Origin of the sequence: Parabacteroides acidifaciens, from assembly GCF_003363715.1 — a bacterium.
Taxonomy (GTDB): Bacteria; Bacteroidota; Bacteroidia; order Bacteroidales; family Tannerellaceae; genus Parabacteroides; species Parabacteroides acidifaciens.
On the sequence record NZ_QREV01000004.1, the window covers coordinates 57,672 to 115,342 of the forward strand.

Here is a 57,671-nt window from a genome sequence, read left to right on the forward strand (position 1 = left end):
CTTCAACATGAATGACGACAAAGGGCACCTCAACAGCTGCGTCGGTCCTCGCTTCGCGAAAGAGGTCATGTATAACCTGAAGACACCTGAAGCTGTCGCTGTTGCGACTATGACGCAGATGATGCCTTTCACGGTGGGCGATGTCTTCATGCAGGCGCCGGGGCACGATGAGGCACCGAAAGTCAGCCTCATGGGATGCAACGACCAGTTCTGGAGAGTTTACGCCTTTACGTTTGAGGAGGGGAAACCATTTACGGAGGCCGATTTCCAGTCCGGCCTGCCGCGTGCCGTGCTTACGGAGTCGCTGAGCCGGAAGCTGTTCCGGAAAACAGAGGTGACAGGGCAGACGGTGCTGATCAATGATGTGAAATATATTGTGAGCGGAGTCGTGGCGGATGTGTCCGGCGTTGCTTCCGATGTGTGTGCAGATGTGTGGATCCCCTATACTTCGATGGCTGTCATTATGAATAAGATGGCGGATGAGAAGGAAGGGTCGGCCAATATCTTGGTTGCGAATATCCTGCTGCGCGATGCGGACGACATAGGTCTCCTTAAAGACGAATTGGCGCAGGAGGTGAAACGTTATAACACGACCTTGACGGAAGGGCAGGTGACTTGCAACGATCCTGTCTCTTATGTAGACCAGATGGTCGGCAGCTTGCTCCGGATGGATGTGAAACAGACTTATATGACGCTGTCGATCGTCCTGCTGCTTTTCCTCCTCGTTCCGGCATTGAACCTGTCGGGGCTAAACACGTCGCACATGCAAGACCGTATACCGGAGATCGGTGTCCGCAAGGCGTTCGGTGCACCGCGTGGGACGTTGATGTCGCAGATCTTCGTGGAGAATATGCTGTTGATGCTGCCCGGCGGAGTGGCGGGGCTGCTGTTCTCGTACGTGCTGGTGTTCCTGTTTCGAAATCTCCTGCTGTCGTCCGGCGTCTTTGCGATGCAGATGGGGACGGGCGGGTCGATTTTCCTTTCGGCGGGGATGTTGCTCAACTGGGAAGTCTTTCTCTATGCCTTTGTGGTCTGTCTGGTCTTGAACCTGCTTTCTTCGATGGTTCCTGCTTGGCGTGCGGTGAAGGTGAATATAACAGAGGCACTAAATGCTTAAAATCGGACGATTATGATAAAACATATATTGAAATTGATCTGGTCGCAGTTCCGGAGCAACACGTGGGTGTTGGCGGAGCTCTTGGTGGTGTTCGTGGTGCTGTGGTTCATGACTGACTATTTCCTGATGCAGGGTGTATTGATGCACCGTCCGGTGGGGTATAAGCTCGACAATGTGTATCAGGCGGTCGTTTCGCTCCGTTCGTCGGACAATCCTTCGTTCATCGAGTATGAGGAAGGAAGCGAAGAACCGATGCGTAACCTCGAGCGTATCGTGGAACGCATCCGCCAGCATCCCGATGTGGAGGTGGTCGGGCTGTCCTACTATTCGTTGCCTTATACGCACTCCAATATAGGAAACGGGGTCTGGCGCGATTCCACACGGCTTAATATCCGTTATATGCTGGTTTCGCCCGACTATTTCCGGGTGTTCGGTATCGGTTCGATATTGGGCGGTTCGCCGGAAGAGCTGGGCGCAAAGTTGCCGGGCATGAAGAATACGACGGATATCGTGATTTCAGCCGGCATAGCCGAGACGCTGTTCGGCCGTACGGATGTGATCGGGTCGGAGTTGTATTCCGGTGGCGATTCGGTCCCCAGGCATATTGTGGCGGTGACGGAACCTGTGCGCAATGATGAGTATAGCATCGGTCATCGGCATGTTGCCTTCGGCCTTTTCAGTTTGCCCGAGCTGGCGGGTGAGGAGGAGATGGTGGAAGAGGATCTGACGAATGTGCAAATAACCTTCCGCACCCGTCCGGGCATCGCTTCGGCAGATTATGCCGGGAAGTTCCTCCGGGAGATGAAGCGGCAGTTAATGGCGGGCAACCTCTGGGTGTCGGACATCAGAAGTTATCAGAAGGTCCGTGCCGATTATCTGGCAAACTCGCCGGAGACGGGCAGCCGGAAGTTGTTCTCGGCTCTGGGTGCATTCTTTCTGGTGAATGTTTTCCTGGCGGTGATCGGGACATTCTGGTTCCGGGTGCGCCGCCGGCGCAGCGAGTTGGGCTTGCGTATGGCTGTCGGTTCTTCCCGTTCTGGCATTCAAGGGCTGATGATTGGGGAAGGGTTGTTACTGCTGACGCTTGCAATGTTGCCGGCGTTGCTGGTCTGCCTGAATCTGGTTTGGATGGACGTGCTTTCGACAACGGTCATGGCGGCTGGCGTGGGACGTTTCCTTACAGTCAGCTTGCTGACATGGAGCGTTCTGGCGTTCGTTATTTTCCTTGCCACCTGGTATCCTTCGCGTAAGGCGTCACGGCTGGAACCGGCGGAGGCGTTGCACTATGAGTAATAAATAGGACTTTTGACACACTATCATATAAATATCTAATATCAAACAATATGTTGAAAATCTATCTCAAACAAGCCTGGAACCTGATCCGGCAAGAACGTCTCTTCAGCCTGATCTATGTTGTCGGGACGGGGCTGTCCGTGTCGATGGTGATGGTGCTGTCGATTGTCTTCTATATGAGGGTAGCGAATATCTATCCGGAGACGAACCGCGACCGGATTCTGGTCGCCAAGAGCGGGACGTTTAATAGTGAAGGAGGCGGGCAGTCCAGCAGCTCGCTTTCTGAGGGGATGATCGACGCCTGCTTCGGGTCGCTGAAAGGCGTGGAGGCAATCGCATTGATGGCAAGAGAAGACGACGAGTTCTTAGTACAGCCCGAAGGTGATCCTGTGCAGTTGCCGGTGACGGTGAAGTTTGTGAATACGGACTTCTGGCGGGTGTTCCCTTTCCGCTTCCTCGAAGGGAAAGCTTTCACCGAGGCAGATCAGCAGTCGGCTATCCGGACAGCTGTCATCGCCCGGAGCCTGGCGCACCGGCTCTTTGGTGACGAGGAGGCCACGGGCAAGTATATCTCGGTTAACTTCAGGCAATACCGTGTATGCGGCATTGTGCAGGACGCTTCGTTAGTGACGGAGAAGACCTATGCACAGATCTGGTTCCCCTACACGGTGGCCGATGATTATAAGCCGAACGATAGCTGGAACAATACCGGAGTATTGGGTAAATTCAACGCCTACATACTCGCTTCACGCGACACGAACCTGAAGGCTTTGAAGCAGGAGGCGGAAGAGCGGGTGGAACGCTATGGGAAATCGCTGAAAGGCGGTACGTTCACTGCTTTGGGACAGCCGGACTATTATTGGCAGTCTACTTTCCGCTATTGGAGTAACAGCGCTCCGGATTTCGGAAGTCTGCTCCTTCAATACGGGCTGATCGTCTTGATCCTGCTGCTGGTGCCGTCCGTCAGCCTTTCGGGAATGACCGACTCGCGTATGGAGCGGCGGTTGGCCGAGATGGGCGTCAGGCGGGCTTTCGGTGCTCCGACCGGGACGCTGATGGGGCAGATCATCTCGGAAAACTTCCTCTTCACCTTTTTGGGAGGGCTGTTCGGGCTGCTGTTTTCCTATTTGCTGATCTATTTGAGCCGCGACTGGATCTTGCAGCTCGATGCGACCTTTGTCGACGTATTGCCGGAAGGAGCCGATGTGGTCTTTACGCCGGGGATGCTGATGAACTTTCAGGTGTTCGGCATCGCCCTCTTCGTGTGCTTCGTGCTGAACCTGCTTTCTGCGCTGATACCTGCTTGGAGAGCTTCACACCGTCAGATCATTTATTCGTTGAACGCAAAATAGTAGCATTATGTTGAAACATATATTAAAACAGTTATGGAACCGTAGACGGGCCAACCTCTGGATCGGAGTGGAGTTGTTGCTGGTGTTTTGCCTGCTTTGGTACATTGTGGATTATTTCTTTGTCCTGGAATATAACAAGAGCTTGCCTTCCAACCGCGATCTGAACAACACCTGGCAGGTGAACGTGGCGCTTTTCCCGCCGGAACATCCGGAGTATCAACCGGGTGAAAGCGACTCGACCGCCCTTGAAAACAACTATTACCGCCTGCTTGACCGCATCCGTGATTATAAGGATGTCGAGGAAGTTGCCGTCCTGACGACCTGGAGCACGCCGGGTGGTGGAAGCTATTCCGGTAATTGGCTCCGCAGCCGCCGGGATACGACGCGCGAGGGAAGCGGGCAGGTTCTCACGTTTGATCCGCAGACGGACTTCCTGAAGGTCTTCCGCTATACGACACGGGATGGCAAACCGGTTTCTGTGGCCGACTTCGACTGGTCGGACCCGAAAGCGATCGTGCTTGGCGGCTTGTCGGCCGAGACCTTCTTCCCGGATGGTAATGCCGTCGGAGAGATATTGGAAAGCCCACGTCAGCCGGATTCCTATAATTACATCGTGAAGGGCGTGATCGGAGATACGAAGCGTTTCGATTACGAACGTCCCCAGCTGACTTTCTACCGGGCCGAGCGGATCAATGCCGATAACATAAAAGACAGAATGGAGATCGCCGTCCGCGCCCGCGAATCCGTGCCGGATGCCCGTTTCCTGCAAGATTTCAAGAATGCGATGAGCCGGGAACTGCGTATCGGCAATTTCTACCTGAAAGGGGTGAAATCTTATAACCGGATCAATAAAGATACGGAGTTCAGTTTCGGAATGACGAGCAGTGTCCGCATCCGAACCGCCATGACGCTCTTTTTCCTGATAAATATCATGCTTTGCGTGATGGGGACGTTCTGGTATCGTATCCGGGTGAGGCGCGAAGAGATCGGCCTGCGTATGGCGATGGGGTCGACGCGTGCCGATATACGCAAGATGCTGTTGTGGGAAGGTATCTGCCTTTTGACGGTGATGATGATCCCGGCTGTGCTGGTCGAGATGCAGTTCGTGTATCTCGGGCTGATCGATACGTTAGGAGGCGGCAATAGTTCGTCGGTGACCTATCTTCCGGACCGGACAGTCCTGCGTTTCATCCTGACCAACTGTTTAACCTGGGTTGTGCTGGCTGTGGCCATTGTGGCTGCAATCTGGCTTCCGGCCGATAAGGCTGCGAAGATGGCGCCGGCAGAAGCCCTGCACTATGAATAGCTTTTTAATAAACACTATTTGTTTTTGTTTAAAAGCCCGGCGCTGCAGTGATTGCAGGACCGGGCTTGTTTCTTTTAGAAAGTCATGGAAGCATATATTCCGAAATGTTTATCGCTTGCTACCGGGCTGATAGATAAATTGTGCTTTTCAGCAAACGGGCGGGTGAAGATATAGGCGCTTCCTGCTCCGAGAGCGGCTCCCGCCACCACATCCCACCAATCATGCTTTTTAGCATACGTCCTGCTCCAGCCTACATACGAAGCGACCGCATAAGCGGGAATACCCCATTTCCAGCCATAACGCCGCTGGATAAACGCTGCCCCCGTAAACGATACCGAAGTGTGCATCGAAGGAAACGAATGGTTGTCGCTGCCGTCCGGGCGCTCTTTCTTGATCAGATATTTCAGGGTATACGTCATACCTATAGTAGAAACTCCTGCCAAAGCGCCTTGCTTCAATCCTTGCCAATCCTGCAACACCAATACGGTGGCCAAGCTTGCCGCCGGCGTTACGAATGCCAGCACATCACCGGATGTACGGACAGCCTTGCGACTTCCGCTTATTTCAACCTCTTGCGCTCTCCCCGATAAACAAACGAATAACACGAAAACCAGGGTGATAATTCGTCTCATTTATAGATATGTTCTTGTTCTTTTTTATTTGCTTTTTTCAAGAATGATGCGGCTGATACGAGCCTGTACCTGCATCAATGTTACGACGTCAACATTATCAAAGTCGATATCGATGAGTTTGATTTTGTCTTTTCTCATCATTCTCGAGCGTGAAGAATGTCCCATTTCATTTACTAAATCATCGATCATTTCTTTGATTTTTTCTGCCCTTTTCGGATAATTTACTGTGCGTGCCATAATCTCCTGTTTTAATATTTTGTTAATAATGGCACAAATATAAACAAAGAGAATTGTAAAACAATGAAATAACGGATTATTATTTTAAATAGCCGGTAAAACACCGAGTTTAGGGAGAAAAATAATAAATCCGACTATTGCGGCAGCTATCGCTATAATTAAAACAGCTCCGGCTGCGAGGTCTTTGGTGTTTTTTATGGCCTCGTTGTATTCGGGCGAGACCAAATCAGCAAGCGATTCTATGGCGGAATTGACTGCTTCTGCCGACAATACGGCTCCAATAACGATGATAACAGCTATCCATTCAGCTTCGGATAAACCGAAGAAAAAGCCTGCTATAACTACACAAATAGCAGCAAAACAGTGTATCCATGCGTTCTGTTCTTTTTGTATCAATAAACGGATACCATTAAAAGCGTACCGGAAACTGGCCAGTCGTTTACGAAAAGTGAAGCCGCTGTTTTTCATCTTATTTATTGTTTTTGAGAGATTGTCGCAAAGATATGAATAATACTTCAAAAACGGACACAGTGTTCATTTTCGGACACTGATATTTATTATACAATGCAGATAATCAGTTGTATATCATTTTGGCATAGCTTTTGCCAGAAGAATGGCAAAACATTTATTACGATGAAAAAGATCTATATAGCCATTCTTTATTTCCTGTTGCCGGGCATCGGGCTGCAGGCGCAGGAACAAGATACGATAAGGCTGACCCTGAAAGAGGCGATCAACCTGGCGCAGCTGCAGTCAGTCGATGCGGCGGTTGCCCTCAACGAACTGAAGACGGCCTATTGGGAATACCGTACGCACGTCGCCGACCAGTTGCCGGAAATTAACTTCAAGGGGACATTGCCTTCTTACAGCAAGCAATATTCTAAATACCAGCAGTCCGACGGTTCGTACACCTTTGTCCAGAACAACGCGCTCGGGCTGAACGGCGAGATTTCGATCGACCAGAATATCGCGTTGACCGGTGGTAAGATATCGCTCAACTCTTCTCTCGATTTCAACCGCCAGTTAGGCCATGGCGCCTTCAATGAATATATGAGCGTACCCGTCGGGCTGACCCTGACGCAGCCGATATTCGGTGTGAACGACCAGAAATGGAAACGCCGCATCGAGCCTGTCCGCTACCAGGAGGCGAAAGCCGCCTATATCGAGAGCGTGGAGATTGTCACGCTCAATGCGATCGGCTACTTCTTCAATTTGTTGCTGGCCGATGAGAACCTGCAGATCGCCCGCCAGAACCTCGAGAACGCCGACAAGCTCTACGAGATAGCCATCGCCAAGCGCAAGATCGGGCACATCTCCGAAAGCGAGCTGATGCAGTTGAAGCTGTCGGCCCTGCAAATGAAAGGGAAGCTGACGGAAGCCCAGTCCAATCTCAACGCCAATATGTTTCAGCTCCGTGCCTTCTTGGGCTTGAGCGAGCAGGAAGTGATCGAGCCGATCCTTCCCGAATCGGCTCCCTCGCTCCGGATGGTCTATCAGGCAGTGTTACAGAAAGCGCAGGAAAATAATTCGTTTGCCAAAAATATACGCCGCCGCCAGTTGGAAGCCGACTATGCCGTTGCCACCGCAAAAGGAAACCGCCGCAGCATCAACCTGTTCGCCTCCATCGGATATACCGGGAAAGACCATACGTTCGATGCCGCCTACAACCGCCTGAAAGGAAACCAGGTGGTCGAAGTCGGCATGACGATCCCGATCCTCGACTGGGGCAAACGCCGGGGGAAAGTGAAGGTCGCCGAGTCCAACCGCGATGTGACTCTTTCCAAAATACGTCAGGAAGAGATTAGCTTCAACCAGGACATCTTCCTGCTGGTCGAGAACTTCAACAACCAGGCAGCCCAGTTGGAGATTGCCCAGGAAGCCGATGCGATCGCCGAGAAACGGTATAAGACCTCCATCGAAACATTCATGATCGGCAAGATCAACATTCTGGACCTGAACGATGCGCAGCAGTCCAAGGATGAAGCTAAGCAAAAGCATATCCAGGAACTCTACGACTATTGGAATTATTACTATAATATCCGTAGCGTCACCCTCTACGATTTCATCAATGACCGCAACCTCGATGCCGATTTCGAAGAGATCGTACGGCGGTAATCGATTTAATTCCGTAAATTTGCAAATATTTACCGGACGCAGACGGGCGCAGATTACGCAGAGGAACGCAGATTTATTTATTCCCTTTTAAAACAATAAATGATCTGCGTTCTTCTGCGTCGTCTGCGAAATCTGCGTCTGGTAATACAAACATAATATAAACAACAATGATCCTAATAGTAGACGATGATTCTGCCGTTCGTTCTTCGCTGACCTTCCTGTTGAAACGGGCCGGATTCGAGCCGGAAGCCGTTCCGGGTCCGGAGGAAGCCTTGGCTGTCGTGCGTCAGACAGCTCCGCAGCTTATCCTGATGGATATGAACTTTACGCTGACTACCACCGGTGAGGAAGGCATACAACTATTGAAGCAGGTGAAAATCTTCCGACCCGATGTCCCTGTGATCCTGATGACGGCATGGGGCTCCATCTCGCTTGCCGTGCAAGGGATGCAGGCCGGCGCCTTCGATTTTGTGACCAAACCTTGGAACAATCTCGTTTTACTGAAATCCATCCGGACGGCGCTCGAGCTGAGCGAACAGAAGAAGGAGCAGGAAACGCCCCTGAACCGTCTGGATGCCGATAATAAATTCCATTTCGACAAGATAATTGGCCAGAGCGCCCCGCTGATGGAAGTCTTAGGGACTGTTTCGCGCATCGCCCCGACAACTGCCTCCGTCCTGATCACGGGAGAGAGCGGTACCGGAAAGGAGCTGATTGCCGAAGCGATCCATGCCAACAGCCCACGTGCGAAAGAACCCTTCGTGAAAGTCAACCTCGGCGGCCTGTCGCAGAGCCTTTTCGAGAGCGAGATGTTCGGCCACAAGAAAGGTGCCTTTACGGATGCCTATATTGACCGCACCGGACGTTTCGAGATGGCCAATAAAGGAACGATTTTCCTCGACGAGATCGGTGACCTCGAATTATCTTGCCAGGTGAAGCTCCTGCGTGTCCTGCAAGACCAGACGTTTGAAGTATTGGGCGACAGTCGCCCCCGCAAAGTCGATATCCGGGTAGTTAGCGCCACGAACTGCAACCTGCGCGAGATGGTTGCCCAGCGTGCCTTCCGCGAAGACCTGTTCTACCGCATCAACCTGATCACCATTCACCTGCCTGCCTTGCGCGAGCGTAAAGACGATATTCCGCTGCTGGCTCGTTATTTTGCCGACAAGCAGTCCGAGATGAATGGCCTGCCCGCCGTCCGCTTCTCGTCCGAAGCATTGACGTTCCTGCAGAAACAACCCTATCCGGGAAATATCCGCGAGCTGAAAAACCTGGTCGAGCGCACGATATTAGTGTCCGGCAAAGCCGTTCTCGAAGCCTCCGATTTCGAGAGCCAATGCCTGCATGCGCCCTCGCTGCAGGCGACACCCTCCGCGCCGTCGCTCGAAGGGCTGACGCTCGATGAGCTGGAAAAGCAGACCATTCTTCAAGCTCTCCGGACGCATGCCGGCAACCTCTCGCACGTCGCGACCGCCCTCGGCATCAGTCGTGCCGCCCTCTACCGGCGTCTCGAAAAGTATGATATACCCATTGACAAATAATCCCGAAAGCGCATGAGGATAAAAGGACTGTTCTGGATCTTGACCGTGTTGCTGCTCTCAGTGCTGGCGATACTCACCTGGCATGCCTTCTATTCCGATTCGTCCAAGATGTTTTTCATTGTGGAAGGCGTTGTCGTGCTGACGATTATCTATTTGGCTGTTTTCTACAGCCGCATCATCAAACCTCTCCATATCATCGGTAACGGTATGGAGCTGCTGAAAGAGCAGGACTTCAGTTCCCGTCTGAGCCGTGTCGGGCAGACAGAGGCGGACCGCATCGTCGACATCTTCAATAAGATGATGGAACAGCTGAAAAACGAGCGCCTGCATCTCCGCGAGCAGAACCACTTCCTCGACCTGCTGATCAACGCCTCTCCGATGGGCGTGATCATGCTCAACCTGGACAAGGAGCTTCTCTCTGCTAACCCGGCAGCCCGCAAGATGTTCGGTGTTTCCGCGTTGTCCGATCTCGCCGGGTGCCGGTTGTCGGAAATCGACTCTCCGCTCGCGTCGGAGTTGGAGCGGATTCCGCTGTACGATTCGCAGACCGTCCGCCTGAACGATGCTAACATATATAAATGTACGCATTCATCGTTTGTAGACCGTGGCTTCCATCATTCCTTCTACCTGGTCGAGATCTTGACGCAGGAAGTCTTCAAGGCCGAGAAGAAAGCCTACGAGAAGGTGATCCGGATGATCGCGCACGAGGTGAACAACACGACGGCGGGCATCACTTCGACTCTCGACACGCTCGAGTCCACCTTTAGCGAGATGCAAGACACGGAAGACATCTGCGAGGTGCTGCGTGTTTCGATCGAACGTTGCTACAGCATGAGCCATTTCATCACCAACTTTGCCGACGTTGTGCGCATCCCCGAGCCACAGACCAAGAGGCAGCCGTTGAACGCGGTTGTTTTCTCCTGCAAGCGCTTTATGGAGACGATCTGTCAGAACCGTGATATCCGTATTGTCATGGATTTATCGCCTGTTTCGCCGATTGTCGACCTGGACAATTCGCTTTTCGAGCAAGTGCTTGTCAACATCATCAAGAACGCCGCCGAATCGATCGACCACGACGGCCATATCTACATCCGTACGTCGCATAATCCCGTCTGCTTAGAAATCGCCGACACCGGTAAAGGCATCGACAAAGCGACGGAAGCGAAGCTGTTCAGCCCCTTCTTTTCGACCAAGCGCGGCGGTCAAGGCATCGGTCTTATCTTCATTCGCGAAGTCCTCCAAAAACACAACTGCACCTTCTCCCTCCGAACGTATGCGGACGGACTGACGAGGTTTAGGATTGTGTTTGAGTGATGTTTTTCTGTTTGTTGTGTGGTTTGCTTTCAATCTATTATCTTTGACATACTGAAAACAACTTTATGGAGAAATGGAGACTCACCCGATAATCATTGGGGATAAACACAAGGATGAGGTAGGTGATACAGATCAGTTTAAACCTGGCAAGTTTCGAATCTTCCGCAAACCCGAAGATTACAATAACCCCCTTTTTAGCCGTTTTTCTATTTCGTCCGAAATTCTGATCGATTTTGGATTGACTTTTTTCATGGTTTTAACCTGATCGGATGACAATAGATAAAATGAGGTGCCGAGCCCATTCCAAAAAACGTGCAATTTGATAGCCGAGAACTGGATACGGCAGCAAAGTGATAAACCTTAACTCCCGGAGAATCGAATATTTGAAAATAAAACGGACGGCGTTCCAAATATCCAAAGGAAATTCAGGGGGCTTTTTGCCCTTATGACGATCCTCTTTTCAATTACGACCGTCCAAATCTCCATTACGACCGTGCTAATCTTCGCGAGGTGCCGAGTGCACTACACATTAGCACGGTCGTAATGGCAAAGAGGACGGTCGTAATGGCGGAAAACGCTCAAAAAAGAGGAAAAAGCCCCTTTTTGAGGCCCAAAAAGTGGATTAACATTTGTTTTGTTTTGGATGTCTTTTAGACTTGAAAAATGCGTTTTATACAATAAGCCCCCCTGCGGCAGGCTCTCTTTTGCCAAATAATGAATTTATTTATCCCCAATGATTAGCGGGTGAGCCTAAATTTAATTCCATTGTAGTCATAACACTGTTATTTAGGTTTCTTAATAAGAAAAGGGTAAGATATATTCTTGAATTATACCTACTTTTGCATTTGAAACAAAATAGGAATATGATATTTTACTTTACAGGAACAGGTAATTCGCTTTGGGTGGCAAAAGCTTTGGGAGAGGCATTAGGAGAACCGTTGATTCCGATTGCAGATGAATTGCGTAAGGAGGACAAAGACTTGGTTTATCCGCTCCGCCGGGATGAAAAGATACTGTTTGTCTATCCTGTGCATTCCTGGGGTCCGGCGGTGCCGATGGTCCGTTTTATCTCCCGGTTGGTGTTAGAAGGATATGCCGGACAGCCCGTATATTCCGTTTCTACTTGTGGAGATGAATGCGGATATACGGATCAGCTTTTGGAGAAAGCCTTGCGCAAACGACGTTTACCGCTTACTGCCGCCTATTCCGTGATTATGCCGAACAACTATATCCTGCTGCCCGGTTTCGATGTGGACAGTAAAGAGGTGGAAGAGCGGAAGTTGCAGGAAGCGCCTGCACGGGTCGGGGAAATCGTTGAAGCGATCTGTAGTCGGCAAGATTCCGGTTTATATACGCAAGGAAGCATGCCTTTCCTGAAAAGCCGGCTTGTCTATCCTCTTTTTGCCCATTTGGCAATCGGGAGAAACTCATTCCGGGCGACAGATGCCTGTATTTCCTGCGGATTGTGCGAACGCATTTGTCCTACCGGAACGATTACCTTACAGGAAGGGAAGCCGGTCTGGTCGAATACCTGTGTGCAGTGTGTCGCCTGCATCCACCGTTGTCCCGTCCGGGCAATCGAGTATGGCAAGGAGACGCTGAAGAAAGGAAGATATCATCATCCTCAAGTTAAATAATAAATAAACAGATAAAATGAAACGATTAGCAGTAACAGCCCTGGTGGCCCTAACGTTGGCAAGTTGCCAGGAAACGCCGAAAGGTTATGTGATAAACGGTGAGGTAGCCGGTATGCCGGAAGGTAAAATCTACCTCAAGTCATTCCGGAATAAAATGTTTTTTGATGTCGACACTGCCGAGGTGAAAGATGGGAAGTTCACGTTTAAAGGAGAAGTAGACCAGCCATTATTGTTTGGTCTGGCAACCGAAAATATGGATTACCCGGTTCAGCTCTTTGTCGAGAATACGACTATGGATGTAAAGATCGGTGATGACGGAGAAACGATTACGGTACAGAACTCGCCGGTAAACACCGTCTTTCAGGAGAATGCCGACAAGGTTTTTGAGGATGGCTACGACATCGATAGCCTGATTGCCAAATATCCGGATTCGCCTGCCGCCGCCTTTTACCTCTATCGCTATTTTACCTATCAGTTGCCGCTGGACGACTTGAAGACGACCCGCGCCCGGATTTCGCCGGCATTGGCCGATTGCCCGTATGTGAAAGATTTGGATGGCATCATCAAGCAGCTTGAAAACGTGCAGATTGGTAAGACTGCGCCGGAGTTTTCTTTACCTGATACGGCAGGCGTTTCGGTATCGCTTTCTGATTTCCGGGGCAAATATGTCTTGTTGGATTTCTGGGCATCCTGGTGTCCGCCCTGCCGTCGCGAGAATCCGAATGTCGTCAAGGCTTTCAACGAATATAAGGATAAGAACTTCACCATCATTGGGATTTCCTTAGATAAGGATAAAAGCAAATGGCTGAAAGCGATTGCTGATGATAACCTGACCTGGACACATCTTTCCGACCTGAAATACTGGGATTCCGAAATACCGGCGCTCTACGGTGTGCGTGGCATTCCGGCCAATGTTTTGTTGGACCCGGACGGTGTGATTATCGCCAAGAATATAACCGGTGAGGATTTGCATCAGAAACTGAAGGAAGTAATCAAGTAGAACGATGCGTACGTATAGCGTTATGACTTTATTCCTGCTTCTCTGCCTCTCTCTTTCGGCGGCGGAGAAGCCGGATTTTGATACGGCGGTGCGTGCCGCCGTCTCCCGTCAGATGCAGACTTATCCGAAATCGACATTGAAAGACCTGTATAAGAATTTCTTTCAGGATAAGTTCGGCCCCGGGCATATCATCGGTGATACGGCGGCTGCCGGTAATTATCTGCGCCGTGAACTTGCTTCCTACACGGAATGTTCCGGCGATATTGCTGAGCCGACCGGCTGGGAAGGTAATTTCTTTCGGGTGAACCTCTCGGTTATCAAAACCGGACAGATTCCGTATGCGACCTTTTTCGATGCCTTTGTCCGTAGTGTAAACGGGATTCAGCCTGTAACGGTTGCCGAATGGAAAAAGGAGTGGCTTCAGATCGAGGCGATTATCCGTTCCATGGAACTGGCTTTACCTGGTTATGAAGCCGACCGGAAAGAGATTGAAGAACGGTTGGACAGGGGAGAGTATGTCGGACATCACAGCAAAGTCTTTGAAGAAACTTACTCGCCTCATTACCGTATTGTCAGCAAGGATATATTTGAGAAGGAATTGAAACCATTGCTGTAATTTATTCATCCTCGTCCGGATCTCCGAAATCAAAGTCGAAGTCGAAACCGTCGCCGGCCATTCCCGGATCAGTGAACTGTTCCAGTTCGCGGCGGTCCTTTTTGGTCGGACGGCCTAAGCCGCGTGCGCGGTCGACAAAACCGGAGATGCGGTTCATTTCCAGGATTTCATACTGGTCGGGTGTCGTTACGTTTTCCAAAAAGCCCGGCACCAGTTTGGCTCCCATGCGGTGTTCCGTTAAGTCGAGCACTTTGAATGAATAGGTGATAGGCGGTTTGCGCACCTGTATCACTTCGCCGACTTTGATCATGCGGGAAGGTTTTATTGTGACGCCGTTTATCATGATCCGGCCTTTCTTGCAGGCCTCGGCGGCTATCGTACGTGTTTTGAATATGCGGGTAGCCCACATCCATTTATCTATACGGACTTCGTTCATAATAAATTCTCAACTATTTATTGTTGTATAGGTTCATCGTATTCTGTACTCCGGCCAGGCAGAAACTTTTGATGATTTCTACGGCCCGTTTCATTTTCTCCGGCATAAGCTGGAGTTCTTCCGGCGGAAATTTGCCCAGCACATAGTTGATCTGTCCGCCACGCGGGAAGTCGCTGCCGATACCGAAGCGGAGGCGGCTGTATTCTTGTGTGCCTAACAATTGCTGGATGTTCTTCAAGCCGTTATGCCCGGCATCGCTGCCTTTGGGTTTGAGGCGGAGCGTCCCGAACGGAAGCGCGAGGTCGTCTACCACAACCAGCAGGTTTTCTACCGGGATATTTTCTTTCTGCAACCAGTAGCGGACGGCATTGCCGCTCAGGTTCATGAATGTGTTCGGTTTCAGTAGAATCAGCTCACAGTTCTTGACACGCATCCGGGCAATTGCGCCATAACGTTCTTCTGTAAAAGGAACGCCGGCATCTTCCGCCAGTGCGTTTACCACACGGAATCCGACATTGTGGCGGGTTCCTAAGTATTCGGAGCCGATATTACCAAGTCCTGTTATCAAATATTTCATTGTCTGTTTATTTTGGGATGTACATCAGGTATCTTATATATAGCAAAGGGAAGAATACTCCGTTAGAATATCCTCCCCTTCGATTATTTGATACAATACTGATTATTGTGCTTTTGCCTGAGCACCACGAGCGGCACGAGTCAACTGAACGGCGCAGACAACTGCGTTCTTAGCGTTTATCAGTTCAAGACCTTCGAAGTGCAATGAACCAACCTGCATAGTCTTTCCTAAGCCCAGGTGGTCAACATTGATAAATAATTTTTCGGGGATAGCAGTGTAGATCGCTTTTACTTTCAGCTTTCTCATCTGCAGGCTCAACTTACCACCGGCTTTAACACCTTCAGCGTGACCTTCCAGAACAACCGGAACTTCCATTACAACCGGTTTCTTATCAGATACTTCCATGAAGTCCATGTGCATGATAGCATCTGTTACAGGCTGGAACTGGATGTCTTTTACGATAGCCATCGTCTTTTTGCCGTCGATAGTCAATTCTACGACAAAGATTTCAGGAGTGTAAACCAAGTTACGAACGCTGTCTTTTGTAATGATGAAGTGAGTTACTTTTTCACCGCCGTACAGTACAGCAGGGATTTCGTTGTTTTTACGCATAGCTTTCAAAGCTCTCTTCTGGTCTGCAGAAGTAGCTGCTACTTCTCTTGACTTTCCTTCTAATTGAAATGTCTTCATTCTTTTTTAATTTTTGTGTTACTCAAAATTAGATGTTTATGCTTTCTAATTTCCCATCACACGTACGGGGGTTAAAAGCGGTGCAAAGGTACGATTTATATTTATATCTGCAAAATCTTGTCTGCATGAAATTTTAGTTCCATAGGCATGAAACTAAAATTCCATGGGCATGGAACAAAAGTTTCGTCGGCATGGAACTAAAAAGGCATGCCGGTTCAAAAATGGAATCCCTTTTGTCTGAGCAAAATTTCCGTGTCGTCCCAGAGTTGTTTTTGCTGAATATGATGCAGGATGCGTACCGGAACTTTTGTCTCTTTGCAATTGGCATAACAACGACCGCTTTTCTCTTTCGGTTCATCCGATAGGGCGAGATGGATGGCTGTAGCGGCTCCTTGTGCCGGCGTTTTGATAAACGGGCGGAAGAAGATGTCGGTCAGCGGGTCGAACCAGGCTTTCATCGTGATCATATTGGTGCTGACGATTCCCGGATCCGAAGCGTTTACCGTAATTTCTTTTTCCCGGATACGTCCGGCAAGTTCCTGTGTGAACAGCAATAAAGCCAACTTGGTATTTCCGTAGACCGGGATGCGGGAGAAACGTCCGCTCTTTCCTTTCTCAAAGAAGTCGGGACCAATCTTGCCGATGGCATACGTGCAAGATACCGTGTTGACGATACGGCAACCGGGTTGCATCAGCGGCAATATTTGCCGGGTGAGCATGTAAGGCGCCACGTAGTTGACGCTTACGATTGTTTCCAGCCCATCCTCGGTTCCGCGTACCGGAGTGGTCAGGATTCCGGCATTGTTTATCAAACGGCTGACAGGCCGGCCTTCTTTCAACAATTGGCTGGTGAAGTTGTTAACGGCCGACAGGGATGCGAGGTTGACAGGGCGTACTTCTATCTGCGTGTTTCCGGTCTCGTTTTTGATCCGTTCGCAGACAAGGGTTGCTTTCTGTGGGTTGAGGCAGGCCATGATCACCGGATAACCCTCTTTTGCGAGCGCTGTCGTGATGACTTGTCCCATGCCTCCGTCGGCACCGGTTATGATGGCTAATCCTTTTTCCATTACTTATATTCCAGTTTTTCTATTTCTTTGATGATACTTTTGGGTAAGTTCTGAATATGTTTGTGGCAAGCCATTTCGATGGAATACATGCGGGCGATGCAATAGTTGCTGTGTCCGCAGTCGCAACGGGCATGCTCGTCTTCCTTCATCTTATTGACGAATGAAGGATCGTTCAGCAAGGCGCGTGCCATGCTGACAAACTCGAAACCGTCGCCCAGGACTTCGTCTATCTTCTCGCGTGAGATCAGTCCGCCTACATACACAAGCGGCATTTTCAATGCAGCCCTGAACTTCAGCGCGTCTTCGAGGAAATAAGCCTCTTTGAACGGCTCGGACGGGATCATGAGGCGTCCGGCCATTTTAACGCCGATCGGCAGCCAACCGAAAGGCATATAATGCGTCATCGTATGGATCGGCATTGCGCCGCGCATCACATACATCGGGGCGCGGCTGACGAAACCGCCGCTCAGCACCAACGCCTGCGCTCCGCATTCGTCCTGCAGGGTGCGGGCTACTTCGATCGTTTCGTCGAGTTCCATTCCGCCTTTGAATCCGTCGCGCATATTCACCTTGACCAGCACGGCCATATCCGAACCGGCAGCTTTCATCACCTCGTCCATGCACATTTTCATGAAACGCATCCGGTTTTGCAGGCTGCCGCCATATTCGTCTTTCCGGTGGTTGGTGTAAGGAGAGAGGAACTGGCTGATCAGGTAGCCGTGTCCGGCATGTATCTCGACTGCATCCATGCCGGCTTCGCGTGCCAGATGCACGGCCTGCCCGAATGCTTTGGAGATTGCTACGATCTCGGAGGGTTTCATGCCCCGGACAAGCGTAGGGGAGTAGATATTGAAACCGCTGGATGCCGATATAGGCGTACATCCGCAGATATTTTTATGAGACATGTTCCCGCAATGTCCGAGTTGTACGGAAGCGGCTGCACCTTCTTTATGGATCGCATCGGTGATACGTCTTAATCCCGGAATGATCTCCGGCCGCATCCACAATTGCCTTTCAAAGGAAAGTCCGCTCTGGGTGACGGCCGCATAAGCTAATGTCGTCATTCCGATTCCGCCGGCTGCTACTGATGTGTGGTAGTCGTACAACATATCGGAAGGCGCATTTCCCGGACACATGCTTTCGAATGCTGCCGCCCGTATCGTCCGGTTCCGCAAGGTCAACGGACCGATCTTTGCAGGAGTGAATAGAACAGATTCTTTTTCCATAACTGTATGTGTTTATCTTTCAATATATAAAAGGGATCACCCGTTTCCGGTTTCCCAGTTCGTTTCCAAACATAGCTTTATATTTATGATAGATGGTGTTGGCGCGAGGCACCAGATTGGCAAAGGTCCACCAGGCGAACACGGCTCCGCTTGCGCTCCAGGTCAGGATGGCAAAACCGCACCATTCCACTATTTCGCCGAAATAATTAGCCGAAGTTACATAGTTGAACATTCCTCCTTTGGGCAGGTAATGCTTTGTGTCGCCCGGTTTGCGCAGATGGCGGACGATATGGTCCGAATGAATATTGATCCCCATGCCGGTGAAGAAAAGGATTGTCCCGATGATGAATAGCGGACTGTACAGCCAGCTTTCGGTGTACATATCTTGCGGGGCCAGGTGGAAAATCCATTCTCCTTGCATATATCCGTTCAATATGTTGAAAGTAATCCCCATCAGCATAATTCCCGCCGGCATCTTGCTATTGCCTTTTATCAGCAGAGGGAAGATAAAAGCCCGCTGGAAATAATGCAGTTCGAAGAATAGGAATATCAGCAACGGCACCGTTTCAAACTGCCTTTCTGAGCCGTTCCATAGTAGGAACATCACGATGAAAACAGGTGCTTCCATACAAATCCAGGCAATTCGGTTCGGTATCGGAAAGCCCCATTTCTTGTCGAACAGCATTCCGTAGCCGGCTTCCACAAAGTAAAGCGTGATGAAAACAATGGCGGCAATGGCTGCCATTACAATTAGAAATAAGGTGAAATGTTCAGTCGTCATCATCATCGTATGTTGATAATTTGTATCCTTTCCCGTGAATGTTCACGATCCGGATTGTCGGATCGTCTTGCAACAGTTTGCGCAACTTGGTGATATAGACATCCATACTGCGGGCATTGAAATAGTTGTCGCTTTTCCAAATGACTTGTAGGGCCTGCATCCTGTCTATCGTCTGGTTGGCATGCTGGCACAAAAATGTGAGCAAGTCTGCTTCTTTGGTTGTCAGCTTGGTCGTTTTGTCTTCGATAGACAAGAGCTGCTTTTGTATGTTGAATCTGAACTTGCCGAAGATGTAGATTTTTGTCTCTTTCCTCTCTTCCGGATGATAGCGCTTTTGTATCGCTTTCATACGTGCCAGCAGGATTTCAAAGTCCAGCGGCTTACGTATCACGTCATCGGCATGGAAAGAAAATAATAAACTGATATCTTCTCTGGTTGGGTGATCACATAAGAAAATAACAGGGATTATTTTCTCCGAACTCTTCATCATAGCGACAAATGTTCGCGTTTCTTTTACGGCCAGATTATTATCTATAATACAAAAATTGAAATGACCGGAGAGGAAACTCTCGTACGCGGTTGTTTCCTGGTCAAATACCTGTGAGTCGTATCCGGCGGCTTTCAAATTGTCTTGAATAATAGCTCCCTGGGCATTGTCTTTACTAAAAATAAGAATGTTTGAGTGATCGTCCATTATCTCCTTTTATATTGTTTTTTCGATGTTCCAGACGAAAGCCCGTAACCCTTGGGCTTCTGTCTTTTGATCCATCTGGCGAAGTATTTCCAGGAAATTGTCGACCTTTTCATCGTCCACCATTGCCAGGATTGCCGAGTTTAATGTCGGCCAGGCATGGCTTCCGTAATGAGGTTCACCTGTTTTACTGCCACGTCCCTGCACTTCGTCCCAGTATGTGAAGCCCCGGATATTATTTCGGTCCATCACACTAAGGATCATTTCGTAATATGCTTGATTAAATGATACAAATATAGCTTTCATATATGTTATTTCTATTATAATTTACTCTTTTTTTTAAATGTATATTCATCTATATGCTTAGATAGCATACTGCTTATCTCTGTAGATGACATATTATTCATCCTCTTAGATAGGGTATTATCTATGTTGTAAGATAATACCTTATCTAAAAGAATAGAGCTTTATTTATCTGTTTTTTGCCAGCTTCCGCCGTCTGCGGCGAACTCCGTTTCCGGCAAATACACTGTACACGACCGGTACGATCACCAACGTGATCAAAGTGGATACCGAAAGTCCCCATGCCACCGTCATACCCATCGAGCGCCACATTTCCGAACCTTCGCCTGTCCCGATGGCCATCGGAATCATACCTAATACGGTTGTCAGTGTTGTCATCAATACCGGGCGGAGACGGGATTTACCGGCTGCCACGACTGCCGTCAGGATTCCCATGCCGCGTTCACGGCAAAGGATCGTGTAGTCGATCAACACAATACCATTCTTTACTACGATACCCATCAACATAATCAGACCGATCAGCGCCATAACGCCCAATGGAGTCTGTGTTATTGACAGTCCCAAGATGATACCCGTAAAGGCAAACGGTATGGAGAACATGATCACAAACGGGTCTGTCAACGATTCGAACTGGGCGGCCATTACGATAAATACCAGGATAATGATCAGGATCATCAGGATGGTCAGGTCGAAGAACGTATCCATCTGGTCTTCATACGTACCGCCTAACTGCCAGCTTACATCCGAAGGAATATCCATTTGCTTCAGCTGGGCGCGGGCGGCAGTTACGATATCACTCATCGCCGCACCTTTTCCGACTACGGCCGAAACGGTGATGATACGCTCGCGGTCTTTACGTTCGATAGTCGGCGGAGTCATGCGTTCGACGACTTTTCCCAAGTCGCGGATGCGGATTCCCTGGCCGGAAGCATTGTAGACCATGATGTTCTCGATGTCTTCGACCGACTGGCGGAATTCGGGCGCATAGCGGACTTTGATGTCATACTCGTCGCCGTCTTCACGATATTTAGAAGCGGTAGAACCGTTGATGCGGTTACGAAGCGCCAGCGCGGCTGTCGTAATGTTCAGGCCGTTTATCGCCAACTTCTCACGATCGAAGTCTACCTGATATTCGGGAATATAGTCCTCACGGCTGATATTGACCTGCGAGCAGCCTTTTACTTTACGCATCCGTTCGGCCAGTTCAGCTGCCACTGCATCGGTGCGGCCGAAGTCGAAACCGTAGATCTCGATGCTGACGGCATTCTGTCCGCCCATACCTTCTTCCTGTCCGCCTTCGATCACTTTGAATGTCTTGATCTCCGGATATTTGGCCAGGTCTTTACGCATCTCCTCGCATATCTCGACCATACCGCGTTCACGATCGCCGACGCTCAGCATATTGATATAGAAGTCGACGATATGTGTTCCGTTATTGCTTAACTGCGCCCAGGTGTTGTCTGAATCGGCCTGTCCTTCGGTGAAGTTACTGGTCTTTATTTCCGGATATTTCTGGCGGAACAGTTCGTCTATCTCCAAAGCTAACTTACGGGTGATATCCTGGCGCGTGCCGACAGGCAGTTCGATATGGACGCTGATCTGGGCATTATCCTGAGTCGGGAAGAACTCTGTCTTGATCGTCGGGACCAACATCATACTGCCGGCAAAGATCAAAGTTGCCCCTGCTATCACGGTTTTTCTGTGACGTACTGCCCAATAAAGGAATCGGGAATAACCATGATCGAGTGCATCCAGCGCCTTTTCGATCGGAGTGAAGAACAGGACATACAGACGCCCTTTGTTCGGATTCAGCCTGAGCAGTTGCGAACTCAACATCGGTGTCAGCGTCAAGGCTCCGACCGTAGATACAATCATGATGATACTGACGATCCAACCCAACTGCTTGAACAAGATACCCGCCATACCCGTCACCATTGTCAACGGAAGGAACACCGCCAACATCGTCAGGGTGGAAGCGACAACAGAGATTGCCACCTCATTGGTCGCATGGACGGCCGCCTGTTTCGGTGCGCTACCCCTCTCGATATGGGTCGTAATGTTTTCCAATACCACGATCGCATCGTCCACAACCATACCGATCGCAATGGAAAGGGAACTCAGTGAGATAATATTCAGTGTGTTGCCCGATGCCAGCAAGTAGGCGAACGAAGCAATCAACGAGATCGGAATGGTCAGGATAATGATAAACGTCGCCCTCCAACGTCCGAGGAAGATAAATACCACTAACATCACGATGATGAAGGTGATGAAGATCGTCTCTTTCAAACTGTCGATCGTGTTCAGAATGTTAGTCGAAGTATCCATGATAACTCCCAACTTAACATCCGACGGAAGGCTTTCCTGGATTTCCGGTAACCGCTGGTGTACCTTTTTGGCAATGTTCACCGAGTTGGCTCCCGATTGCTTCTGGATCACGATCATACCGCCCTTCTTTCCGTTGTTGAAAGTTTCCTGTGCGCGTTCTTCGATACTGTCCTCGATACGCGCAACGTCGCGGAGGTAAATCGTTTTATTGTCCTTGTGCCCGATGACCAGGTTGTCCATCTGGTGGGCGTCCGTAAACTCACCTTGCACGCGGAGTGCATAAGCATTGGAACCTATATCCACGCTTCCGCCCGGCGTATTCCGGTTTTCCTGTGCGATGATGGAGGAGATGCCTTCGATCGAAATGCCGTAGGCTTCCAGCTTGTAGGGATCGCAATAGACTTGTATCTCGCGTGTCGGCGTACCGGAAATAGACACGGCGCCTACGCCGCTGATACGGGCCAACGGGTTTGAAACCTTATCATCCAGTATCTTGTACAGGGCATTTGTGCTTTCTTCCGCCGTAACTGACAGGATAATAATGGGAATGTCGTTCGTCCCGAATTTGAAGATGATAGGATTGTCCACATCATCCGGCAGCATCGGTTCGGCCACGTCCAGTTTATCGCGCACATCATTTGTCGCCACGTCGATATCCGTACCGTAGTCGAACTCGAGTGTGATGATCGATATGTTTTCACGTGACTGTGACGTGATGTGTTTCAGGTCGCTGACACTGTTCAGCACATTCTCCAACGGTTTGGAGACGTTCATCTCGATATCCGCAGCACTGGCACCGGCGTATGAGGTCATGACCATGATGGTGTTTGTCTCGATCTCCGGCAGCAAGTCCACTGATAATCGGGTTAATGAAAAAAGACCGAAGATAACGATTGCCACAAAGACAAGGGCGGTCGTAACCGGCTTTTTTACCGCTGTTGCATATAAGCTCATAGTATTTGTCTCTTACTTTTCGATTTCTACTTCCATTCCGTTGTTCAAGCGGCTCTGACCGGATACGACTACCTGGTCGCCGCTGTTGACACCTGAAATGACTTCATATTTGTTACCCATACGACGTCCGAGTTGTACCTTTTCATAGGAAACTTTGCCGTCTTTATATACATATATATAACGGTCGCCTGCACCTGACTGTTTTACGATAGACAAATCCGGAGCGACTACATGGTTTTGCGTACCGAAGCCCATCGTGACACGGGCGAACATACCCGGACGGACACGTTCATCGCTGTTGTCTATCTTGATTTCGACCGGGAACGTACGCGTGTTTGGGTCGATGGTCGGGTAGACCAGGCTGACTTTCCCTTTGAAGACCTCGTCGCCGTACACATCCAGCCGGATATCGACCTCTTTTCCCTTCTTTACTTTTGTGAAGAGACTTTCGGAAACGTTGACCATCAGTTTGACCGGACGGATCTGTTCTACGGTGAAAATAGGCGAACCTCCGCTGTACATGTCGCCGCTGTCATAATTGCGGGCGGTCACAATACCTGTCACCGGGCTTAGCAACTGCGTGTTCTCTTCCAGGTTCTTATAGGCTGCACGGCTAACGTCCAACTGCGTCTTCTGGGCATCCCAGGCCGATTTGGAGGCGCCGCCCACTTTGTACAGTTCGTCGATACGCTTAAATTCCAGTTCCTGGTTGTCTAATTGTATTTTAGTTTGTTTGAGGTTTGTCTCATCCATTTTGACCAGCAACTGGCCTGCTTTTACATGGTCGCCCACTTCGGCAAACAGTTTAGCGATGCGCACCGGTGTCTGCGGGGCGATATTGTTAGAGATGTTGGCTTCGACAGTTGCCGTAAACTCACTGATCTGCTCCACGTCCTGTGCCGAAACGGTTTCCACTCTTACGAGAACCTTGTCATTGGTTGTCTCTGCCTGCGTCGCCTCTTTCTTTTCTCCTGAGCAAGACAGCAGTAAAGGCAAAATGAGAAGGGATATGAAGTGTTGTTTTCTATTTGTTTTCATATTGTGATGTATTATTCTGTATGTATTTCTGTTTCTTAAAACTCTTGTTGGCCCAATACTTTTTCCAGGTCTGCTTTTGCGACCATATAATCGTAAATAGCTTGGTTGAAATTTAGTTTGGCCTGCGTCAGCGCCAGCTCCGAATCATTCATTTCAAGCAGCGTCCCGGCTCCCGTATCGTATCGCTTTTGTGAAATCATATAACCCCGTTCGGCTTGTTCCACTCCCTTTTGCGAAGCGTCGAACCGTTTGACACAAGTGTTCATGTTGTCCACATATTGCTTGATGGCCAGTTGCAGGTTCCGCTGCGTATCTTCCCGCTGGAGGTTGAGCTGTTCGATAGAGTTTCTCGTCTGTTTGATTTTGTAGAACTTGCTCCCGCCGGAAAAGATCGGAATCGAAAGGGAAACGCCGATCATCGAATAAGGATTCCACAGATAGTTTTTAAACTTGAAATCATTGTTCATCGCTGTCCACTGGTACATCCCCGTGAGCGAAAGCGTAGGCAGATAATCGAATTTTTGCATCGTCAACGTCTTATCCAACTGTTTGGCCTGCAAGTCCATTTGCCTTAAATCCGTGTTGTCGGCCAATGTTGTATCTGTCGACAGGAAATCGCCGAACAGGTCCGATTTGAAATCGGTCAGTTGTCCTTCGCACTTGATGTTTATGTCCAAGTCCATGCCTAACAATGCTTTCAGTTGCCATTTGGCAAGCACCAATGCATTTTCAGCCTGCAGCATATTCGGTTCGCTGTTCTTCACGGTAACGTTTGCACGTATCAGGTCGTATTCGGCAACTGTTCCCTGGTCGAATTTCTGTTTGATGTCCAGATAATTCTCCATTGCATTGTCGTAACTTTCCTTGAATACGCGGTATGAGTCATTAGCAAGAAGCACGCCGTAATAGCTTTTCTTTACCTGGTTGACCATCGCTATCTTGGAAGAACGCGCCTGTTCGATAGCCATTTCCACGTCGACAGCCGAAATACTCAGGCTTTTCCACAGGGCTGCGTTTACAAGCGGCACAGAAGCGTTGAAGCCGAGACTCCAGTTGTTGTCACGCCCCACTTCGATCCCTTCGTCCATGTTCGGCATGTCTTCCATCCCCGGTATTTCCGTGCTTCCCATATCGAAACCGTCCATATACATCACCTGCTTTTTCAGGGTGCGGTTGTAGTCGGCTGCGAAACTGATTTGGGGAAATAAAGAGGCATAAGAACCTTTTTGCGCATATTTTTTCTTTTGGATTTCCTTATCTGCCACTTTTACGGTGGGGTTCTCGCTCAGCGCAATCTCCAGGGCTTTCCCTATGTCAAGGACAAGCGTGTCCTGGGCTTTGACAGGGATGAAGACCAGTGCGGACAGTGATACCAGTACGATCCGCATCATCTTTTTAGTAATTAAGATTTGTTCCATTTAAAGTAAATTTGATTTTAAATAAAATCACCTGTTCAGTCTAATTGTTTGTGAATATGTTTTTGTAAATAACGGTCTAAAATAGCAATTCCTTTTTCCGTGGATATTCCTCGCAGAAAGGCAAACAGAATCGTGTTGTACACTTCAGCAACGGAATGATTCGAGAGGGCGTCGGACGGGCGGATCATTTTAGCCTGCTCTTTAGCCAATAACGCTACAATCTCGAAATTGACATTTGGCTCGAAAACCCCTTCTTTGGCACCTCTTGACAGTAATTTGATGCACTTTTTCAAAAACCGGGACTTTTCTTCTTCCGTCTTTTGCATCGCTTTAGGATAACGTTTCAAGTCGTCATAAAACTTCTTGTTAAACCAGCGGGGACGCTTCATCAGTTCTTCATAAAAGAGCATAACGACATCCAATGCTGTTATCGGTTCGGATTCAAGTTGCTTCATGTAGACTCTCATCTTATTGTAGCTCATGCTGAGACATTGCATCAGTAGTGTTTCCTTATCTTCAAAGAGTTCATAAAGAGTCCGCTTGGACATACTTGTGCTACGCGCAATGTCGTCCATGCTGACATTCTTTATCCCGTGCTCGGAAAATAAGTCGAATGCCGTTAACATTATTTGTTCTTTCAGAATCATTGATTTGAATGATTATTTTGAATGCGATCAGATGCTGCAAAGGTCTGTCTAATTTAGAAAACTAAAAAGGTTTATTCTGTTACGGAATTAGTCGAAAACGAAAAGATATGGGGAAATGTATTCTTAAAAAACCGTTATTCATTGGTAAAAAATGAAACTTTACTGTGCTTAATGAAAAAATGTTTATCTTTGCAAATGTATGATTAGTAAATATGTAGAGATGGAAAAGCTTCCTTTGATAGAGTTGGCGGAACTAAATAAGAGCATCATATTCCGTGATAGTTTTCAGGATATATTTTCGGTAGCGGATCTGGACGGCAGCATTGAATTTGGGGATGTCGACGCCCCGGAACGTTATGCCCCGATGAGGCTGGATGCACTTTTGATGGTCCTGACCTTTGAGGGTACGCTCGAGATCAGTCTGGATTATGTGCCTTATACGATTAATCCGAATACTTTTATCACGATCATGCCGACGCATGCACTTCAACTTAATAAAATCAGTCCGGATTTTAAAGGCCGCCTGCTGATTGCTTCCAAAGAATTTCTGGATGACTGCAATACCAGCTATGGCAACCGGAACCATTCGATTGCGAACTATATGGAAGTCCGCAAAAATCCTTGTACCGAGCTTGAACCCGAAGAAACTCAAAAATTGGAGGAAAGCATAGGTGTTATACAGGAGAAGATGAAGGAACGGACGCATTTTTATCAGAAAGAACTGGTACAGAACGCCTTTATCGGCTTCCTGCTGGAGCTGGCGAATATCCTGTTAGGCAAAAAGGATCGTCTGATCCGGCCGACCCTTTCCCGCAAGGAGGAATTGTTCGAACAGTTCCTGCAATTGTTGTTCGAGCATTGCAAAGAACAGCATGTGGTCACTTTTTATGCGGAGAAGCTGTTTATCACGCCGCAATATCTTTCGCTTATCCTAAAGGAACTGACGGGCAAGTCTGCCAATAAATGGATAGACGACGCCCTGATCGTCGAGGCTAAAATTCTGTTGAAAGCCCCGCAGGCCACTGTCCAGCAGGTTGCGGATGTCCTTCATTTCTCCGACCAGTCCACTTTTGGAAAGTTCTTTAAGAAACATATGGGGATTTCCCCGATGGAATACCGTAAGTCCTGAGACATACGGTATTCTTTTTATTTGTTATCTTTTTCTGAATTTATACCAGTTGATCAACTCGGATATTCCGTAAATCAGGCAGGCAACGCCGAAGATCACGAATGTGTTGGCTGCCGCCCCGAACGGATAGGCGAGAATCATAATACCGGTTATCAGGATCAATGCCGGTATGATATAAAAGCCGTAAGGCACGATACTCCATTTGCGGGCCGATACAAGCGAATATATCTGCTGTGCCCCTGCAATAACCAGTAAAGCTCCCAGGATATACATTAAAATACTGACAAAAAACTGCGGCATGATCACTAACCATGCTCCGAACAGGATGCTGCCGGCGCCGTCGATCGGAAACATCGGACTGGGTTCGCCCTCCACCTTTTCACGGGTGAAATAGTTTAAGAGCGAGAATATCCCGGGGATGATAAAACAGATTCCGATTGTAATAACCAGATAAGTGACAGCCGCTTCCGGCCAAAGAACCAAAACAAGCCCCATTACGATCGCAAATATGCAGCGCAGGACCGAACCATTTAAACCTTTCATATAAATTGTATTTAGAATCTATCTTTTTTATATAACAACGAAGGTACGTTATTTTCTTCTGAAAGTAAAGAGAAAATTGATTTTCCCGGTAACCCGTCCGGGTGGAATAGGCAGTTCCGGTAAGTTTCAGAAAGCAGACTTGCCGGACACATAAACAAAAATAAACGCTAATTTGAAAACCTTTTGAGAAAAAGACTGTTTCATTGCCTTTGTAAAACGAACAAATGGCTTATATTTGCAACGTGTGTACGCACACCTCATGAACCTGTGTAAAAAATAACAAATGGCTTATGTCTTATTCTAATTACTATGCCGCTTCCGGGCTTTTTCATGGATCTATGTCGTCGGTAATGGGAACACAGTTTGACATTCTGATGGTTGGCAGTGATTCCGCGCTGCTTGGCACGGTTTGGGAAAAAGTCGAGTCGGAGGTCCGGCGGTTGGATAAGATGTTGAACCGCTTTGATCCGGAAAGCGAGGTGTCGTTTGTCAATCGGGAAGCCGGGCATTATCCGGTATCGGTAGGTGAAGAACTTTGGGATATATTGCAGAACTGCAAGCGTTATTATGAATTGACGGAGGGATATTTTGATATTACTTTGCAAGGATTTGATCAGTTATTGCTTACGGAAGAAGACAAGAGCATCTTTTTCTTCTCCGAATCTTTACATATCGATCTTGGCGGGTACGGGAAAGGATATGCGCTTGCAAAAATACGGGAATTACTGGAAGAAAATAGGGTCGCTAAAGCGCTTGTGAATTTCGGAAACAGCTCGGTGCTGGCTGTCGGCACGCATCCATGCGGGGCGTATTGGCCTGTCGGGCTCGATAATCCGTTCACGAAAGAAAGGGTGGCGGATCTGAAACTGTGCGACAGTTCGCTTTCGACATCGGGCAACATGCCTTCACATCCGCGCCACATCGTAAACCCGCATACCGGAGCGTTTGTGGAAGACAAGAAAATGGTGTCGGTTGTCGCGAAAGATCCGGTGGTGGCGGAAATATTGACTACCGCTTTTATGATTGCCGATGAGGAGCGTATTCCGGAAATTGCCTCGCAATTTGATATTTATGAAAAACATGTATATAAGTTATGAAAAATGATGAGAATTCAGTCAATTTAAGCCGACGGGACTTCTTCAAGGAGTTGGGAATGATCGGTGGAGGCGGTGCGCTGCTTTCCGCATTTCCCTGGTTGCAGTCCTGCAGTGCTGACGACAAAGCGCTGATCGCCAAGGAGAAAGTGCGGATCGGTTTTATCGGTACAGGTTCACGTGGGCAATACCACCTGAATAACTTGAAGACAATCCCTTATGCCGATGTGGTTGCCTTATGTGATAATTATCCTCCCCATCTGAAAGAGGCTTCCGCGCTTTATCCGAAAGCAAAGACGTATGATGATTACCGGAAGTTGCTGGAAGACAAAGATGTCCAGGCTGTCATGATTGCTACCCCGTTATACGAACATGCGCATATCACAATCGATTCCCTGCATGCAGGCAAGCATACGTTCTGTGAAAAGTCGATGGCGATGACCTGTGCGGATTGCCTGGATATGTATAATGTATTCAAGGAATCGGGAAAAGTGATGTTTATCGGCCAGCAACGTTTGTACGATCCTAAATATGTGAAGGCGATGGAGATGATTCATGCCGGTCTGTTGGGCGAAATCGGCTCGATACGGGCTTATTGGTTCCGTAATAACGACTGGCGCCGTCCGGTTCCTTCACCCGATTTGGAGCGTAAGATTAACTGGCGTTTATATAAAGAATACTCATGTGGTCTGGTGACCGAGTTGGCGACTCATCAGTTGCAAGTCGGTAACTGGGCGTTGAAAATGCTGCCTGAGAAAGTGGCCGGTATGGGTGATATCGTCTATTGGAAAGACGGCCGCGATGTCTACGACAGCATCAACCTGATCTATCATTACCCGAACGGTGTGAAGATGACTTACGAGTCGATGATCGCCAATAAGTTCTATGGCCTCGAAGAAGAAATCTTAGGGAGCAAGGGAACGATGGAACCGGAAAAAGGCAAATATTATTTTGAAGATGCCGAACCGGCTCCCGGTATTCTGCAACTGATCAACCAGATTGAACATAAGATGTTCGACAATGTTTCGTTTGCCGGTCCGAGTTGGGTGCCTGAAACGGCGTCGGTCAACAAGGGGCATCTGATTATGGACAAGGTGACTTCAATCAGCGGACAGTCGTCTGTCGGCGCTGCTGGTGACGGTTCCGTCGAGTTGGTTACCGCTTTCTGTGAGTCCGCCATTACCGGGAAACCGGTTCCGAACTTGGTGGAAGAAGCCTATTATTCTTCTGTGCTCGGCTTGTTAGGCCTGCAGGCGATAGATGAAGGACGGGTGATTACTTTCCCGGATGAATATAAAATACCGTATCTAAATTTTGCATGATTATGAAAGACATCTTATTAACTGTAAAGAGACAAAAAACGGAAATTAAGGTTTTCTGTGTTTGTATCGTGCTTGCTTATCTGATGAACATCATTGCGATCATTGCATACGGTACAAGTTGGTCCGAACTTTGGACACAATCCTTATGGATGCTGCTCATCACTTGCGGCTTTTATGGATTGTCAATTGTGCTTCGTCTGCTGTATTATGGAATACGGCAGTTAAGGAAATAATCTTCCATGCCCATCCATCTAAAATTTCATGCCCATGTAATTCAATTTTCATGGGCATGAAATTTATTTCTTCATTCTCCCCCTTTTGCATGATTCGTGAATGTTTTTGATTGATTTCTTATCATGCTTTTCTGTCGGATTACTTTCCTTTGCTTTATAATTCTGATTAGACATGAAAAAGACAATTTTACTATTCTCAATTCTATTGGCGTCGTGTGCCGGAAAGCAGACGCAGGAGATACAGACGGTGGAACGTCTGTCCACAACATCTCGAAATGACTATTATGTAAGTAACCGGTCACCTTTGCAACCACAGCAATTTATCAAGTTGCCTGCCGGAAGCATCGAACCTGAAGGCTGGATACGGGAGCAGATCGAATTACAGAAAAACGGCCTTTGCGGCCATCTGGGAGAGATCAGCGCCTGGTTGCAAAAAGGCGACAATGCCTGGCTGAAGAACGGAGGCGAATGGGGCTGGGAAGAAGTGCCTTACTGGCTGCGCGGTTATGGAAATATGGCTTATGCGCTGAAAGACGAGGCGCTGCTCAAGGAAACAAAGTTCTGGATAGAAGCCATCCTGGCAAGTCAGCGTGAAGACGGCAACTTTGGCCCTGTCCATCTGAATAACGGCAAGCAGGATTTCTGGCCGAACATGATTGTCCTCTGGATCATGCAATCTTATTTTGAATACACGAATGATAACCGGGTGATCGATTTCATGGCGAATTATTGCCATTATCTGCAAACTGTTCCGGATGATGCTTTCCTTTCCAGTTATTGGGAAAACAGTCGCGGCGGCGATAATCTTTGGAGCGTGGTCTGGCTGTACAACCGTACGGGCGACGAATCCCTTCTTTCGCTGGCCGATAAAATCCACCGGAATACGGCTGACTGGACGAAGTCGACACAACTTCCGAACTGGCATAATGTGAATATCGCCCAGTGTTTCCGCGAACCGGCCACTTATTTCCTGTTTACAAAAGACTCGGCCATGCTGGATGCCACCTATAACGCGCAAAGCCTGATACGCCGCGCTTTCGGACAGGTCCCGGGTGGAATGTTCGGAGCGGACGAGAATGCCCGCATCGGTTTCTTCGATCCCCGGCAGGGAACGGAGACTTGCGGTTTTGTGGAGCAGATGGCGTCCGACGAGATTATGCTCCTGATCAGCGGCGATCCTTATTGGGCTGACAATTGCGAAGATGTGGCTTTTAACAGTTATCCTGCCGCTTTGATGCCGGATTACCGGGCGTTGCGCTATCTGACTTGTCCGAATATGGTCGTCAGCGACTCACGCAACCACCATCCGGGTTTGGACAATCGGGGACCGTTCCTGGCAATGAACCCGTTCAGCAGCCGTTGTTGCCAGCATAATCATGGCTTCGGTTGGCCTTATTATATGGAACATTTGGTATTGGCAACGCCGGATAACGGAGTGGCAGCCGTTCTTTATAACGCTTGTAAAGCGAATGTGAAGGTGGGCGACGGAACGGAAATCACGTTGCATGAACAGACAAATTATCCCTTTGAAGAAATGACACGTTTTACGGTCGGGACACCCAAAGCAATTTCTTTCCCGTTCTATCTCCGCATACCTTCCTGGTGTAAGAATGCTTCTATCCTGATTAACGGCAAGCCGCAACAGGTAACGTTGGAAGCCGGGACTTACGCTCGTATCGAACGGGAGTGGAATAATGGTGATGAAATTGTGTTGAACCTTCCGATGGATTATTCCGTCCGTCAATGGCAGGTGAACAAGAACAGTGTCAGCGTCAATTACGGCCCGCTTACGCTCTCGTTAAAGATAGATGAAGAATACAGGCAAGTTCCGAGTACCGAAACGGCTGTCTGGGATTCCAAATGGCAGGAAGGCGCCGATGCTTCCGCTTGGCCGACTTTTGAGATTCATCCGGCAAGCGCGTGGAATTATGCTTTGAAAGTAAAGTCTCCCATAACATTGCAGCGCAAGAACTGGCCGGCTGATAATAATCCGTTCACCTTGGCATCCGTCCCGATGGAGTTCAAAACCCAGGGCCGTTTAGTGCCGGGATGGAAAGTTGATGAATACGGACTGTGCGGCGTTTTGCCTTACGAAAACGCTCCTAAATCCGACCGCCTGGACGAAATAACATTGGTCCCGATGGGAGCTGCCCGTTTGCGTATATCTTCGTTCCCGGTGGCGGAGTGAGGTCTTAAATTTGTCAAATAATGAATCAATAACGGATAAAGACCGGTCCTCTATTGCATGTTACGGTTGTCTTCTTTGCATGTCACAACTGTCTTCCTTCTATGTTACAGTTGGATTTCTTTTGTTTCACGGCTGTAACATGAATAGCGGGTAGGTATGGAGGGGGCACACATTCCGCATCGTTCATTCTATCTGCCGGGTTATTCATTCCTTTACGGCACTATAGCCCCATGAAGGACTGCAATACCATTTCACAGGCGATCTTGGCAAATCAGGACTTTCCCGTTTACTTATACAGATACAGTTATAAGAATATTTGAACCTGTAAATGATAAACCATTCTATTTGTCACCGACTAACAGTTTAATATACTCCGTCGGACTTTTTCCATACTGCTTCTGGAAGCAGGTGGAGAAGTAGGCCGGGGAAGAGAAGCCAACCTGGAAAGCGATCTCGTTGATGCGGTTCTCACCGTTTTGCATCAGCAGGATCGCTTTCTTTAACCGGGCGATCCGGATGAAATCGTTGGGGGAGAGGCCCGACAGTCCTTTTACCTTGCGATAGAGGCTGGAGGTGCTCATGCCCATTGTGTCGGCAAGCATTTCGACGGACAGGGCCTCATTGTTGAGGTGCTCTTCCAGATAATCGTTCAGTTTGCGCAGGAAAATATCGTCTACCTGTGAGACCGCTAACGTAGCAACCGGGGCAAGCGGTTTTTCGAGATATGTCTTGTTTAGCAATTCCCGACTTTTCAGCAGATTGCCGACTTGGGCCGTCAGCAGCTCGATGGAGAACGGTTTCTCCATATAAGCGTCCGCCCCCGTGTTCAGTCCTTTCAGACGCGATTGCAGGTTATGTTGGGCAGTCAACAGGATAAAAGGAATATGGCTGATGTTGACATCGTTTTTCACCTCATTGCAGAGTTCGAAACCATCCATCAACGGCATCATGACATCACTTATAATCAGATTGACCGTTTTCTTGCGAATCAGGTCGAGGGCAACTTTTCCGTTTTCAGCTTCCAACACCTGGTAAGTCTCTGCCAGCTCGCGGGCGATGAAACGGCGCATATCGTCCTGGTCTTCGACGATCAGGATAACCGGTTGTCCTGTTTCGGGCAAGGTGATCATTTCCGGCTTTTCTTTTTCATTATCGGTTTTTATCAGGAAGCTGTCTTCCTGCTGTTCCGGTAACATAAGGACAAACTGGTTCAGTCCGTCCGGTGTTTGCCGGTAGAAGAGCCTGCCCCGGTGAAACTCCGTCAGGGAGTGGGCCAGCGACAAGCCGATGCCGCTTCCCTGCTGGTTTTCAGTCTCTTTCAAACGATAGAATGGGCTGAATATGTTTTCCGCTTCACTTTCGGGAATCAGATGGCCGTCATTGGTGACAAGGATCGTGAACATCCGTTCTTCGCCTGCCGGCGGTAATAGTTCGAGCGATATGCGGCTGTCCGAATACTTCAGTGCATTGCTGAGCATATTGCTGACAATCTTGGCAAACGCTTCCCGGTCCAGACAAGCCTCGAAAGGAATCTCCGGTAGCTTGACGGTGAATCTCTTGTTCTCTTTTTCGAAAGCCGGCCGGAACGGATGCAGGATGGTTTCGAGCCAAAGTACAACATCGGTCGAGACATAGTTCAGTTTGAATCCCCGGCTTTCCGTCTTACGGAAATCTAACAGTTGGTTGCTGAGGTCCAGTAGCCGTCCGGTGTTTTTCTCGATAATCTCGAGATTTTCCCGGGTGGCGGGAGTGCCGTCTCCGGAGCGGAGGATTTTCTCTAACGGCGCTTTGATCAGCGTCAGCGGTGTCCGTATCTCATGCGTGATAAAGGTGAAGAACTGTATTTTGGCATTATAGAGCTCTTTCTCCTTTTTGCTTTCGAATATTTCGCGGTTGATCCGGTGTTTCTCTTCTAATTTTGCTTTTTTGTAATTATACCAAAGCACGATCAGCAGGCACAGGATCAGGAAATAGATGAGCAGTGCCCATCCCGTAGCCCAGAATGGCGGCGTAACCGTGATCCTGAGCATAGTCTCGTTGTCCTGCCAGACACCGCTGCTGTTGGTCGATTTGACACGGAAAATATATTTCCCGGGCGATAGATTGGCAAAGGTCACATCTTTGTTCTGGTTCATATAAATCCAGTCTTTGTCACTGCCTTCCAGTTGATAGGCATACTGGATGGCGTCCGGTGAAGTATAGCTTAGGGCTATGTACGAAAGGGTGAAGGTCGAGCGGTTGTAAGGCAGTTTCAATTCGCCGTTTTCCATGATCCGGTTGACATTATACTTGGGGGCGCCGATGCGGTCGTCCCGCACGAATATACGGGTGATGCAAAGGGGAGGCGAGGAGGGATCTTCCTTGAAATCGCACGGATTGAAAGCGATCATGCCGTTGATAGTTCCCATGAACATGGTCCCGTCGGGCATTTGGTAGGAGGAGCAATAGTTGAACTGTGTTTCGGGCAAGCCTTCCGTATAGGAGAATGTCTTCATTACATAAGTTTCCGGATTGAAACGGACCAATCCGTTGGCTGTCGCGATCCAGAAGAAGTGTTCCTCGTCTTCCATAATGCGGTGTACGATATTGCTGGGAAGCCCGTTCTCTACCGTGATGCGGTTGAATGAATCCGACTGGTCGTTATAGAGGGAAAAACCGTAGACGGTCGATACCCAGATACGTCCTTTCGAATCTTCGAAGATGGAAGTGACATTATTATCGCCGATAGTCTGGGAACGTTGCCGGCTTGCCTCGTAGCGCGTGATCTTTTTGTCTGTGCCCGAATAACGATAGGCCCCGGTTGTCGTAGCGATCCAGATGTCACCTTTTGTGTCTTTATAGATCTGGCGGACCATTGACCGTATTTCTGCTCCCCACGGGATAAAACGTCCTTCTTTCTTTTGGAAGAGGACGAGCCCGTCTGAAGTCCCGATCAGGATTTCATTGTCCGACAATTTGCAGAAGCAGAGCACGAAATCCGATGGCAGCCGGTTTTGAGTGCCGGCACGCGTATATCGTTTGACGATTTTTCCTGTCGGGATGTCCATCAGGTCGATTCCCGTATTGAACGTGCCGATCCACAGTTGGTTTCCGTCGGCAAGCAGGCCGTGGATGTTGGTGGCTGACAGCGGATGGGTAGGATTGCTGCGTGAGAAGTTCGTGATCTCGCCGGTTGCCGGGTTATAGCGATTGATCCCATTGTCTTCGGTTCCTAACCAGAGGTTGCCGTATTGGTCGGGACAGATTTCCCGCACGGCATTGCCCAGCATCTTGGGATGTGTTTTTCCCCCGATAAAATAGGTAAAGGGGAAATATTCTTTAGGCAGATAGTTGATCCCCCCGAAGAATGTCGTAGCCCATATGCCGCCCTCGCGGTCCCTTGTCACCGAGTAGACGGCATTGTCGGAAATGGTGTATTCGTTGGTCAGCGATTTCTGCAGATGCGTAATGCTGCGATTTGCCATATTAAAGATGTGGATACCGGATTCGGAAGCGATCCAGTAGGTGTTTTTCCCGTATTGCGTAATGTCCCGCACTTGTATGTCCGGGATAATCGTTTCCACTTTCCGGCTGCGTTCGTCGTAAAACTTGAGTCCGGCCCGGTCTGTTCCCACCAATACGCCCCAGTCAGGCACATGGCAGAGCGCGGAGAGGCTGATCGGGTTTTCTTTTTCTTTTTCTGTCAGGATCGGGATGCGGACGAATTTATCGGTCTCCGGTTTGTAGAAGTACAGGTCGTAGTGTCCGGCCAGCAATGGCTCGCCCTCTTCGGTCATCGTGATGTCCACCGGATTGATATCTTCCCCTTCGGGGTAAAAATGCGGACTTTTTTCGCCCGATACTTCATAGCGGGCGATCCGGTTGTAGCTTATCAGCCAAAGATTCCCTTTCTTGTCTTCCCGGATTTGCTGGAAATATTCCGGTGCGTTGTCGCTGTCTGAAAATGTCAGCGGATGGAAAGAATCCGTTTTATAGTCGTAATAGCAGGTATAAGAGTTCGTACATACCCACAGCCTGTTTCTTGAATCTTCGAAAAGGCTGATGATGCGGTCGTTCGGCAAGCTCTCCGGGTCGTATGAGTTATAACGGTAGATACGGAAATTATGGCCGTCGAAACGGTTCAGCCCGTCATCTGTCCCGAACCACATGAATCCCTTTTTATCCTGGAGGGTGCAATAGACAGTGTTGTGCGACAGCCCTTGCTTATTGGTATAATGCCGGAAATATAAGTCGTGAGCCTTGCCCAGTACGGGAAAGAGCGATAGAAGCGCGAGGATCGTAATAAGAAGAAATCTCATAAGATGTTGTGTTTCTCTATTAGTATAGGGCAAAAGTAAGCAAAAAATCAGTATGGAAACGGGTTTTGATTGATATTTGAAAGGTTATGATTGATGCTTGAAAGGGGTTTTGAGGGGTGAAAACTACCTTTGCGCTGTCAGTGAATATTAAATGTTGTGTTTTAATAAATATAAAGAAAGAATGAAGAGAACCGCTCTGATACTAATGATTTGCTGCCTGTGGGTACTGAATGTGTCCTGCGGTTCAGGAGATTTATTTCAGCCGGATAAGAAGAACGCTTTACGCGCTCCTTCTTATCCGCTCATTACAATTGATCCTTACACCAGTGTGTGGTCGTTTGCGGACAAATTGAATGAAGATGCCACCCGCCATTGGACCGGAAAGGAACAATCCCTGTTAGGTGTTCTCGAAGTCGACGGAACCGCTTATCGTTTTATGGGAAAAGAAATTCCGGCGGAAAACGCTCCGGAACGTTTTGCGACAGCGGCTGTCCAGCAGTCGGTGAATGTCCTTCCTACACAAACCTATTATACTTTTGAATGCGGTCCCGTATTGTTGGATCTTGTTTTTACCGCCCCTTTATTGTTGGATGATCCGGACCGGATGTCCACACCCGTTAATTATATATCCTGGCAAGTGCGTTCGGCTGACGGAAAAGAACATAAAGTCCGGGTGGTCGTGGAAGCATCGCCCGCCTTGGCTGTTCATTCGGCAGAACAGGCAGTTGTGGTTACCGGCGAAGAAGAAAATGGCATTTCTTATCTGAAAACAGGAACAGTGGAACAAGCTGTCTTGGCGCGTAAGGGAGACGATGTCCGTATCGATTGGGGCTATTTCTATTTGGCGGCTCCGACAGAGGTGCAGACCGAAATGAAAATAAGCGACCGGAACCAGCTTGTGTACAGCCATGATCCGGGTTCCGTAGCGGCATCACCCGCTACCGGTTTCCTGATGGTTGGCTATGACGACCTCTATGCTATCCAGTATTTCAAGGATAACCGCATGGCTTATTGGAAACATAACGGAGAAAAAAATATCCGGCAGGCTTTTGAAGAGGCCTCCGCGCAGTATCGTTCGCTCATGAACCGTTGCCGCCGTTTTGACAACCGCCTGATGGAAGATGCGGAAAAGGCGGGAGGAAAAGAATATGCCGAACTTTGTGCCGTGGCTTACCGGCAGGCGATCGCCGCGCATAAACTGGTGGAAGATGCCGAGGGCAACCTGCTTTTTCTTTCCAAAGAAAATTTCAGCAACGGTTCGATCGGCACGGTGGATGTGACTTATCCGTCCGCCCCTCTGTTTCTGCTCTATAATCCGGAACTGCTGAAAGGCATGTTGAACCCGATTTTCTATTACAGCGAAAGCGGACAGTGGAACAAGCCTTTTGCCGCACACGATGTCGGGACTTATCCGCAGGCGAACGGACAAACCTACGGAGGCGATATGCCGGTGGAGGAAAGCGGCAATATGCTGATCCTGACTACGGCCATCGCCCTGCGCGAAGGAAATGCCGAGTATGCCCGCCGGCATTGGGATGTGCTGACCGTTTGGGCGAACTATCTGCTGAAAGAAGGCCTGGATCCCGATAACCAGTTGTGCACCGACGACTTTGCCGGTCACTTCGCCCATAATGCGAATCTGTCCATCAAAGCGATTATGGGAATCGCCGGATATGGAAAACTGGCCGGTATGCTGGGGGATCAGGAGACTGCTGAAAAATATATTTCCGCCGCCCGCAAGATGGCGAAGAAATGGACGATGATGGCGGATAATGGTGATCACTACCGCCTGACATTCGACCAGCCCGACACCTGGAGCCAGAAGTACAACCTGATCTGGGACAAACTCTTCGGAATGAATATATTCCCTGCCGGAATTGCGGAAAAGGAAATGGCCTATTACCAGACTGTCCAGCAGCCGTACGGGCTTCCGCTCGACAGCCGCAAGACTTACACCAAATCGGATTGGATCGTTTGGACAGCTTGCCTGACAGACAATCCGGATGATTTCCGCCGATTGGTTTCCCCCGTTTACAAATATGCAAACGAGACGGAGACGCGTATGCCTTTGAGCGACTGGCACGAGACGACTAACGGCCGTTCCGTCGGATTCCGCGCCCGTTCCGTTGTAGGCGGCTATTTTATGAAGATGCTGGAACAACAGATGTATAAGCCTTCTGCCCGTCCGCAACAGACGGAACAGCCGGTTGCCGAAGCAAAGCGGACATATCGCAATCCGATCATCGATTACAGCCTGCCCGATCCGACGATCATCAAGGCTGCCGACGGCTATTTCTATGTCTATGCCACCGAGAATATCCGCAACACGCCGATCCACCGTTCCCGTAACCTCGTGGACTGGGAAGAAGTCGGGACCGCTTTTACGGAAGAGACACGTCCGACCTTTGAACCGAAAGGCGGCCTTTGGGCGCCGGATATCAATTATATCAACGGACAATATGTGTTATATTATTCAATGTCCGTATGGGGAGGCGAATGGACTTGCGGCATCGGTGTCGCCACATCCGACAAACCGGAAGGGCCGTTCACGGATCATGGACCGCTGTTCCGTAGCAAGACAATTCAAGTTCAAAATTCAATAGACCAATTTTACATGGAAGATAACGGGAAAAAGTATCTCTTCTGGGGTAGTTTTCGCGGTATCTATGGGATAGAGCTGTCGGACGACGGCCTGTCTATCCGGGACGGAGCCATCAAACAGCAGGTTGCCGGAACCGCCTACGAAGGTACTTACATCCACAAAAGAGGCAATTATTATTATCTGTTCGCCTCGATAGGGAGTTGTTGTGAGGGATTGAAAAGTACCTATACCACAGTCGTAGGCCGCTCTAACAACCTGTTTGGCCCGTACACCGACAAGCAGGGGCAGCCGATGATGGAAAATCATCACGAAATATTGATTCATGGCAATGAGGCGTTTGTCGGAACCGGTCATAACTCCGAAATCGTTGCAGACGATCGGGGCAATGATTGGATCCTCTACCACGCCGTGAGTCGTGCAAACCCGACAGGCCGTGTCTTGATGATGGACCAGGTCCGTTGGAAAGACGGCTGGCCGGAAGTCGAAGGGGCGACACCTTCATTAGTGGCGGAAGCACCCACTTTTTTAGTTGAAAATTGAAAGTTGAAAGATAATTCATAAATCATAAATTCGTAAATCATGAAAAAGACGTTGTTAATATGTTGTGCTTTGGCACTGGCTTTGGGCGCACAGGCCCAATGGAAACCGGTCGGAGATAAGATCAAGACGCAGTGGGCGGAACAGGTGAACCCGGCGAATGTCCTTCCCGAATATCCCCGTCCCCAGTTGGAACGTGGCGATTGGCAGAACCTGAACGGTGAGTGGGAATATGCCATCAAACCGGTTGGTAATGCCGAACCGGCTGCTTTCGATGGCAAAATATTAGTCCCTTTTGCTGTCGAATCTTCCCTTTCCGGTGTTCAGAAAGAAGTTGGCGAGAACAATGAACTGTGGTATAAACGCACTTTCACGGTTCCTTCTGCCTGGAAAAATAAAGATATTGTTTTGAATTTCGGTGCAGTAGACTGGAAAGCCGATGTTTTTGTGAACGACATCCTGGTCGGCACTCATCAGGGAGGCTTCACTCCGTTCTCTTTCAATATCACCCCGTATCTGACCGGCAAGAGCGGCCAGAAATTAGTTGTCCGTGTATGGGACCCGAGCGATAAAGGATTTCAGCCGCGCGGAAAGCAAACATCCCGTCCGGAAAGTATCTGGTACACGCCTGTGACAGGTATCTGGCAGACTGTCTGGTTGGAACCGGTTGCTTCTGCACATGTGACTTCAGTGAAAGCAATTCCTAATATCGACACGAATACATTGAATGTAACAGTCGGTACTTCCTGCAACTGCCCTTCCGGCATCGTGACTGTAAAACTGTTGGATAAAGGCCAGGTTGTCGCTTCAGCTAAGGGTGTTCAGGGCAAGGAACTTCGCCTGAATGTCCAGGACCCGACACTTTGGAGCCCGTCCAATCCGTATCTGTACGATATGACGGTTTCACTGGCAAAAGACGGCAAAGTGTTGGACGAAGTAAAGTCCTATACAGCTTTCCGTAAGATATCTTCCAAACGCGATGCAAACGGCATCATGCGTATGCAGCTGAACAATCAGGACCTCTTCCAATACGGCCCGCTGGATCAAGGCTGGTGGCCTGACGGACTTTATACGGCTCCGACGGACGAAGCTCTATTGTACGATGTCAAGAAGACAAAAGACTGGGGTTTCAATATGATCCGTAAACACGTGAAAGTGGAACCTGCCCGTTGGTATTATCATTGCGATAAGGAAGGTATGCTCGTTTGGCAGGATATGCCGAGCGGTGACATGGGTAACAGCTGGGCGCCTCACACTTACAATGGTGGAACAGACAAAGACCGTACGGCCGAATCCGTTGCCAATTATTATCAGGAATGGAAAGAGATCATGGACTTGTGTGTCTCCAATCCTTCTGTTGTTGTCTGGGTTCCTTTCAATGAAGCATGGGGGCAGTTCGATACGGAAAAGGTGGTTGAATGGACTAAGTCTTACGATCCTTCCCGTCTGGTGAATCCGGCAAGCGGCGGTAACCATCGTTCTTGCGGCGATATCCTGGATTTGCATAACTATCCGGCTCCCGATATGTATCTGTTCGATCCGCAGCGTGTAAACGTGCTCGGTGAATATGGCGGTATCGGTCTTCCGGTGGAAAACCATTTGTGGTGGAACAAACGCAACTGGGGGTATGTACAGTTCAAGAACAGCGCAGAAGTGACAGCCGAATATGTGAAGTATGCCAATATCCTGAAAGATTATGTGAAACGTGGTTTCTCTGCAGCCGTTTATACGCAGACAACCGATGTGGAAGGCGAAGTCAACGGCTTGATGACATACGACCGTAAAGTGATCAAGATCGACGAAGCGGCCGTACGGAAAGCAAACCAGGCAGTTATTAACGAGTTGAAATAAAAGTATGAAACGGATCAGTCTTGCTTTTTTATCACTCTTTCTATGCGTGGCCTCTGTCTGGGCCATGCCCCGTCCCGAATATCCGCGCCCGCAGTTCGAGCGGGCGGATTGGGTAAATCTGAATGGCGAATGGACTTATTCATTTGACTTCGGCGGTTCCGGGATGGAACGTGAGTTCTATAAATCAAACGGATTTAATGATAAGATAACTGTCCCTTTCTGTCCGGAGAGTAAATTGTCCGGTGTAGGATATACGGATTTTATCAATCATTTCTGGTATCAGCGCCCGATCACGATTCCGCAGGAATGGAACGGGAAGAATATCCTGCTCAATTTCGGAGCGGTGTATTATAAATCGGAAGTGTATGTCGACGGAGTTTTGGCTAACCGGCATTTTGGCGGAACCTCTTCATTTGCCGTCGATATAACCTCTTTGGTTAAACCGGGCCAGACGCATAGCTTGGTTGTTTACGTCGAAAGCGACCTGCGCGGAGCTAAACAGGCTGGCGGTAAACAAAATTTGCAATATGCCTCTTATGGTTGTAACTATACCCGTACGACCGGTATCTGGCAGACCGTTTGGATGGAAGCCGTTCATCCGGAAGGTTTGCAGTCTGTACAGGTTCTGACGGATATCGGCCAGCAGCAGTTGGTGGTTCGCCCCCGTTTCTATAAAGAACAGGGAGGGAAGTTGCAGGTGACATTGAAAGACAACGGCAAGGTGGTGGCCAATCAGACGGTTTCGGCAAGCTCTTTGTCCTCTGTTGTCCTTCCGGTCAAGAAGATGAAAACCTGGAGTCCGGAAAGTCCTTTCCTGTACGATTTGGAATACAAAGTACTGGATAAGAACGGTAATATTGTTGATGAAGTAAAAGGATATGCCGGTATGCGCAAAGTCCATATCGAAGGCAATAAGATTTATTTGAACAACAAGCCTTATTACCAGCGTCTGGTGCTCGACCAGGGATTTTATCCCGACGGTATCTGGACGGCTCCGAGTGACGAGGCATTGAAACGGGATATCGAACTGTCGATGGAGGCCGGATTCAATGGCGCACGCCTGCATCAGAAGGTTTTTGAAGAACGTTTCTACTATTGGGCGGATAAGATGGGGTATCTGACTTGGGGGGAAGCTTCCAGTTGGGGAATGGATTGTAACGATACGGAAACGGCTCGTAATTTCATTACCGAATGGAGTGAGATTGTGCAGCGTGACCGTAATCATCCTTCGCTCCTGATCTGGACACCGACGAACGAGGAGTTTTGGCCGGACCGTGTACAATATCCGCGCCTGATGCATGATCTCTACAACTTGACGAAACTGATCGATCCGACTCGTCCTTTCCACGGTGCAAGTGGTGGTACGCATATAGCAACGGATATCTGGACTGTCCACAACTACGAACAGGACCCGGCCAAGTTGAAGGATAAGCTGTACAACGGCGGCAAATTGATGGAAGCTCCGAAATGGGAAATCCATCTGATGCCGATGAATATCGGTTATAACGGCCTGAAATATACGGATCAGTATGCTTTCCCGGAATACAGGAAGGATATGCCTTATCTGGTGGATGAGTTCGGCGGTATCAAATGGAATCCCGCACAACAGACGGAAAGCGCCCAGAATACATCCTGGGGATATGGCGAACCTCCCCGTTCGCTGGAAGAGTTCTACACACGCCTGGAAGGCCAGGTCGATGCTGTCCTTTCTCTTTCAAATGACATTTGGGGATATTGCTATACGCAGCTGACAGACGTAGAACAGGAGCAAAACGGTATCTATTATTACGACCGTACTCCCAAATTCGACATGAAGCGCATCCACGCTATTTTCAGCAAAACACCAGAATCAAAATAATTACGGACTAAATTATTTATGGATCCGAATGGAAAGGGACTGTCAAAAGTCCCATTTCCTTCGGATCTTCTATTTCCTTTCTGCCTGCAGGCGTGTTTCTTTATAAAAGGTTACGTTCCGAATAATACTTCTATATCTTTCCCCTTGCCATGTGGATGAAAATATGTAACTTTGCAGTTTTGAAATGCGAGTGTGCAATTAAAAGATAATTAAAATATTACTATCGTGGCAGATACAAAGTACATCTTCGTTACGGGCGGCGTGGTCTCTTCTTTAGGTAAGGGAATTATTGCTGCATCTTTGGGTAAACTACTTCAGGCAAGAGGTTACAAGGTTACCATCCAGAAATTTGACCCCTATATTAATATCGATCCGGGAACGCTGAACCCGTACGAACATGGGGAATGCTATGTTACCGTAGACGGACATGAAGCGGATTTGGACCTCGGACACTACGAACGTTTTCTGAATGTCCAGACGACCCGCGCAAACAACATCACTACAGGACGCATCTATCAGAGCGTTATCAGCAAGGAACGGAAAGGGGATTACCTGGGTAAGACTGTTCAGGTGGTGCCTCATATCACGGATGAGATCAAACGCAACGTGAAATTGTTAGGTTCCAAATATAAGTTCGATTTCGTGATTACGGAGATCGGAGGTACCGTCGGTGATATCGAATCTCTTCCTTTTATTGAAAGCGTACGCCAGTTGAAGTGGGAGTTAGGTAAGAATTGTATTTGCGTACATCTTACTTATGTGCCTTACATCGCTGCGGCTAAAGAGTACAAGACGAAGCCGACACAGCATTCCGTAAAGCAATTGCAGGAATTAGGTATCCAGCCGGATGTGCTGGTACTGCGTACCGAGCATGAATTGAACAGTAATATATTGAGTAAGGTCGCCCTGTTCTGCAACGTAGCACAGGATGCGGTTATACAGTCTATCGACGTTCCGACAATCTACGAGGTACCGTTGGTATTGCAGCGCCAGAAGATGGACGAAGTGATCCTGCGCAAAGTAGGGTTGGAAGTCGGACCGACACCGGAAATGAAGGCCTGGCATCAGTTCCTGCAACGGAAAGTCGATGCAACCGAAACGGTGAAGATCGGGCTGGTCGGTAAATATGTGGAGTTGCAGGATGCGTATAAGTCTATTGACGAATCTTTGTTGCAGGCCGCTATTTATAATGACCGCAAGTTGGATCTGCACCTGTTCCATTCTGAAAAACTGAACGAGGGCAATGCTGCCGAATTGTTGAAAGACATGGATGGCATCTTGATTGCACCGGGCTTTGGCCAGCGTGGTATCGAAGGTAAGTTTGCCGCTTTGAAATATGCCCGCGAAAACGATGTGCCTTGCTTAGGTATTTGTCTGGGTATGCAATGCATGGTGATCGAGTTTGCCCGTGATGTCATGGGACTGGATGATGCGAACTCCACTGAAATGGAGCCGAACACACCATATAAGGTGATTGACCTGATGGAAGAGCAGAAGAATGTGACCAACATGGGTGGTTCCATGCGTTTGGGTGCTTATGACTGTATTTTGAAGAAAGGTTCCAAAGCTTATGAAGCATATGGAAAAGAACATATCCAGGAGCGCCACCGCCATCGTTTTGAATTTAACAGCGAATACCGTGATCAGTTTGAAGCTGCCGGTATGATGTGTGTCGGTGAAAATCCGGAATCGAATCTGGTGGAAGTGGTCGAAATCCCGTCTCTGAAATGGTTTGTGGGCGTTCAGTTCCATCCCGAATATAACAGTACAGTTGTCAATCCTAACCCTCTTTTCGTTAGCTTTGTAAAGGCTGCAGTTGAGAATAAAAAATAAATTTGTAGATGGATAAAAACACGATAATAGGTTTTCTGCTTATTGGAGTTGTCTTAATTGTATTTACCTGGTTGAACAAACCTACACCGGAGCAGATGGAAGCACAGCGCCGGATGCAGGATTCGATAGCACAGGTAGAGTATGCAAAGCAGTTGGAGCAGCAGAAAGAATTGAATAAGGAAACAAAGGCGGACGACGAACTGGCGGATGTGCCCGATTCTGTACGGGTGGCACGTCTGCAGGGTAGTTTCGGAGTTTTTGCCGATGCGATGGTAGGAGAGGACGGTTCCACTGTTTTGGAAAACGAGCTGATTGAAGTCCGTTTGGAGAATAAGGGAGGACGTGTCGGTTACGTTCGCCTGAAAGAGTATGATAATTATAAGGATGAACCTTTGGTGTTATTCGATGCGAAAGACTCGAAGTTCGATTTCACCTTGGTGACAGCCACTAACCGTGTCGTAAATACTGGTGACCTCTATTTTACTCCGGTGAAGGGATCTGATCCCAACAGTGTGACCATGCGCCTGAACACAGGCGAAGGAAGCCATCTGGACTTCATCTATACATTGAAGCCGGACGACTATATGTTGCAGTTCTCTATCAAGGGAACCGGCCTGAACGGTGTTTTGGCACCAAGTACGACTGCTTTGGACCTGCTGTGGCAGCAGAAGATAACCCAGCAGGAGAAAGGGCGTAAGTTTGAAGATCGTTATGCAACGGTGTATTATAAATTTGTGGCGGATGATGTCGAGTACCTGAGTGAAACGAAGAATGACAGCAAACAACTGTCCAACCGCTTGAAATGGGTCGCTTATAAGGATATGTATTTTTCTTCTATCCTGATTGCCGGGAATGAAGGTTTCGAGTCGACGACGATCGATTCGAAGATGCTTCCTGCCGATGGCCCCTTCCTGAAAGAGTATAAGACGACGACCTCCGTACCTTTCGACTTGAAAGGGAATGAAGCGACAGAACTGCGTTTCTACTTCGGTCCTAACCAGTTCTCATTGCTGAAATCGTTTGACAAAGGTGTCGAAAAGGCAGACCAGTTGGATTTGGAAAAGATCGTCCCGTTAGGATGGGGTATTTTCCGTTGGGTGAACCAGTATTTTGTTATTCCGTTGTTTAACTTCCTCGGACAGTTTATCCATAGTTACGGTTTGCTGATCTTCCTGTTGACGGTTATCGTGAAATTGATTTTGTTCCCGTTGACGTATAAGTCTTATATGTCGTCTGCCAAGATGCGTGTGTTGCGTCCGCAGGTGGAAGAGCTCAATGCGAAGTATCCGGGGCAGGATAAGGCTGTGGAACGGCAGCGGGCAACGATGGAACTGTATAGCCGTGCCGGTGCAAGCCCGATGGCGGGATGTATTCCGATGCTGTTACAGATGCCGATTCTGGTCGCCTTGTTCATGTTCTTCCCGTCGGCAATCGAATTGCGCCACCAGAGTTTCCTTTGGGCGCACGACTTGTCAACCTATGATGCGATTGTGAGCTGGAACACCTATATTCCTATTATTACGCCGTATTTCGGTAATCATATCAGTTTGTTCTGTATGCTGATGACCATTACGAACATCATTTATACGAAGTTCAATATGGATCAGACCAATACGGGCCAGCAGCAGATGCCGGGCATGAAGGCCATGATGTATATGATGCCGGTGATGATGTTGGTGTTCTTCAACCAGTATGCATCCGGTCTGACTTACTACTACTTCATTTCGACTTTGATCACGATCCTGCAAACGGTTATCTTCCGTTATACGATCAATGAAGATAAATTGCTGGCTAAGCTGGAGGCGAACAAGAAGAAGCCGATGAAGAAGTCCGGTTTCATGAAGCGTCTGGAAGAAGCACAGAAGGCACAACAGGCCCAGTTGGATAGGCAGAAACAACAGAGAAAGAGATAATAAAACAGCATTTTAATTTGTTGCTGTAGACATTAAAAGGATGTTTCAAAAGTCTGTATTTTAGAATACTGCTTTTGAAATATCCTTTTTTTCTTGTGTGCGGAAAGGATGAATTTTTCTGTTATGCTTTGAAAATAAATAGGAGTCGGGATTTGCACCGTTATGAAATGTTTGTATATTTGTGATGTCTATCAATAAGTCAGTGAGTTGAGCTGTCTATGGATGATTAGGGCTTATATAGATCTTAGTTTTGTGGTGTATTGGGTTGTTTATAGGGTATAAATTTATCACTGATGGCTAAAAGAGAAGTCCTTTTGCAAAGTATTGCAGTTGTTATATTTGCTGTGATATGTTTCGTCTTTTTCCGGTTTGCATGTTCTGCTGATCTTTTCCGGAAAGAACAAGTCGATGATTTGTTTACAATGAGTACCTTCCTTTCTTATCTGAACAAGCCGGCATGGTTCGTTTGTTATGCCGGAAACGCCTTGATTTCGATTGTGGGATTGTCCGGTGCTCCTGTCTTGGTCACATTTGTTTTGCTTCTTGAATGGTGGATATTGATTTCTGTCCTGAAACGTTTTCGTGTAGGAGAGATGGCGCCTTTATATGCTTTCCTGCCGATTGTGCTGGAATGGGGAACCTATTGCCATCCCGGCTATTTGTTGCATTCCATTTTGTCTACGATAGTGGCACTTTTCATTTTTTGGAGATATACTTATATAAAGAATAAGTGGTTGAGTATGTTGGCCGGTTTATTGGCATTGCCTGTCATCTATTTTCTGGCCGGTAACAGACTTAATATTTTTGTGTTGTTGGTCCTTTTTTATGAGACATGCAAAGAACCCAAGCGTTGGCTATACTGGTGCCTGCTCTTGGTGGCTGGAAGCATCGTGCCCGTTTGGATGGGGCATTTTTATTCGTTGACACAAGAACAGGCTTATTTGTATCCGCATAACGGGTTACCGGCTTTCTTCCCTCCCATATTGTTTTGCTTCAGCTTACTGCTTTTGCAGATGAAACGGTTCCGGGAGATGCCGTGTCGTGTTGTGCCGGTAACGGTTATGACTTGTGTTTTGCTGGCTCTGCTGGGCTCCGTTATTTATACGTATGCTGATTTTTGAGGAATACTAACGCCTTTTCCATATCTTCCGGCGTGTCGATACCGATTGTTTCCTGCTGGGTGATGCCGACTTTTATCTTATACCCGTTTTCCAGCCAGCGTAGTTGTTCGAGGCTTTCGGCCAGTTCCAGCGGGGATTGGGGCAGATGGGTGATCTCGTTTAATGTCGTCGCCCGGTAAGCATACAATCCGATATGTTTGTAATAGGTATGATTCGGCAGCCATTCGGTATATTGTTTTCCTCTCATATAAGGAATGATCGAGCGGCTGAAGTACATGGCTTCGCTATTCTTATTCAGAACTACTTTCGGCGAGTTGGCGTTGAATAATGTAGTCTCGAAGTCATCGTCCGGGCGAAAAGGCTTTACCAAAGTGGCGATCTGAATGCTGTCGTCCGTGAAACAAGCCTTTAAAGTCTCGATTTGTTCCGGTTGGATGAAAGGTTCGTCGCCCTGTATGTTGACAACCACGTCATAACCGTTGCCTATTTTGCAATAGGCTTCATAACAGCGGTCTGTGCCGCTTTTGTGGTGCTCTGATGTCATAACGACGTTTCCTCCGAACGATTGGACGGCTGCTTCTATACGGCTGTCGTCTGTTGCGACGCAAACGGTGTCAAGAACTCCCTGGACCTGTTCATATACCCGCTGGATCATCGGCTTTCCTGCCATGTCAGCGAGCGGCTTTCCCGGAAAGCGGGTGGAAGCGTAGCGTGCCGGTATTATTCCTATAAATTTCATGTTTACGAATTATGAATTATGTATCTATTAATTTTCAATTTTCAACTTTCCACTTTCAACTATTCCCAACCGTTTTCCCTTCACTCAGCCTAAGCACCTTGTCATGTTCCCCGACAATCCATACAATGTCCCCCTCTTCGAATACTGTTGTAGGAGACGGGTTTTTGATGGATGTTTCTCCCCGTTCGATACCGATGACGAGGCAGGCTGCTTTATCCCGTATGCCGGATTCCAGGATGGTACGGCCGATCAGGCGTGATCCTTCGGCAATGGTGAATTGTTCCATATTGACTTCCTTCGTCTCTTTCTTGCTGGTTTGGGCTGTTTTATACCGTTCCACCAGATATTGGCGGAAGTGCTCCAGGTCATCGTCCGCACCGACTACAACCAGTTTGTCGAAAGGATAGAGGCGTTCTTCCCCGCCGGGGATATTGATTCTTTTTTCTCCCCGTATGATTGTAACGATGTTGACATTACATTTCTGGCGGAAATTGAGCTCTTTCAGTGTTTTTCCCATACTGGGTGAGTTCTGTCTGACTTCGAAATCGGCCAGGTGAAGATCGCGTTCCAACAGGTGGTTGGCGAATCGTTGGTTGATCGGCGCTTTCCGTTCGTATTCCAGTTCCCGGGCTGTCAGGTTACTGAAGAAATGCCGCTCCATCAGGATCGATTGCCTTTTCAGCCGTTTGGACAAAATGACAATAACAATGACCGTCGCAGCGATTGCAAGTAAAATGCCGACTGCTGCATTCAACAACCGGGTAACGGGTAACATAACCAGGCCAATACATAATATGATACGCAGTATGATCAGTGAAACCAGCGGCCCCCGGTTATATTTGCTATCCAGCCATAGCTGTTGGAACTCGGCCGAATGGTTCTTTTTCATCATGATGGCGCGTAGCATCGGTGCGATTAACAGTAAGATCAGGACAAGAGAAATAATAGCTCCCCGCAGGCCGGATATTTCTTTCATGATGAAAGGTGCAACGAATTGCAGCCAGATAAAGATCAGGACAAGGGTGACGGCCGTATAGGTGCCGACTATCCGGGTCAACGCTTTCAACAACTTATTCCAGGCACTTTTCTGGTGTATGGTGTTGGAACCGGATGAATACCGTTCGAGGAATTTCATCCATGATTTAGGGATGATCCGGTCGGCAACCCGGCAAGCCGGTTCCGCCATGCGGATCATATAAGGAGTAAAGAAAGTAGTTATGACCGAAACTGCTACAACAATGGGATAGAGAAAGTTATCGGTCACACCTAACGTTAACCCCAATGAGGCGATGATAAAGGCAAATTCGCCTATTTGCGCGAGCGAGAAACCGGAATGTATCGCTATTTTGACCGGTTGCCCGGACAGCAATACGCCAAAACTGGCAAACAATATCTGTCCGACCATGACAACTAAAGTCAGGATCAGGATCGGTATTTTGTACTCCCACAGTAATGCCGGGTCTATCAGCATTCCGACAGATACGAAAAAGATGGCGCCGAAAAGGTCCTTTACAGGTTTGATAAGATGTTCGATATGTTCCGCTTCAATCGTTTCAGCCAGTATGGATCCCATGACGAATGCGCCCAATGCGGAAGAGAATCCCGCTTTTGTCGCAATGATAACCATTCCGAGACATAATCCTAAGCTGACGATTAGCAAAGTCTCGTCATTCAGGAATGTCCGGGCTTTCTTCAGGAAAGACGGGATCAGGTAAATGCCGATAACGAAACAGAATAGCAGGAAAACGCCTAACTTGATGACACTGTTCAGTAGTTCCATACCTTCTACATGCTTGCTGACTGCTAACGTGGAAAGTAAAACCATCAGCAATACGGCAAACAGGTCTTCAACAACCAGGATGCCGAAAACGACTCCGGCAAACCGTTGGTTACGCAGCCCCATATCGTCGAATGCCTTGAAAATAATTGTAGTGGACGACATCGAGAGCATCCCGCCGAGGAAAAGACTGTTCATATGCCCCCAGCCTAAGGATAATCCTGTAGTATAGCCGAGTGTCATCATGCCGATTACGATGGTAATAGCCCCGATCACAGCTGTCCCGCCGACTTTCATCAGTTTTTTGAAACTGAAGTCGAGTCCTAAAGCGAACAGAAGGAATATAACGCCTATATCCGCCCAGATACGGATGCTTTCGACGTTTGTGACGGTTGGTATTTGTGTAATGGCCGGACCGGCAAGAATGCCGGCTACAATATATCCGAGTACGACCGGTTGCTTCAATCTTTTGAAAAGCAAGGTCACTAATCCTGCTGAAATTAGTATGACGGCAAGATCTGATATGAGAGATGGTATTTGCGACATGCTTTCATTCTTTTTCCGTTGGCAAAGTTATGTATTTATTTTAATTTTGCCGGTCAAATGAATTGCCAAAATGAAGAAGATACATCCGATAGAAGCGTTGATTGAACAGGGGGAGCATCAGCAACTCGATTTCAAGTTCGAGGTAAGCGACAGTAAGAAGATTGCGCGTACGTTAAGTGCTTTTGCCAATACTGACGGCGGACGGCTGCTGATCGGTGTGAAGGATAACGGGAATATATCGGGTGTCAGGAGCGAAGAAGAATATTATATGATAGAAGCCGCCTCCAAGATGTACACCCGTCCGGAAGTCCCTTTCGAGGCAACCCGCTGGGAGGTGAACGGCAAGACTGTCCTGGAAGTCTATATTGCGCCCAGTCCCGATAAACCGCATACAGCCCCGGATAAAGACGATAAATTCAAGGCATATATACGGGTGGCGGACGAAAATATATTGGCAAACGAAGTCCTGGTGCTTGCCTGGCAGAAAAAGCATAAGCCTGACGGCACTTTACTGAAGATAAGCAAACCGGTGGAACGCCTGTTTGCCTATCTGGATGAGCATTCCCATATCAATATCAGCCAATTTTGCCGGATCGGGCGGATAAACTATTACACGGCAAAGAATATAATAAGCGACCTTTTGGCCATCAATGCCCTGCAATATATCGTAATAGACAAGCACATCCTGTATCAGCGTGTTCCCGCATAAGATGCGTCCTTTGAGATAGCCGGTTTACGGGATGATATTTTCCACATAAACCTGCGCATTCTCAAAGCGGACCACTTTTACCCTGCGTCCTTTCTCGATAAAGCCGGAATCGGACACGCCATCGTAGAACTCTCCATCGATCAACACTTTTCCGGAAGGGCGCAATACGGTTGCCGCTATTCCTTCCTTTCCGATCAACGGAGATAGATCGGGTGAGGAAATTGCATCTTTCAAATCCGCATTCAATGCCACTTTCCGAAACATGCCCCGATGGCCGATCTTATTGGATAGCCAGATCATCAGGATAAATCCGGCTACAAGTCCGACCAGAACAGTCAATGTCGCTTCACCGAACTCTTTTCCGCTGACTTCTTCAAAATTAAAGTTCGTATTGTTCAGTAGTGCCATGATGAGTCCTCCGACTACCAAAACAATCCCGCTTATTCCGGCCACTCCGAATCCGGGAATGATAAATATCTCCGCCGCAATCAGTAGTACACCTATAATAAAGATCAGAATCTCCCAGTTGGCCGCTAATCCGTCAAGATATAAAGGAGCGAAATACAAGATCGCAGCCAAAAGGGCTGCCGCGGAAGGGAAGCCCAGGCCGGGTGTCTGCATCTCGAAATAGATGCCGCCTATTATAATAATGATAAGAATAGACTGGAAGATAGGATTCATAAGGAAGCCTTTCAGGTCGTCATACCAGCTTGGCGTATAGCTTTTTATTTGATAGTCTTTATAACCTAAGTATTGCGTGATCACTTCGTCCGGTGTTTCGGCTATGCCGTCGCAGTATCCCCATTTCTGGGCTTCCTGTGCGGTAAAGGTCAGGACTTTCCCCGTATCGATCAGATTGGGGATGGCAACCCGCTCGTCTACCATTGCTTCAGCAATCAACGGGTCCCGTTTCCATTTGTAGATGGTATCATTTTTTTGGATGATCGTGTCCTGTCCATGCGCTTCGGCTGTGGACCGTATCATAGACCGCATGTAAGACTGATATTTGTCCGGCATGGCGGCTCCGGTCTGATTTACCACAGTGGCGGCTCCGATATTGGCCCCTTTCCGCATGTATATTTTTTTACAGGCAATGGAGATCAGCGCTCCGGCAGAGGCTGCATTGTTGTCGATAAAGACGTAAACGGGAATCGGGCTGTATAAGATTGCCGTACGCATGGAGTCGGCAGCATCCACTTGCCCTCCGTAGGTGTTCATATGGATCAGGACGGCATCCGCCCCCAATGCGTTGGCTTCAGCCAAACCGTTGCTAAGATACAGGCGGGTGGTATTGCTGATTTCCTTTTTTATATCGATTTTGTACACCAACGGATGCGAGACATCGTCAGCCGATATAAATTGTGCAATCATTGCAAAAACGAATCCACAAAAAAGTCCTAATTTTTTCTTCATTTTATATTATTCTCCATCTCTTTTACATGTAGTTTGAAATTGTAACATACATGTTGTGAATTTTACATTTTAATCGTTAGAAAACTTGTAAATACTGCTCATATTCAAGGCCGTTTGCTATAAATATATTAAGTTACGGTTTTTAATATTAATAATTCTCAAACCGCATTGTTTTTAAAATATTATTCATACATTTGTGATGTCCTTCAATGCTGAAGGATAATACTAAACCGGTATTAAACCTTATAAAAAAGTAATAATATGAATGCGTTGCAATTTCAGAAAAAATTATTGAGCATGCAAGAAAACATGATGAATTTTGCATTAATGCTCACTGCAAATAGGGATGACGCCCAAGATTTGATGCAAGACACAACGCTGAAGGTTTTAGACAATCAGGAAAAGTTTGTAGACAATATTAATTTCAAAGGATGGGTCTTGACCGTAATGCGTAATATCTTCATAAATAACTACCATAAAATCGTACGTACACAGACCGTTGTTGACCAGGGGGTTGACTTGTATAATTTAGATGTAGTGAACGACTCGGGTTTTGATTCTCCTGATGGCGCTTATCAAATAAAAGAAATAACAAAAGCAATCAATGGCTTGAATGACGAGCTGAAAGTTCCGTTCTCCATGTTTTTGAGTGGCTATAAATATAATGAGATCGCTGAAAAGCTTTGTGTTCCTCTGGGAACGGTTAAGAGCCGCATTTTCTTTGCCCGCCAGGAATTACAGAAAATCCTGAAGGATTTCCATCAAAGTTGAGGTGAAGTTTAAAATAAATATGTGAAAAAATAAACGGGAGTATCCGATGGGTGCTCCCGTTTATTTTTATTACTTTTGGCGCAAAATGTAAAAGAAATGAGAAGTTTTGCAAGTGACAACAATTCGGGAGTGCATCCTTTGGTTATGGATGCAATTATAAAAGCGAACGATAATCATGCGGTAGGATATGGCGACGATCCCTGGACGGCTGCGGCTACTGCTAAGATAAAGGAAGTGTTTGGTGAGGCTGCATCGCCTTTTTTTGTTTTTAACGGAACCGGTGCAAATTCGGTGGCTTTGCAAGCTGTCACTCGTCCGTTCAATAGTATTTTGTGTGCAGAGACAGCCCATATCAATGTGGATGAATGTGGCGCTCCTGCCCGTATGACCGGTTGTGCAGTCGTTACGATTCCGACTCCGGACGGTAAACTTACACCGGAACTGATCAAGCCCCGCTTGCATAATTTCGGCGTTTGCCATCATTCGCAGCCGAAAGCGGTTTATATTTCGCAAGTCTCCGAATTAGGTACGATCTATACGGTTGAAGAGGTGAAAGCGATTGCCGATTTGCTGCATTCTTATAATATGTATCTGCATATGGACGGGGCGCGTTTAGCAAATGCCTGTGCTTACCTGAACTGCTCGATGAAAGAGGTGACTGTCGATGCCGGAGTGGATATTCTGAGTTTCGGCGGGACTAAAAACGGTATGATGATGGGCGAGGCTGTTGTCTCTTTCCGTCCGGAAATAACTGAGAACTTGCAGTATTTCAGAAAACAGTCCGCCCAGTTGGCCTCTAAGTTGCGTTATCTTTCCTGCCAGTTTATCCCTTATCTGGAAAACAACCTGTGGCTGGAAAATGCACGGAAAGCGAATAATAGCGCGTATCGTCTGGCGGAAGCCTTGAAAAAATACCCGCAGATCCGGTTTACCCAGAAGATAGAATCCAACCAGCTTTTCTTTACGATTCCGGCGGAACCGCTGAAGAAGTTGCAAGAAAAATATTTCTTCTATATGTGGAATGAAGAAACGAATGAAGCCCGCCTGGTCACTTCCTGGGATACGACAGAGGCAGATATTGATGACATAATACAGACGTTGGATATTGTATTCGCATAATCTGTCAGTCGCAGTTCCCTGCCCATGAAATAGAAATTCCCTGCCCATGGAACGAAAATTTCATGGGCAGGGAATTTTTTTTAGCCCGGAGCTGTTGGAAAGCTTGCCTGCTTTTTAGTAACTGCCATTGTGAACCGACCGAAAGTTTGTACATTTGTCCGCAACTAATCACAAAATGCAGATAAAATGAGACAGGCCGTTTGGTTGGCAATGGCAATTATGTTGCTGTTGCCTGCGGGAAAAGTTTACTCGGGAAATAAAAGCGAGCGCGAGAACAATACCTTGCGCATCATGAGTTATAACATTCGTAATGGCCGGGGAATGGATGATGCCGCCAATTTCCAGCGTACGGCGGATGCAATCAATAAGGCCTGTCCGGATCTGGTTGCCGTACAGGAAATCGATAGCGTGACAGGACGAAGCGGAGGAAAAGACGTCTTGCGCGAATTGGCCGGGCTGACGTTAATGCATTATGTCTATGCGCCGGCTATTGATTATGACGGCGGAAAATATGGCATCGGTATGTTGAGCAAAGAGAAACCGCTGGGTTACCGTTACCTGCCGCTTCCCGGAAGAGAGGAAGCCCGCGCACTGCTTGTCGTGGAATTTGAAAGATATATTTATTGCTGTACGCATTTGTCGCTGACGGAGGAAGACCGGATGCTTTCACTTCCGATTATAAAGCAGGTGGCCGCTTCCACAAACAAACCTTTCTTCATAGCCGGTGACATGAATGCACATCCCGATTCGGAATTTATCCGGCAACTGCAAAAGGATTTTGTGATCCTGACCGACCCGAAGAAGCTGACTTTCCCTGCTGATAAACCGGATGAAACGCTTGATTATATCGCAACTTATGCAAAAGATACAACCGCTTTTACCCGTATTTCAACCCGCGTACTGGATGAACCGGCAGCCTCTGATCATCGTCCTGTCGTAACCGATATCATTTTTGTGCAGCCCGCTGCCAAGATATTCCGTACGGAACCTTATTTGCAGAATCCGGTTGGAAACGGCATTACTGTGATGTGGCAAACAACCGTCCCGACTTATAGCTGGGTGGAATATGGAACAGACAAGGAACATTTGCAGAAGGCCCGTACTATTGTCGATGGACAGGCCATTTGTAATGACCTGCAAAACAAGATCCGGTTGGATAACCTCGAGCCGGGCAAGACCTATTATTACCGTATTTGCTCCCGGGAAATCATGGTGTATCAGGCTTATAAAAAAGTATTCGGCGAGACGGCCGTATCCGATTTCTACAGCTTTACATTGCCTGCCTCCACCGATACTGATTTTACAGCTATTATCTTCAACGACCTGCATAAACATTCGGAAACTTTGCAGGCCCTTTATAAGCAGGTGAAAGGCTTGGACTACGATTTCGTTATTTTCAACGGCGACTGCATCGACGACCCTGCCGATCACGACGAAGCGACCCGTTTCCTGAGTGAATTGAACGAAACCGTCGGCGCCAGTAAAGTGCCTGTCTTCTATATCCGTGGAAACCATGAGATCAGAAATGCCTATTCAATCGGATTGCGCAGCCTTTTCGATTATGTAGGCGATAAAACATACGGCGCGTTCAATTGGGGAGATACCCGTATCGTGATGCTGGACTGTGGCGAAGATAAGCCGGATACGCATTGGGTTTATTACGGTTTGAACGATTTCTCGGAGCTGCGCAAAGCACAGGCCGGGTTCTTGAAGGAAGAACTGGCTTCCGGCGCATTTAAGAAAGCGTCCAAACGTGTATTGA

General features: G+C 48.1%; 45 protein-coding genes (2 of these 45 cut by a window edge). 25 read left to right on the forward strand and 20 right to left on the reverse strand.

Annotated elements, in window-relative coordinates:
* The 4 genes in view from DWU89_RS02800 to DWU89_RS02815 are tightly spaced (at most 50 nt apart) and all read left to right on the forward strand, a layout consistent with a single transcriptional unit that may run on beyond the window.
* Positions 1–1,117, forward strand: the 3' portion of a protein-coding gene (locus tag DWU89_RS02800; RefSeq protein WP_115498157.1) for an ABC transporter permease. It extends 191 nt beyond the left edge of the window; the window shows 1,117 of its 1,308 coding nt (coding positions 192–1,308); its start codon lies off the left edge, out of view; it ends in the stop codon at positions 1,115–1,117.
* 12 nt (positions 1,118–1,129) lie between these two features.
* Positions 1,130–2,410, forward strand: a complete 1,281-nt coding sequence (locus DWU89_RS02805; protein ID WP_115498158.1) for an FtsX-like permease family protein — start codon at positions 1,130–1,132, stop codon at positions 2,408–2,410.
* 50 nt (positions 2,411–2,460) lie between these two features.
* Positions 2,461–3,762 carry an ABC transporter permease gene (locus tag DWU89_RS02810; protein WP_115498159.1) on the forward strand — a complete coding sequence of 434 codons (1,302 nt, stop codon included), beginning with the start codon at positions 2,461–2,463 and terminating at the stop codon, positions 3,760–3,762.
* A gap of 7 nt (positions 3,763–3,769) precedes the next feature.
* Positions 3,770–5,068 carry an ABC transporter permease gene (locus DWU89_RS02815; RefSeq protein WP_115498160.1) on the forward strand — a complete coding sequence of 433 codons (1,299 nt, stop codon included), beginning with the start codon at positions 3,770–3,772 and terminating at the stop codon, positions 5,066–5,068.
* 74 nt (positions 5,069–5,142) lie between these two features.
* Here the strand turns inward: DWU89_RS02815 and DWU89_RS02820 are convergent, their stop codons facing one another.
* The 3 genes from DWU89_RS02820 to DWU89_RS02830 form a co-directional block, all read right to left on the reverse strand.
* Entirely contained in the window at positions 5,143–5,700 is a 558-nt protein-coding gene (locus tag DWU89_RS02820; RefSeq protein ID WP_115498161.1) for a phosphatase PAP2 family protein, read from the reverse strand.
* Positions 5,701–5,724: 24 nt separating this feature from the next.
* On the reverse strand, positions 5,725–5,937 hold the full coding sequence (locus DWU89_RS02825; protein ID WP_115498162.1) for a hypothetical protein: 213 nt from the start codon (positions 5,935–5,937) through the stop codon (positions 5,725–5,727).
* A gap of 84 nt (positions 5,938–6,021) precedes the next feature.
* Positions 6,022–6,405, reverse strand: a complete 384-nt coding sequence (locus DWU89_RS02830) for a diacylglycerol kinase family protein (protein ID WP_115498163.1) — start codon at positions 6,403–6,405, stop codon at positions 6,022–6,024.
* Between the two features lie 165 nt (positions 6,406–6,570).
* On the opposite strand from DWU89_RS02830, the gene DWU89_RS02835 reads away from it, so the two are divergent.
* From DWU89_RS02835 to DWU89_RS02865, 6 genes are all read left to right on the forward strand, one after another.
* Complete coding sequence (locus DWU89_RS02835) at positions 6,571–8,052, forward strand: TolC family protein (protein ID WP_115498164.1); 1,482 nt, start codon at positions 6,571–6,573, stop codon at positions 8,050–8,052.
* 167 nt (positions 8,053–8,219) lie between these two features.
* Positions 8,220–9,593: a sigma-54-dependent transcriptional regulator gene (locus tag DWU89_RS02840; protein ID WP_115498165.1), complete on the forward strand. Its 1,374-nt coding sequence runs from the start codon at positions 8,220–8,222 to the stop codon at positions 9,591–9,593.
* A 12-nt stretch (positions 9,594–9,605) separates the two neighbouring features.
* On the forward strand, positions 9,606–10,907 hold the full coding sequence (locus tag DWU89_RS02845) for a sensor histidine kinase (RefSeq protein WP_115498166.1): 1,302 nt from the start codon (positions 9,606–9,608) through the stop codon (positions 10,905–10,907).
* Between the two features lie 863 nt (positions 10,908–11,770).
* Complete coding sequence (locus DWU89_RS02855; RefSeq protein ID WP_115498168.1) at positions 11,771–12,544, forward strand: EFR1 family ferrodoxin; 774 nt, start codon at positions 11,771–11,773, stop codon at positions 12,542–12,544.
* Positions 12,545–12,560: 16 nt separating this feature from the next.
* On the forward strand, positions 12,561–13,544 hold the full coding sequence (locus tag DWU89_RS02860; RefSeq protein ID WP_115498169.1) for a TlpA disulfide reductase family protein: 984 nt from the start codon (positions 12,561–12,563) through the stop codon (positions 13,542–13,544).
* 4 nt (positions 13,545–13,548) lie between these two features.
* The gene (locus DWU89_RS02865; protein ID WP_115498170.1) at positions 13,549–14,160 is read left to right on the forward strand and encodes a hypothetical protein; all 612 of its coding nucleotides are present in this window, start codon (positions 13,549–13,551) and stop codon (positions 14,158–14,160) included.
* Between the two features lies 1 nt (position 14,161).
* Here DWU89_RS02865 and DWU89_RS02870 read toward each other — a convergent pair whose 3' ends face one another.
* From DWU89_RS02870 to DWU89_RS02925, 12 genes are all read right to left on the reverse strand, one after another.
* Positions 14,162–14,596, reverse strand: coding sequence for an RNA-binding S4 domain-containing protein (locus DWU89_RS02870; RefSeq protein ID WP_115498171.1), 435 nt, complete (start codon positions 14,594–14,596; stop codon positions 14,162–14,164).
* Positions 14,597–14,609: 13 nt separating this feature from the next.
* On the reverse strand, positions 14,610–15,173 hold the full coding sequence (gene pth, locus DWU89_RS02875; protein WP_115498172.1) for an aminoacyl-tRNA hydrolase: 564 nt from the start codon (positions 15,171–15,173) through the stop codon (positions 14,610–14,612).
* Between the two features lie 102 nt (positions 15,174–15,275).
* The gene (locus DWU89_RS02880) at positions 15,276–15,863 is read right to left on the reverse strand and encodes a 50S ribosomal protein L25/general stress protein Ctc (protein ID WP_115498173.1); all 588 of its coding nucleotides are present in this window, start codon (positions 15,861–15,863) and stop codon (positions 15,276–15,278) included.
* Positions 15,864–16,078: 215 nt separating this feature from the next.
* Positions 16,079–16,930, reverse strand: a complete 852-nt coding sequence (locus DWU89_RS02885; protein ID WP_115498174.1) for an SDR family oxidoreductase — start codon at positions 16,928–16,930, stop codon at positions 16,079–16,081.
* Positions 16,930–18,156 (reverse strand): NADH:flavin oxidoreductase, encoded by a 1,227-nt coding sequence (locus tag DWU89_RS02890; RefSeq protein WP_115498175.1) that lies wholly within the window; start codon positions 18,154–18,156, stop codon positions 16,930–16,932. Before DWU89_RS02890 ends, DWU89_RS02885 begins: the two co-directional genes overlap by 1 nt.
* Positions 18,157–18,175: 19 nt before the next feature.
* Positions 18,176–18,937 carry a DUF1295 domain-containing protein gene (locus tag DWU89_RS02895; protein ID WP_187574911.1) on the reverse strand — a complete coding sequence of 254 codons (762 nt, stop codon included), beginning with the start codon at positions 18,935–18,937 and terminating at the stop codon, positions 18,176–18,178.
* Positions 18,927–19,631: a response regulator transcription factor gene (locus tag DWU89_RS02900; protein WP_115498177.1), complete on the reverse strand. Its 705-nt coding sequence runs from the start codon at positions 19,629–19,631 to the stop codon at positions 18,927–18,929. The genes DWU89_RS02895 and DWU89_RS02900 overlap by 11 nt, the downstream gene beginning before the upstream one ends.
* Positions 19,632–19,640: 9 nt before the next feature.
* Entirely contained in the window at positions 19,641–19,934 is a 294-nt protein-coding gene (locus DWU89_RS02905) for a PG0541 family transporter-associated protein (RefSeq protein ID WP_115498178.1), read from the reverse strand.
* 165 nt (positions 19,935–20,099) lie between these two features.
* The gene (locus DWU89_RS02910; protein WP_115498179.1) at positions 20,100–23,210 is read right to left on the reverse strand and encodes an efflux RND transporter permease subunit; all 3,111 of its coding nucleotides are present in this window, start codon (positions 23,208–23,210) and stop codon (positions 20,100–20,102) included.
* 12 nt (positions 23,211–23,222) lie between these two features.
* Complete coding sequence (locus DWU89_RS02915; protein WP_115498180.1) at positions 23,223–24,248, reverse strand: efflux RND transporter periplasmic adaptor subunit; 1,026 nt, start codon at positions 24,246–24,248, stop codon at positions 23,223–23,225.
* 35 nt (positions 24,249–24,283) lie between these two features.
* Entirely contained in the window at positions 24,284–25,666 is a 1,383-nt protein-coding gene (locus DWU89_RS02920; RefSeq protein WP_115498181.1) for a TolC family protein, read from the reverse strand.
* 35 nt (positions 25,667–25,701) lie between these two features.
* Positions 25,702–26,313, reverse strand: coding sequence for a TetR/AcrR family transcriptional regulator (locus DWU89_RS02925; protein ID WP_115498182.1), 612 nt, complete (start codon positions 26,311–26,313; stop codon positions 25,702–25,704).
* A gap of 220 nt (positions 26,314–26,533) precedes the next feature.
* Here DWU89_RS02925 and DWU89_RS02930 point away from each other — a divergent pair, with 220 nt between their 5' ends.
* Positions 26,534–27,442 (forward strand): helix-turn-helix domain-containing protein, encoded by a 909-nt coding sequence (locus DWU89_RS02930; RefSeq protein WP_115498242.1) that lies wholly within the window; start codon positions 26,534–26,536, stop codon positions 27,440–27,442.
* A gap of 24 nt (positions 27,443–27,466) precedes the next feature.
* Here the strand turns inward: DWU89_RS02930 and DWU89_RS02935 are convergent, their stop codons facing one another.
* Positions 27,467–27,985: an HdeD family acid-resistance protein gene (locus DWU89_RS02935; RefSeq protein WP_115498183.1), complete on the reverse strand. Its 519-nt coding sequence runs from the start codon at positions 27,983–27,985 to the stop codon at positions 27,467–27,469.
* 290 nt (positions 27,986–28,275) lie between these two features.
* On the opposite strand from DWU89_RS02935, the gene DWU89_RS02940 reads away from it, so the two are divergent.
* From DWU89_RS02940 to DWU89_RS02955, 4 genes are all read left to right on the forward strand, one after another.
* Positions 28,276–29,082 carry an FAD:protein FMN transferase gene (locus DWU89_RS02940; RefSeq protein WP_115498184.1) on the forward strand — a complete coding sequence of 269 codons (807 nt, stop codon included), beginning with the start codon at positions 28,276–28,278 and terminating at the stop codon, positions 29,080–29,082.
* Positions 29,079–30,401 carry a Gfo/Idh/MocA family protein gene (locus DWU89_RS02945; protein ID WP_115498185.1) on the forward strand — a complete coding sequence of 441 codons (1,323 nt, stop codon included), beginning with the start codon at positions 29,079–29,081 and terminating at the stop codon, positions 30,399–30,401. Before DWU89_RS02940 ends, DWU89_RS02945 begins: the two co-directional genes overlap by 4 nt.
* Before the next feature lie 2 nt (positions 30,402–30,403).
* Positions 30,404–30,634: a hypothetical protein gene (locus DWU89_RS02950; protein WP_115498243.1), complete on the forward strand. Its 231-nt coding sequence runs from the start codon at positions 30,404–30,406 to the stop codon at positions 30,632–30,634.
* Positions 30,635–30,806: 172 nt separating this feature from the next.
* Positions 30,807–32,822, forward strand: a complete 2,016-nt coding sequence (locus DWU89_RS02955) for a beta-L-arabinofuranosidase domain-containing protein (RefSeq protein ID WP_115498186.1) — start codon at positions 30,807–30,809, stop codon at positions 32,820–32,822.
* 341 nt (positions 32,823–33,163) lie between these two features.
* On the opposite strand, the gene DWU89_RS02960 is transcribed toward DWU89_RS02955, so the two are convergent.
* Positions 33,164–37,120: a hybrid sensor histidine kinase/response regulator transcription factor gene (locus tag DWU89_RS02960; RefSeq protein WP_115498187.1), complete on the reverse strand. Its 3,957-nt coding sequence runs from the start codon at positions 37,118–37,120 to the stop codon at positions 33,164–33,166.
* A gap of 181 nt (positions 37,121–37,301) precedes the next feature.
* Here DWU89_RS02960 and DWU89_RS02965 point away from each other — a divergent pair, with 181 nt between their 5' ends.
* From DWU89_RS02965 to DWU89_RS02990, 6 genes are all read left to right on the forward strand, one after another.
* A complete protein-coding gene (locus DWU89_RS02965) occupies positions 37,302–40,262 on the forward strand; it encodes a glutaminase domain-containing protein (RefSeq protein ID WP_115498188.1) in 2,961 nt (986 codons plus the stop codon).
* A 39-nt stretch (positions 40,263–40,301) separates the two neighbouring features.
* The gene (locus DWU89_RS02970; RefSeq protein ID WP_115498189.1) at positions 40,302–42,110 is read left to right on the forward strand and encodes a glycoside hydrolase family 2 protein; all 1,809 of its coding nucleotides are present in this window, start codon (positions 40,302–40,304) and stop codon (positions 42,108–42,110) included.
* 4 nt (positions 42,111–42,114) lie between these two features.
* Complete coding sequence (locus DWU89_RS02975; RefSeq protein ID WP_115498190.1) at positions 42,115–43,968, forward strand: glycoside hydrolase family 2 protein; 1,854 nt, start codon at positions 42,115–42,117, stop codon at positions 43,966–43,968.
* Between the two features lie 225 nt (positions 43,969–44,193).
* Positions 44,194–45,801 carry a CTP synthase gene (locus DWU89_RS02980; protein WP_115498191.1) on the forward strand — a complete coding sequence of 536 codons (1,608 nt, stop codon included), beginning with the start codon at positions 44,194–44,196 and terminating at the stop codon, positions 45,799–45,801.
* 8 nt (positions 45,802–45,809) lie between these two features.
* Positions 45,810–47,714, forward strand: a complete 1,905-nt coding sequence (yidC, locus tag DWU89_RS02985) for a membrane protein insertase YidC (RefSeq protein WP_115498192.1) — start codon at positions 45,810–45,812, stop codon at positions 47,712–47,714.
* 293 nt (positions 47,715–48,007) lie between these two features.
* Complete coding sequence (locus DWU89_RS02990) at positions 48,008–48,835, forward strand: DUF6057 family protein (protein WP_115498193.1); 828 nt, start codon at positions 48,008–48,010, stop codon at positions 48,833–48,835.
* On the opposite strand, the gene kdsB is transcribed toward DWU89_RS02990, so the two are convergent.
* Together kdsB and DWU89_RS03000 are read right to left on the reverse strand one after the other, a co-directional pair.
* A complete protein-coding gene (gene kdsB / locus DWU89_RS02995) occupies positions 48,810–49,574 on the reverse strand; it encodes a 3-deoxy-manno-octulosonate cytidylyltransferase (protein ID WP_115498194.1) in 765 nt (254 codons plus the stop codon). The genes DWU89_RS02990 and kdsB overlap by 26 nt on opposite strands.
* Before the next feature lie 55 nt (positions 49,575–49,629).
* Positions 49,630–51,897 carry a cation:proton antiporter domain-containing protein gene (locus DWU89_RS03000; RefSeq protein ID WP_115498195.1) on the reverse strand — a complete coding sequence of 756 codons (2,268 nt, stop codon included), beginning with the start codon at positions 51,895–51,897 and terminating at the stop codon, positions 49,630–49,632.
* Positions 51,898–51,967: 70 nt separating this feature from the next.
* Here DWU89_RS03000 and DWU89_RS03005 point away from each other — a divergent pair, with 70 nt between their 5' ends.
* Positions 51,968–52,606 carry an AlbA family DNA-binding domain-containing protein gene (locus tag DWU89_RS03005; protein WP_115498196.1) on the forward strand — a complete coding sequence of 213 codons (639 nt, stop codon included), beginning with the start codon at positions 51,968–51,970 and terminating at the stop codon, positions 52,604–52,606.
* A gap of 24 nt (positions 52,607–52,630) precedes the next feature.
* On the opposite strand, the gene DWU89_RS03010 is transcribed toward DWU89_RS03005, so the two are convergent.
* The gene (locus tag DWU89_RS03010; RefSeq protein ID WP_244205836.1) at positions 52,631–53,977 is read right to left on the reverse strand and encodes an NfeD family protein; all 1,347 of its coding nucleotides are present in this window, start codon (positions 53,975–53,977) and stop codon (positions 52,631–52,633) included.
* 303 nt (positions 53,978–54,280) lie between these two features.
* Between DWU89_RS03010 and DWU89_RS03015 the strand changes: the two genes are divergently transcribed.
* The 3 genes from DWU89_RS03015 to DWU89_RS03025 all read left to right on the forward strand — a co-directional run.
* The gene (locus DWU89_RS03015) at positions 54,281–54,790 is read left to right on the forward strand and encodes an RNA polymerase sigma factor (protein WP_115498198.1); all 510 of its coding nucleotides are present in this window, start codon (positions 54,281–54,283) and stop codon (positions 54,788–54,790) included.
* 96 nt (positions 54,791–54,886) lie between these two features.
* Positions 54,887–55,909, forward strand: coding sequence for a threonine aldolase family protein (locus tag DWU89_RS03020; protein ID WP_115498199.1), 1,023 nt, complete (start codon positions 54,887–54,889; stop codon positions 55,907–55,909).
* Positions 55,910–56,128: 219 nt separating this feature from the next.
* Positions 56,129–57,671 carry the 5' portion of a metallophosphoesterase gene (locus DWU89_RS03025; protein WP_244205840.1) on the forward strand. Its footprint extends 293 nt past the window's final position, so only the first 1,543 of its 1,836 coding nucleotides appear in the window; its start codon is at positions 56,129–56,131; its stop codon lies off the right edge, out of view.

What these genes read in the sequence shown, in the direction of transcription:
- DWU89_RS02805 (WP_115498158.1), top strand. Translation starts at nt 1,130, where the DNA reads ATGATAAAACATATATTGAAATTGATCTGGTCGCAGTTCCGGAGCAAC.
- DWU89_RS02810 (WP_115498159.1), top strand. Translation starts at nt 2,461, where the DNA reads ATGTTGAAAATCTATCTCAAACAAGCCTGGAACCTGATCCGGCAAGAA.
- DWU89_RS02815 (WP_115498160.1), top strand. Translation starts at nt 3,770, where the DNA reads ATGTTGAAACATATATTAAAACAGTTATGGAACCGTAGACGGGCCAAC.
- DWU89_RS02820 (WP_115498161.1), bottom strand. Translation starts at nt 5,700, where the DNA reads ATGAGACGAATTATCACCCTGGTTTTCGTGTTATTCGTTTGTTTATCG.
- DWU89_RS02825 (WP_115498162.1), bottom strand. Translation starts at nt 5,937, where the DNA reads ATGGCACGCACAGTAAATTATCCGAAAAGGGCAGAAAAAATCAAAGAA.
- DWU89_RS02830 (WP_115498163.1), bottom strand. Translation starts at nt 6,405, where the DNA reads ATGAAAAACAGCGGCTTCACTTTTCGTAAACGACTGGCCAGTTTCCGG.
- DWU89_RS02835 (WP_115498164.1), top strand. Translation starts at nt 6,571, where the DNA reads ATGAAAAAGATCTATATAGCCATTCTTTATTTCCTGTTGCCGGGCATC.
- DWU89_RS02840 (WP_115498165.1), top strand. Translation starts at nt 8,220, where the DNA reads ATGATCCTAATAGTAGACGATGATTCTGCCGTTCGTTCTTCGCTGACC.
- DWU89_RS02845 (WP_115498166.1), top strand. Translation starts at nt 9,606, where the DNA reads ATGAGGATAAAAGGACTGTTCTGGATCTTGACCGTGTTGCTGCTCTCA.
- DWU89_RS02855 (WP_115498168.1), top strand. Translation starts at nt 11,771, where the DNA reads ATGATATTTTACTTTACAGGAACAGGTAATTCGCTTTGGGTGGCAAAA.
- DWU89_RS02860 (WP_115498169.1), top strand. Translation starts at nt 12,561, where the DNA reads ATGAAACGATTAGCAGTAACAGCCCTGGTGGCCCTAACGTTGGCAAGT.
- DWU89_RS02865 (WP_115498170.1), top strand. Translation starts at nt 13,549, where the DNA reads ATGCGTACGTATAGCGTTATGACTTTATTCCTGCTTCTCTGCCTCTCT.
- DWU89_RS02870 (WP_115498171.1), bottom strand. Translation starts at nt 14,596, where the DNA reads ATGAACGAAGTCCGTATAGATAAATGGATGTGGGCTACCCGCATATTC.
- pth (WP_115498172.1), bottom strand. Translation starts at nt 15,173, where the DNA reads ATGAAATATTTGATAACAGGACTTGGTAATATCGGCTCCGAATACTTA.
- DWU89_RS02880 (WP_115498173.1), bottom strand. Translation starts at nt 15,863, where the DNA reads ATGAAGACATTTCAATTAGAAGGAAAGTCAAGAGAAGTAGCAGCTACT.
- DWU89_RS02885 (WP_115498174.1), bottom strand. Translation starts at nt 16,930, where the DNA reads ATGGAAAAAGGATTAGCCATCATAACCGGTGCCGACGGAGGCATGGGA.
- DWU89_RS02890 (WP_115498175.1), bottom strand. Translation starts at nt 18,156, where the DNA reads ATGGAAAAAGAATCTGTTCTATTCACTCCTGCAAAGATCGGTCCGTTG.
- DWU89_RS02895 (WP_187574911.1), bottom strand. Translation starts at nt 18,937, where the DNA reads ATGACGACTGAACATTTCACCTTATTTCTAATTGTAATGGCAGCCATT.
- DWU89_RS02900 (WP_115498177.1), bottom strand. Translation starts at nt 19,631, where the DNA reads ATGGACGATCACTCAAACATTCTTATTTTTAGTAAAGACAATGCCCAG.
- DWU89_RS02905 (WP_115498178.1), bottom strand. Translation starts at nt 19,934, where the DNA reads ATGAAAGCTATATTTGTATCATTTAATCAAGCATATTACGAAATGATC.
- DWU89_RS02910 (WP_115498179.1), bottom strand. Translation starts at nt 23,210, where the DNA reads ATGAGCTTATATGCAACAGCGGTAAAAAAGCCGGTTACGACCGCCCTT.
- DWU89_RS02915 (WP_115498180.1), bottom strand. Translation starts at nt 24,248, where the DNA reads ATGAAAACAAATAGAAAACAACACTTCATATCCCTTCTCATTTTGCCT.
- DWU89_RS02920 (WP_115498181.1), bottom strand. Translation starts at nt 25,666, where the DNA reads ATGGAACAAATCTTAATTACTAAAAAGATGATGCGGATCGTACTGGTA.
- DWU89_RS02925 (WP_115498182.1), bottom strand. Translation starts at nt 26,313, where the DNA reads ATGATTCTGAAAGAACAAATAATGTTAACGGCATTCGACTTATTTTCC.
- DWU89_RS02930 (WP_115498242.1), top strand. Translation starts at nt 26,534, where the DNA reads ATGGAAAAGCTTCCTTTGATAGAGTTGGCGGAACTAAATAAGAGCATC.
- DWU89_RS02935 (WP_115498183.1), bottom strand. Translation starts at nt 27,985, where the DNA reads ATGAAAGGTTTAAATGGTTCGGTCCTGCGCTGCATATTTGCGATCGTA.
- DWU89_RS02940 (WP_115498184.1), top strand. Translation starts at nt 28,276, where the DNA reads ATGTCTTATTCTAATTACTATGCCGCTTCCGGGCTTTTTCATGGATCT.
- DWU89_RS02945 (WP_115498185.1), top strand. Translation starts at nt 29,079, where the DNA reads ATGAAAAATGATGAGAATTCAGTCAATTTAAGCCGACGGGACTTCTTC.
- DWU89_RS02950 (WP_115498243.1), top strand. Translation starts at nt 30,404, where the DNA reads ATGAAAGACATCTTATTAACTGTAAAGAGACAAAAAACGGAAATTAAG.
- DWU89_RS02955 (WP_115498186.1), top strand. Translation starts at nt 30,807, where the DNA reads ATGAAAAAGACAATTTTACTATTCTCAATTCTATTGGCGTCGTGTGCC.
- DWU89_RS02960 (WP_115498187.1), bottom strand. Translation starts at nt 37,120, where the DNA reads ATGAGATTTCTTCTTATTACGATCCTCGCGCTTCTATCGCTCTTTCCC.
- DWU89_RS02965 (WP_115498188.1), top strand. Translation starts at nt 37,302, where the DNA reads ATGAAGAGAACCGCTCTGATACTAATGATTTGCTGCCTGTGGGTACTG.
- DWU89_RS02970 (WP_115498189.1), top strand. Translation starts at nt 40,302, where the DNA reads ATGAAAAAGACGTTGTTAATATGTTGTGCTTTGGCACTGGCTTTGGGC.
- DWU89_RS02975 (WP_115498190.1), top strand. Translation starts at nt 42,115, where the DNA reads ATGAAACGGATCAGTCTTGCTTTTTTATCACTCTTTCTATGCGTGGCC.
- yidC (WP_115498192.1), top strand. Translation starts at nt 45,810, where the DNA reads ATGGATAAAAACACGATAATAGGTTTTCTGCTTATTGGAGTTGTCTTA.
- DWU89_RS02990 (WP_115498193.1), top strand. Translation starts at nt 48,008, where the DNA reads ATGGCTAAAAGAGAAGTCCTTTTGCAAAGTATTGCAGTTGTTATATTT.
- kdsB (WP_115498194.1), bottom strand. Translation starts at nt 49,574, where the DNA reads ATGAAATTTATAGGAATAATACCGGCACGCTACGCTTCCACCCGCTTT.
- DWU89_RS03000 (WP_115498195.1), bottom strand. Translation starts at nt 51,897, where the DNA reads ATGTCGCAAATACCATCTCTCATATCAGATCTTGCCGTCATACTAATT.
- DWU89_RS03005 (WP_115498196.1), top strand. Translation starts at nt 51,968, where the DNA reads ATGAAGAAGATACATCCGATAGAAGCGTTGATTGAACAGGGGGAGCAT.
- DWU89_RS03010 (WP_244205836.1), bottom strand. Translation starts at nt 53,977, where the DNA reads ATGATTGCACAATTTATATCGGCTGACGATGTCTCGCATCCGTTGGTG.
- DWU89_RS03015 (WP_115498198.1), top strand. Translation starts at nt 54,281, where the DNA reads ATGAATGCGTTGCAATTTCAGAAAAAATTATTGAGCATGCAAGAAAAC.
- DWU89_RS03020 (WP_115498199.1), top strand. Translation starts at nt 54,887, where the DNA reads ATGAGAAGTTTTGCAAGTGACAACAATTCGGGAGTGCATCCTTTGGTT.